We start from the raw sequence: 57,671 nt of genomic DNA on the forward strand, positions 1-57,671 counted from the left end.
ACGAACCACTTCGCGAGCGTCCCGAACGCGTTCGAGACGGCGGCCTCGGTTCCCCCGAGGATGCGTCCAATCGGCGTTTCGAGTACCATCCGGTCTAACTCGACCCGGTCAGCTACGTTCCGAACCACCTTGGCGGCGGCAACTCCGAGTACCCAGCCGATTAGAAGGACCACGAGCGCGCCGATCAGTCGGGGAAGAAATGCCACGATCCCCGCGACCGTCTCCTCGAGGAACGCCGGGACAACTAGTTGGAGTACGTGCGACTGTAGCATGATCGAGATATACGTCGCTCAGAGTCATGAAGAGGCGACATTTTCACACCCTACGGGTTTTTGATTATGTGAGTCACACGCCGGGCGTGGCACGTCCTACTGCCGAGTTCGCTCGTGTTCTGGAGCGAGATCCAGAAACACGTCGTCCTCCGCACCACACCGTGGACACGTATGCACGAAGTGGAGGCCGTCCTCATCGCGCTTTTCTATTCGCCATTCTCCCGGTAGGCGGTCTGCCCGTCGCCGACTTCTTCGAGGACGAAGTTAGGGTAGACACCGCCGGTCGCGTGGGGGGTCATCGCCTCGTGCATGTCGCGTGTCCAGGCGATACACTCACTCGTCCTGCTCGGGCCCCCCCACCGCGTGTGGAGGACCATCGTGAACTCGAAGTCGCGGTGAGGGTACGCCGTCGCGTCGACGAGTCGCTTGTTCATCGCTCCACCGAGATGCGGGATAGCAATCTCCGTTCCTGGGGGGGATGGATTTTCCGTACTGCAGGAACGTCTCTATCGTGCCGTCGGTCAGCTCGTGCTCCTTTCAGCCGTCCCGTGTGTGCATCCATCGACCGTCTCACGACTGTTCGTGGTCGGTCGTAGTTCTACCGTCTACGACACGTGTCAAAAATAGGTGAAGATGACCTCCGACGTAGTCGGTCAACAGGCACTCACTCTCTGCGGCTACGACGCATTCTTCAGAACGAAACGTCGGCTTCGTCCCTGGGCCCCACCGCTGCTGCGGAAGGGTTCGTGCCACGATCGTCGTAGTATTTGCGGCCAATATACTCATCGCTCACGTTACCAATGATGGTCGTGAACAACTCGTCGGCCGAGGCGTACGTCTCTTGGCCGACGTGACCGATGATCGTCGAGATCGTTTCGGTCTCCTGAGCGTCCGGGGCCTCAATTTCGGTCGCTCCGAGCTGCTCGATGACCGAGTGTTGATCGATCGGAAAGCTGAGTTCGTCTTCGAGGGATGCGAGTACGTTACGTATCTTCATCAGATACCCGGATAACCGTTCCCCACCCACCTAAAGGGACAACAATTTACAAACCGAGACGTTTTTTGATTAACTGAGTGACTGTACTTGCCACACCGTTGGCGGTGACACGTACGCCCCTGGACTGCTCAAGCACGGTGTACCCGGTGAACTTCGGTGAGAGTATCTCGGAGATATCCATGGGTAACTCTCTAGCGTGAGGGGTGTAGGACGGTTATGCCTGTCCCAGCCCTGATATTTGAGGGAGGGACGCGCGAAGTAGTGTTTGAGTGAGATGTCTACCTGCGTCGACCATATGCATTGAGAGAGCCAGTCTCAACTACTGTGAGAGTTTACGAGCTGGGGACCTGCGCCTACGACGACACGGCGCTCGGGGGAGTGCTGCGTAACGAAGAGGGATTCGTGAAGGCCATTGTGGGGAGCGACAACGAGGTTCTCGGCTGTCACATCATCGGCCCGGAGGCATCAACGATGATTCACGAGGTACGCACGGCCGTCGCAGCGGGTGCCGATGCAGAGCTGATCGCAGAGACGATCCACGTCCACCCTGCCATCTCGGAGGTCGTCCAGGGTGCGTTCCGCGACGTGTGCGACGTGGCTCCCTCCGGTCTCTGATCGAGCGTCGGGGCAGCGGGCAACGTTGGTCCGACGTCATCGAGGACCTGGGCGCCGAGCCGGTCGTCGCAGATCTGACCGGGGACGTCTCGCACGCCGTCGATGGAATCGACGCGATCATTTTCGCCGCGAGTTCGGGCGGCGAGGACGTGTGGGGCGTCGACCGCGACGGTGCGACCAACCTCATCGACTCGGTCGTCTCCATCGTGACTGTGGAGCTGAGCGCAGACAGTCGCTCCCAACGACCACCCCAAGCAGGGCTATCGTCGCAACGACTTGGCGACGTGAGGGAGTGCCAGTGATGACTTGTCCTCTTCGGTATCCGAGTGCGTGAACGTTGCACTGCTGGGCGTCCAAGCAGCCCACATCCGGATCAGGAACTATTGGTTTTGTTCAAATGCCCAACTTCTGATAAAACTAGCGTCCAAGAGACAGGGCGCGAATTGGGCGGGTGCAACTCAGACTCATACGGGAGTGGTCTTGTCGCATTCCGTTACTCACTTCCTCAAAAAGATACGAGACTGAAAAAACGAGGGGCGTTATATCTGTATAAACGTAATTTCACATGATGTCCTTAGGAGATAGCATAGCAGGTTCAGAGTGGGATCAGATGTATATTGACGGTGGGTGGGTCGATGCCACCGGTGGCGAGACGCTCGAGGTGACAAATCCGTCGACACAAAAAGCGTTTGCCGAGGTGCCCGCAGCGACAACACAGGACGTGGATGCGGCCTACGAGGCGGCTGGGGAAGCACAGCCGGGCTGGGAGGCTACTTCACGCGCCGACCGGAACGAGCTCGTTAAGACAGCACTCGACACGCTCAGGGAACGTTCCGATGACCTCGTCGAGCTACTTGCGCGCGAGGGCGGGAGTGCAAGTGGAAAGGCCAAGGGGGAACTCGCCCTCACGCAGAGTGACTTCGAGACCGCACTCGACCTCGCCCCGCCGGAGGAGGAGGTTAGAGATTCGGCGTTCGTCGAGGGCAAGCGCCACCACATCGTCGAGGAGCCGGTCGGCGTTGTCGGTATCATCTCGCCGTGGAACTACCCCGTGCATCTGACCACCCGCGCACTGGCCCCAGCGCTCGCGCTCGGGTGCACAGTCGTCGTCAAACCGGCCTCGGATACGCCGATCTCCGGTGGGCTCTTCTTGGCAGAGATCGCTGACGAGGTCGGATTCCCGGACGGCGTCGTGAACGTGGTCACCGGCCGGGGGGCGGAAATCGGCGACCGTATGGCGGGCCACCCGGTGCCACGTGTGATTTCTTTCACCGGCTCGACCGCTGTCGGCAAACGAGTCGCCAGCCAGGCCGGCAACAGTATCACCCTGCCCGCTCTCGAACTCGGCGGCAACGGCCCGAACGTCGTCACCGAAGACATCGACGTCGACAGGGCCGCTCGGATCGGAGCGGTCGGGTCGTTCACCCACCAGGGACAGGTCTGTATCTCGATTAACCGGCATATCGTCCACGAGGACGTCTACGACGACTACGTCGAGAAGCTCACTACGTACGCGAACTCACTCGACATGGGTGATCCGACCACGGACGACGTCGACCTCGGACCGCTGATCAACGAGTCCCAGCTCGACAGTATCACGGAGTTCGTCAACCAGTCCATTGAGCAGGGTGCGACCCTCGAAACCGGTGGCGAGGCCGACGAATTGTTCTTCGAGCCGACGGTCCTCTCCGGCGTGACGAACGAGATGGCGGCTGCCTGCAACGAACACTTCGGTCCGGTTGCACCGGTGATCCCGGTCGGCTCTGACGAGGAGGCAGTCGAGGTTGCGAACGATACGGAGTACGGGCTTGCGGCTTCGGTCCAGTGTGAGGACGATGCCCGGGCGCGCTCGCTGGCCGACCGAATCGAATCCGGGATGGTCCACATCAACGATCACCCAATTCAGGACGAACCCAATGCACCGTTCGGTGGACTCAAGCAGTCGGGTCTCGGTCGGTACAACGACGAATGGGTACGGGACGAACTTCTCGAGGAGAAGTGGATATCGGTCCAGCACGACGAACGTGAATACGGTCTGCTTGACTGAAACTCGGAGCTCGACTAGTAAATTCAGCGACGCCGGTCGCTGCTGACCCTGTCAGGGGGCAGGACCTTGTTTCGAGATGCTGAGACGAACCAACAGTCGTGCTGCATACGACGCGCGTATTTCAGGACCCAAGGCACTCCTCAGTGAGACAGTAGGTGGCCACTGCACGAGCTCAAATGGCGAAATACAGTCACAGTTCCGGCTCGATGTATACCAGCTTTACCCGATTGTCGATGCCGATGAGTGCCTGTTCAATCTGCTTGATATCTTCGTCAATGTCGCCGGTCACGAGCTTTGGGTCGAAGCTCACGTCCGCGGTGACGAGTACCGTTCCAGTCCCGATGAACATCGTCCGGAAGTCATCGAGATTTACAACACCGTCGTGGGACTCGACGGCCGTGCGCAACTTGCGTTCGACGGCTGCGGAGAGACTCTCTCCAATGATGAGCCGCTTATTTCTCCGAGAGACGAACCGGCAAATTGGCGGTGATGTTGGGCGACCGGAAATCGGATGTGAGTCGTTTCCCCCCACCGCAGGACACGTTCGACCCGTTCCAGACGGGGAGGCCCCCGTTTTCTCTGAGTGAAGACAACAGACTACAGTACCGTGCTGACTACACCCTCCGTATGCAGCACGGCCGCTTAGACCTATCACCGGATGAGGGGTTCAACAGGGCCGAAACATTCCCTTCATCTCGGTGGTGGAGCGGGCTATAGAGGGCTGCAGTACCTACTAGTAGTAATGTCCGAATCAGAAACGACCCGCTGGGAGTACGAGACGCTTCGCCCACCGCGCGATGAGACCCAAAAAGAAGCAGAAGATCCGAAAGCGGAGTTGAATCAACTCGGTGCAGAGGGTTGGGAGTTTGTGGAGACGATCGACTACGAGGGAGGCGGCACCAAGTACCTCGTTTTCAAGCGACCTGCCCGATCGAGTGAGCCAGTATGACTGACGAGACCGACATCAGTACGGCCAACACGATGCGTGAGCGCGCGGGAGAGAGTCGGGTGAAACTCTGGGTGCTGCTACGCGCGAACCGCCTTCTCGTCTCCAGTGTCCTGACCAGTGCCGTGTTCGTCGTATTCGTTATCGCCGTCGCTGTCCTCCATCCACCGTTTTCACAGCAAATCGAGTCCGGTGACATGATCGACACGATGTTCTCGACGATGATCACGGTCATCGTGACTGGGACGACACTCGTCGTCACGATCGGTCAGCTCGTCCTCACCCAGGAGAACGGCCCGCTCGGCGATCAACGCGAGCGGATGGCCAGTTCGATGGATTTCCGGGACTTTACTGAAGAATTGATCGGGGCTCCGAGTCCTGTCGATCCATCCGAATTCCTCCGGCAGATCATCGGAGTCACGGCACAACGGACTACGGCTCTTCGAGAGTCAATTGGCAAGAATGCTGACGAGAACCTCCGAGAAGAGGTCGATGAATTCGCTGAAAGCGTCACTGGGAACGCTGACACGGTACGAGACCAACTTGAGGGTGCACAGTTTGGCTCGTGCGATGTGTTATTCGCCGCACTGAATTTCAATTATAGCTGGAAGATCTTCCAGGTTGAACGTCTCGCGAACGAATACGAAGAGAGCCTCACTGAGGAGGAACACGGCTTGCTTGACGACCTCAAAACAGCGCTGTCTCTGTTTGGTCCAGCGCGCGAACACATCAAGACGCTGTACTTCCAGTGGGCACTCATCGACTTGTCTCAGATGATTCTCTATGCTGCAGTCCCGGCAGTGGCCATTGCGGGTATCATGGTTGCGATCGTCGATGCGGGCACGTTCCCGGGAAGCACACTTGGTTTCGATCACATCATCCTCGTTGTGGGCGGTGCGTTTGCGGTGACACTCGTTCCATTCATGCTGTTTGTCTCGTACGTCCTTCGCATCCTCACCATCGCGAAACGGACACTTGCCATCGAGCCGCTGCTCCTCCGCGTATCACAACGTTGAGGCGTTATAGCTCCGCTTGGCGCTCGTCCGGGATTTTGATCTATCGCTTATCTGTCGGAGATTGTTGATGTGGCACTGTCTAGATAAGCCAGTTTGAGAATCGAGCAAGTCCTAGAGTTAGTTCTTGATGCTACTCTCAGACTTGCTCAAACAGAGTTTAGACACGGCTACGCTTGAATGTTGGCAGCGAGAGAGGACGGCAACGCCCGTCAGGGCGTTTGCCGTCCGACTCCACTCGGCAGGACTTTCACTCAGAGAAACAGAAGCAGTTCTTCAGTTACTCGGCGTAGAGCGGTCGTTTCAGGCCATCTTTCAATGGTACATCGGCTATCTGATAGCGCTCCGAACCCGCCGAAGGCGAAGCCGAAGCGGGTCGCGGTCGACGAGACCGCTATCAAAATCAATAGTCAATGATCTTGGCTGTATGCTGCAATAGACCTCGACACAAAGTTGATTCTCGACGCTACGTTGTTCAAGCGTCACGGCACGAATCCAGCAGCTGCGTTCCTGTTTGGGCTCGCTGAGAAACACGATCTCTCAGACGCTGTGTTTCTAGTAGATCAATTCGGCTATCGGACTGCCCTGGCTCGGTTAGGATTAAACGGACGGGTCGACTACACCGACCGAAACCTGATTGAAAAGTGGTTTCAGACACTGAAGATGCGAGTCGACTGTTTCCACAACTCATGGGTGGGCAGTCGGTTGAGCGTTCGACGGTTGCTTGCGATGTTCGTGCATTACTACAACGTTCAGAGACCGCATCAGTCGCTCGACGGAAGAACGCCAGCTCAGGAGGTTAACTAGACAGTGCCGAATCGCCCCACTATTTTTCTCCCCCTCAATTGATTTCAGCAACCAATTCAGCTAATCTCGATGATGGGAGTGGATCTATTTCCACGCACCTACCCTCGGCAGTATAGAAGATCCCAGCAATCACTTCGCGTTCAGGGAACCACTCGTCCAACACGTGATAGTACACGCTGAGTTGCTTCCGGTACTCATCTTCAGCGTGCCGCCCGAGGTCAGTCTTGAAGTCGATGATCTCGACGGTATTGGGACGAATGTGAACGAGGTCGATGATTCCTGAGATGGTTACCTGCTCGCCATCGACAGTGAGCGGGAGATACGCGTCCTCCTCGACTCGCAACTCTCCATCGAGGGAGTCCAGGAACGACTTGATGTGGCGCTCGTCGTCGTTCGAGGGTTCGACATCTCCTTCGAGCACGTACCGCTCAGCGAACTCGTGGGTCTGCGTTCCGAACGCGGTCCCTCTTCCGTCATCAACGTCCTCGAACACATCGTCGCGCATGAGCGTGTGTGGCGAGTGTCCGACCGGGCCATCCGGCGTCGGCACAGCAATCTGCAGGTGTGCCTGCGTCGTCTCGCTGATGTCGTCCTCCTGAACGTCGGGCTCAAGTTCCTCGAGGTCGACCGGAAGCTCTTCGATAAACGTGTTCGGGGACTCGCCCGAGGAGAACACGAGGTGGCTCTCAGCCCGCGTCATTGCGACGTAGAGCAAGCGTCGTTCCTCATCGTATCCACGCGGCAGGCACTTCCGGAGGACGTCACTCCGCCAGTTGTCGTGAATGTGGGGATACCCGTGGTCGTCGGCGTAGACCTTCCGCTGGCGGAGCCCAATCGGATCGTCGAACGTGATCGCGGTGCTGTTCCCCCCTGACGGTGGGAAGCGATGGGAGTTCATGTTCGCGAGCACGACGATGGGGTGTTCGAGTCCCTTCGCCGCGTGGATGGTCTGAACCGTTACCGAGTTCGTGCCGGCGCTCGCGTGAACCTCGTGCGTGCTTCCGTCCTCGATGCCGCGCTCGATGAACCGGATGAGGTCACCTCGTGTCAACGTCGTCGCGCTGTGGACGGACTGGATCGTCGTCAGCAGCACGTCGGCGTAGGCCCCGTCGTAGTCGTACTGGGAGAACACGCGCTGGGCAACGCCACCGACCGTCTCCAGCGATGCAAGCTCCGACTTGAACGTCTGCATGTTGGCGGGGTACGCCTCGGTATCGAGGACGTGTTTGACCTCGTCCAGCGTGTAGCCAGCTTCCTCGAGGACGACCGCCCATCCCCTATCGGCGTCGGATTCGAGGATTCGCAGCCAGGCCAGGAGCAGTTTCGCAGGGTCAGACCGGAACAATTCGATGCCACCCTCGTACGCCATCGGCAACCCGTATTCCTCGGCGACAGAGAGGAGTTCTCGGCCGAAGTCACGGGTCCGGGTGAGGACGGCGATGTCACCGTACTCCGGGAGGCGGAGTTCGTCGTTCTCTTCGACCTGATACGCGTCGTTCCCGACGATCTCCTGAATCTTGGTCAGAACAGCCTCGTGTTCGTCTTCGTGTTGAATCGCCTCGATGTGGGTGTTCTCGTGCGCGGCGTTCGATGAGAGCGACACGATGCGGTCTCGGACGGCCGCCTCGTCGACGTCGTCCTTGCTCGCAGCGGGGGTGACCAGGCTGTGCTCGGAGAAGTCGAGGATGGCCTGCGTCGACCGGTAGTTCTCGACGAGCTCAATATCGATGATTGGGCGTGTCGCCCACGATACTCGCTCGTGGTCTTCGTTCAATTCCTCCACAAACCGATCCAGCCGGGACTCGAACTCGGTGATGTTCTCGACGGCAGCGTACTGGAACGAGTAGATGCTCTGCTTCCAGTCGCCGACAACACAGACGTTGTTCGTGTCCGCAAGCAGGAGGGCGAGTTTGAACTGGATCTCGCTGGAGTCCTGGAACTCGTCGATCATCACGTACTCGAACGCGACGTCGTCGCGGAGTTGGTGGTCGTCACAGAGCAAGACGAACGCGAAGAGCTGGAGGAAGCTGAAGTTGAGGTAGTTCCGACTGAGCGCGAACTGCAGGTACTCGTGATAGACGTCGTGGACGAAGTTCTTGAGGCCCTCTCGCTGCTCGTCAAACGCCAGTCGTGCGACGGCAGCAGGGACCTGTTTCTCTCCCCATCCGCCACGGATCTCGTCTTCCTCGGGCGCGTCTGGGAGGTAGCACTTGTCGTTCCCGTAGCCCCCGAGTTTCGAGCGAAGCTTCGACTGCTTGTTCCCACCGTTCCGGGGCTGGTTCAGCTCTTCGAAGATCTCTTGGAATGCGTCGAAGTCGCCGTCCAGATGCCGCTCGCCGTTTCGATACCAGCCATCAGCCGTCGGGAAGACACCCTTCGCGGCGAGTTGATTGAGTAACCCGAGGAGTTCGACTGGCTCCTCGACGGCGCGGAAGAAGTCGTCGTACTCTGGGTGGTCATCGCTGAATCGGCGGATGAACTCGCGGAACTGCGCCTTCTCGACATTCTCGTCTTCGAGGACGCGCGTGGAGCCGGTGATGCGGTCGTCGATACCGAGGAGCGTGGGTGCCTCGAACCCGTGTTCCATGAGAATGTCGTGACAGAGGCTGTGGAATGTCTGGATGGGCGCGTCCGAGAGTTCACGCATCCGATAGTCACAGTTGGCGACGATTCGGTCTCTCATCTCCGTCGCCGCGCTGTTGGTGAACGTCACGAGGAGAACGTCCTCGGGCTCCACGTCCTCCTGGTCGACGATTTCTGCGTATCGACGGGTAACGGTGAACGTCTTCCCGGTCCCCGCACCGGCATCGACGACGTGGATGCCCTGTGTGCTGTCGATGAGGTCTTGCTGTTGGTCGTTCGGTGCGGTCATCGCGAACCACCCTCCAGAATGCAGTCTCGGTTGTCCACGTAGCGGTAGTTCGGGTCGCCGCCGAGTCCCTGGACTGGGAAGCGCTCATCACCGGCACGGCGGCCGTTCAATTCTGAGAGTCGATCTTGGACGAACTGCTCGAATGTGTCCACATCGCCCGAGAAATAGTTCTGGTTGCGAATACGGACCAAATGTCTCAGGGCCTGCTTGCAGCCGTTTTTCACGTACTTGTAGTCCCCAACAGCAGCAATCAGTCGCTCAGTGAGCGCTCTGCCGAACTCGGATTCGATGAGTTCGTCGCTATCGCTGGTGTCCGGGAACTCGTACGCATCCAACACAGCCTGATACACCTCGTACGTCGACTTCGAGAAGGTCTTGTTACAGTCGTTCGCGGCGTCTTCCTGCAGTTCGGTGAAGACAGCTGGACTCGCGATGTATTCCTCGTAGGTGACTGGGTAGTAGGCCACCGTCGTGAGGCAGTCCTCGAGAGACCCATCCCCGGTCACCACATCATCCAGTGTCTCCAGGAAGTGGAAGAACGTGAATCGCAGTTCCTCATCCGGGCGCTCGGCCCGCTGGTGTGCGAGATACAGCAACGCCTGGAAGTTCGGTTTGTCGCTCGGTGGGTCGAGTGCCGAGTGTTTGACGATGGAGTATGCCGACTTCTTTGAGCCGCTCTTGTAGTCGAGGAGTCGGGTAGGGCTGTGAACGAGGTCTATCTTCCCTTTCAACCCGAGGTCGGTGTTCTCGAACCAGCGTTCGGTGTGCGACGCATCGATGGGGCGGTCGTAATACGCAGCGAAGAAATTCTCTCCCCGGCCGCTGTCCGGTGTCGTCAAGCCATCACCTTGCGGCGGGTTTGCATCGAGAAATTCGACGATGGTCTGGAGGCCGACACGGTACTTGGTGAGTCGGACCTCCCGGTCGACGCCCCGGAGGAACGGGTCAACCTCGTCCAGAATAGCTGCTGCGACCTCATCGAGTGTGTCCGTCGTGATGACGTCCGGATGCGAGACGTAGAACTCTGCGAAGTCATGGAACAGGTTCCCTTCCCTGAAGTGCTCCTTGTCCGGGTTCTCGACGAGTCGACTGAAGAAGTAATCGCGGGGAGAGTTGACGTAGGTATTCAGACTTGACTGGCTGAGTGCAGTGACTTCCTCAGGGGAGACACCGAGTGGTTCTCTTTCGAACCCGTCCTGCGTCGGGCGAAATGCTCGTGAATGCTGCAGCGAGTCCAGGTCACTGAATCGGTCGAACTCTTCGTCGAACAGTTCCTCGAAGTACAGGCACGGGGTGACCGGCGTCCCACCGGCGGTATCCTGCACGAGGTAGTACTGGTCGACACCGTTCTGCAGGAGGAGCTGGAACTGTCGGATGTTCCGCTCGAACTCCTGGTCCCGGTCGACCCACGGACGGCGAGGCGACGAATGCGTCCACCCTTCGTCGAGCCCGAGATAGAACACGACGGCGCGGCCGACGTGAGCAGCCGATTTCGCATCGGCCAGCAGAACACCTTCGTTTTCCCGGTCCATAGGCACCTCATAGGACTGCAGATAGAACTCGAGTCGGTCGAGTGCCGGTTCGGTGACGACGTCGTCGAGGAGGCCGAGCGTCGCGAGTTCGTCTCTGAAGGCGTCAATCGTGGTGTCCGTGACCGCCTCGTATGCGTGGATAGCTTCTTCGAACGTGCTGGAGCGAATCCCATCACGGAACTCGAGGAGCCAGTCTACCTCCGAGCGGTCGAGGTCGTAGAGACGCTTCTCGTCGTGCTCGATATCGATGGGCATCCCGAGCTGGGTGAGGAGTGGTCGAACGTCGCCAACACGCGTATCTCGGCCGGCGTGCGCACTTCGAAGGAGCTGCAAGAATGCGCGGTGACGGGCATCGTCGGTGAACCCCGGACCACCGTAGTATGGAATATCTGCAGCTTCCAGCGCCGACTCGATGAGCGATGAGTACTGACTGGCTGCATCGAGGACGACAGCTACGTCGTCGGCGTTCTCCGGGGTGACCGTGTCGAGGACGGCGTCGACGATTGCGGCCGGTGAGTCGAGGATCCGGAACGGTGGATGATCGAACGACTCCTCGGAGAACGGGTCGATCGTTTCGTAGTCTGGGGGGAGGATCGAGCGTTCGAGCTCGGTGAACTGCTTGAACCCGACAACAGCGACCGACGTGTCGGCCTCGATGCTGTACTCGGTGAGGCGCTTGGACGTCGTGTCCATCTCCCCGATGCAGTCGACAGCGGTGTGCGTGGCCGTCGTCGCGAACTGTTCGTAGTCGAGAACAGCCTCAGACGTCCCCTGGTACTCCCAGCACTGGAGAATATTCCCGACCGCATAGGACGTCTCCTTCCAGTTGAGATCCGTCGTCTCGATGATTTCGAGAAACGCGAGTCGATCCTCGGCCTGTTCTCGACGTCGGGCCGCCAGTCGTCGTGGGGTAATCGCGAACGGCCCGAAGTGAGGTTGGTCGAGACGCCGATTCAGGGTGCTTGCCATCGGCGCGTCCGGCACGAGCACAAGGTCGAAATCCTTGCATTCCTCGTAGAGAGAATCGATAGACTTCGCTCGTGTAATTGACACGGACTATCAGACTCAGGTTGGTTTCAAAAATGTGTCGTCGGCACAGCTCTATCAGAAATTCGGGATAGTTCCGATAGACAACGGAAGGAGAGGGTAAACGAACGAAAGGCAGGATTGCAAGCACCGCCACACTACTCCCGAAACGGGAGAAACAGCAGCTGAGAACGTGCTCGCCGCATGCAGGGATTGGTCGGTCGCGAGCGTGTGGGGGGTTTTCGAGGAATAGTTAGAAAAGCCTAAAACGTGGTGATTTGTGCAGGTGTGGAGAGCCGAGCGTGGGGCGTAACCGTCCGGCTGGCATTCGCAACGGTAAAATTATACTTTTTTATTCATATATGTCGGCTATGGTTAAGATGGCCCCCCCTGAACGATGAGACGAACAATGCGACGACGCACCCTGGTGACTGCATTGGCCGGTGGTCTGGCTGGGTGTGCCCGCCTCGGCGGGTCGACAGCCCCCGACGTCCGGTGTAGCTCGGACGCCAGCGATGCGTCATCCCCATCACAGGCGACAGGCGCCTGGCCGCGGCCGCACTTCGACAGTGGGAACACCGGGTTCAATCCCGACGCCTCTGGGGTTACAGCCTGTCCCGAGATTCGATGGTCGTACTCGATCGGAGAGACCACCGTCGGCTCCACAGTCGTCGCCGGTGGAACGCTTTTCGTCGCCAGCTTCCCGAATATGCTTCGGGCCTTCGATCTCGCCACCGGTGACCTACGGTGGTCGGTCACACTCAGCGGGAGAGGGTACACCCCCGTCGTGCACGATGGCGTCGTCTACGTCGGTGGGGGTACCCACCTTGACGCGGTCGACATCGAGACACGGTCCATCCGTTGGTCTACTCGGGTCGGTCGGAGTCACGGGCCACCAGTCGTCGATGACATGGTAGTCTCTGCAGGCCATGACGGCGTCGTTCGTGCAATCTCGATTGACGACGGTAACGTCGAATGGCAGTACGACGCTGGAGGGACAGACAAAATTGGATTCCAAGCACCGCCAGCTGTCGCAGGCAGGACGGTCTTCGCAGGTCACGAGAACGGTAATTTGTACGCCCTTGACCTTGATTCCGGAGAGCTTCGATGGCGTCGAGACCTCGGCGCGCAGATCGAGTCGGCACCGGCAGTAGTCGACGACGTTGTCTTCGCCAACGCTGACCAGCCATTTGCACTCGATGCCGAGACCGGCACGACGCTCTGGCGGGGTCCACAGACGTGGGGTGAGACGCTCGGGGCACCAGCTGTCGCTGACGCCGTCTACGTCACTGCAGGCCGGACGCTCGAGTCGATGAAGCTCAGAGCACTCGACCTGGAAACCGGTGAGGAACACTGGTCGACGAACGTCGGCCTTCCAGAGGCCAGTCCCGCCGTCGCAGCCGGCTCTGTGTACGTCGGACTCGCGGGAACGTTCTACTCCTTCGACGCAATGGATGGGACGAGACAGTGGTCGATAGACCTGCCAACCGACATCATAGCGACGCCGGCCGTACTCTCCGGGCTGGTCGTCATCACCGACGGCGACGGGAACCTGTTCGCGCTCGGGTAACATCCGGGCATCCTGTTGATTCGCGGGCCGGTGTAGTTCCGACAGTGCGACGGTCAGGACCTTCTTGGACCGGGGTGGGAATCATCGTCTTCGGCGTCTCGCTGTCCTGCGCGGAACGTGGTTCTCTCTTAGTCTGCCAGCGCAGCGGACCGGAGAACAACAACGCTGTCATCATCGAACGAATCGGCCGTATCAGGATGCACAGCCGCTATCAAGAACTCGGGGATGTCACGGAAGTACGTAAGAAGTCGCTCGACACGGGCGTTGTCGAGCGCACCCAGCGAGTCCAACACCAAGACAGGCACCGTTTCAGCTAGCCCGTAGGCAAGATACCCTGAGAGTCCGAGGACAAGCCCGACGAGTTCGCGTTCGCTCTCAGCCAGATTCGAAACCGAGTCTTCCTGGACTGCGCCGTCGACCTCACGGGCGACCACGATCTCGAATTCGCCATCCAGCCAGATGCGTTCGATTCCATCGAAGTTCAGATCCTCGAGTAGGTCCTCCATCGCCTGGTTGAACTGCTCGCGAAGCCGCCGTTCCATATTCTCGAGCCGTTCGGTAATCTCCTCGATATCTGCGGTGAGGTCCTCGATTTCGGTATCGAGTGTGTCTCGACGGGTGAGATCTTCACGGAAGGAGTCACGAGTATCCTCTAGACGGCTGATTTCGCGGTCGAGGGTCTGCAGTTCGACTCGGGTCTCTTCGATGGAGTCTGCGATATCAGCGCCTTCGGCAGCCCGTTCACTCTTTCTGTCTTCTATCTCGTCGGTTACGGACTCGAGATTCGCTTCAATGTCGGCCAGCCGTGATCTTTGGGTCTCCAGCGACGATTTCCGATCACCGATACGCTCCGAGATCTGCCTCTGTTCACTCCGGAGCTTTTCCAGAGTCGATTCAGTCCGGCGAGCGTCATCGATATCCTCTTTCAAGGCCTCGATCGCAGGTCTTTGCTCCCGGCGCTTCTCTTTCTCCTGCTTGACTAACTCCTGTAAGTCCTCCAAGGTCGAATCGATATCTGAGACTGCAGTCATCTCACCGCAATTCCAGCAGGTTACGTCGTCGCCCGCAAGACTGTGCTCGCTCCCGAGAATGCCCGTGTAATCCGAATTGAGCATCTCACGGTTCGCGGTGAGGACAGATTGCAGAATCTCCACACGGTCGGTGAGCTCCTCCATCTCCGACTGAAGCCTGTTACGCTCTTTTCGAAGGGAGTCAACATCGTTCCCAGCGACCTCCGACTCGAGGTCTTCGATACGTTCGAGAAGGTCCGCTTGTTCGTTTTCGTACCGTTCGATGGCGGCCTCTGTAGCTTCCACCTGCTCGCGCGCCTGTTGCTTCTGATTCAGAAGTTCAGTTCGGCGATTGCGCAGCGACTCGAGTTCCTCGTCCACCGTTTGCGGTTCGTGCTTCTCTTCGAGCGTCTCGAGCGTCTCTTGCAGGTCACCTCGTCTCTCTCGAGCATCCTCGAGTGCAGCGGTCTTCTCCGCTAACCGGGATTCGATATCTGAAAGCTGCTCTCGCTCCCGTTTCAGCCGCTGTTTCTTCTGCAGTAAGTCCGAACGCTTGCGCTCGAGCGAGTCAAAATCTATCGGCCCCTTCAGCGCCTCTTCGATGTCGGTATCCTGCCGGACGGCCGAGCGTAGTTCGTTGAACTCGAGGAGAGCTGCGAACGGCGAAAATTGCGCACGGATTTCGGGGTCATCGAGCCAGGGGTCACCCGAGATCTCCGTACCGACCCCCCGTCGGCGGGCTTCCCGTGTAATGGATTTTTCTCCGATGCGGAGTGTAACCACTGCAGCTGATGCGCCGGACCGAATGGGGACTTGCTCCGCACCGAGTCCGAACGCGATCGCTTTCAACAGCGAGGTTTTGTTCGATGCGTTCGGTGCTGCGATAAGAGTAGAACCGGGGTCGAACGAGGTTTGGAGTTCCTCGATTCCGCCGACGTTCGAAACTTCGATTTCCAGGGTCGTCATCGTTCGTTAGTATCGGTACTGGCACACGAGCACAAATAGCCTCGTCGGAGTGCCCGGTCGACTGGAATTCTTGTCTGACACTCTTCGCACTCGAGTTCTGCCGTGAGAGTAACGCGAACGTTCTCGCTGCTATCCACCTTCCCCTTGTTCAACAGGGATTGAACCGCCTCAGATACCTTTTGCTCGGCACGGGCAGTCGCTATCTCTATCGACGTCTCCTCCCACTCGGTGGTCGTCTCCTCTCTCGTTGCTTCGAGACACTCCTTCAGGTGTCGCCGGATCACACCATAGGATACGAAATCATCGGTTAACTCGTCTATTCGCACACCCTCACTCTCGAGCTGTTGTTCCAGTTCGATTGCGGTCGTCGAGTCACCTTGGAGGCGTTCGTACTTCGACTCGACTTCGCCTGCCAGGGTTGACATGCCTACTTTGTCCATCTCTTGGCGGAGCAGATTACTGTTAAGCCAGTCGGCAAGTTGGCGATACCCCTTCCGTTCTGGCTTAGGCGCGGTCCACTGTTGGATGAGTCTCTCGTCGTAATACTCGGCGTCGTATTTGGCAAGGACTCTACACACTTTACACCCGGCCATTCTCTGTCGGTGGCTTAGGAGAGTCGTGCGTAAATATTCCCCGGAGAGACCAGATCAGTCCAGATTACGGATTGGGAAGTAGTTCGAGCCTTCGAGCTTCCGATGGGTCTCGATCAAATAATCGACGTTATCGACCTCATCGTAAGACCGAACAGTCGTCAGCACGGACTCGATGTCCCTGTTCGTTGCCGCAGTTGCGATGGCATAGATGTCGAACGACCCGAATCCACGACTTACGAACCAGACCTTGTCGTCGAACAATTTCTCGGCGACGTTCTCCTTGGCTTCGGGGTCATCGATGACGTTGATAAGTAGAATCATCACCTGCCAATCCTGCTCATTGGGGTGGATCATGAAGAAGATAGACATCGTATCGAGGATCTTGTCTACTCGATATCGAATGCCCTCACTGGTCATCTCGTAGCCCCTTTCCTGCAGTCTATTGGATATATCCGAATACGGTCGTCGAGGGTCCTTTACAAGCAGCTGAAGGATTTCCCAATCGATCTCATCAAGCTTTGTGGGTTTTGAGTTATTTGACATCGTACTGGGCCATGTGGTCGTCTGGCTGTTATCCATCTGGTTTCGAGTGCGTGACTATAAGGTTTGACTGTGTGGGCCCTTAGTGAACCACAAAGATATATCGACATTATTGAATGAAGGGAGAAAAGTCATATATGCTACTATAACTCTGGTAGAGATATATTTGGCATCTATTTTGAGAGGCCAACCTCCCTATAGAACAATAATTTATTGGGTAATTATACAAGATTCCACAAGATATATTCTGTATCTATCGGGGCGCCCAATCTGTCACCAAATAAAACCCATAAATCAGATATGTGTGTATATCTGTCTATTCTGTGCGCCACTCAAAACAAGCGGTAGGTGCCACGACCGACCACAGCTTCTGGTTCATGGTTCGTAGATTCGGACCTCGGCAACCGTGCGGTAATCCGGGCAACCGCGTTCGATTGTCCCACGTTCACGGTCTCCGCTTCGATGAACAGATCGTCAGTAGCAGGACGTAAATATGAGACATTCAGGTCTGTCGTCGATAACGACCCCTGGCCAAGCGCCTCGGTAGGGTCGTCGAACGTCGAGGCAACCGCGACAGCACCAGCTGCATCGAGGACAGCACTACTGACACCACCGTGGAGACCCTTCGGCCCTCCCGGATTGGCGAGCTTCTCCTTGTAGGGCACCACGAGATGCGCACGTCCCGACATGAGTGCCTTCACCTCAAGTCCAAGCCAACTCAGGTACGGGTGACAGTCTATGATGTGCTGGACAGACGCAACCGTTTCATCAGAGAGCTGATTGGAAAGCTCACCAGGCACGTTGAATACCACCTCACTCCGGGAGCTTCCCCTGTTTCCGAGCTTCGTCAACCAGGATCGGCAGCCCCTCGACCATCGTATCATACCCCTGTTCGCTTACCAGCTCGACGACTTCCAGAAGCTCGTCTCGCGTTGCACCGTAGTTCATCGCGTTCTGGACGTGTGACTGTAATCCAGGCGTGTACAGGTGCGTCGTGGACACGTCCGCTGCGATGTAGATGAACTCCTTGAGCTTCGGTTCGAGAACACCTTCGTTCCAGGGGTGCGATGACAGGTCGGTGTACTTGTCGAGGTACTCGTGATCCATCTGGAGAACCGCTTCCCAGAAATCAGACCAGTACCCACGACCTTCTTTGAATTTCTCCTTGACTGCCTGCTGTTCGTCTTTGACGGACTCACTGACGTCTTCGGGAAGCCCAGCTTCTTCCTGTACGACTGGCATGCCCTCGATCATCGAGTGGAGGCCAGCGACACTGACCAGTTCGAGTGCTTCCATGACTTCCTCCACCGATGCCCCGACTTCGAGCGCGTTCCTGATGTGGAATCGCATCCCTTCTTGATACAGATGGGTCGCACACCCGTCCAGTGCAACCAGAATAAGCGCCCGTTCTCGGTCACTGAGTGCTCCTTTGTCCCACGGGTGGGCTGCGAAGTTCGCATACACCTCGAATGAATCCGGGTTGAGCTGCAACCACTGGTCGTACGCGTCGATCCAGTAGCCGACGCTGTCTATAAATTGTTCTTTCAACTCCTGCTCCCGTTCTGATAGCTCGCTTTCTGACATGGCAACCTCACTCTCAAACCACTACTGGTATGATAATATAGCTTGGGATTAGGTGACACCCAACAGGGATGATCGGTACTCACTCGGTGTGCAGAATCGTCGATGGCTGTTCCAGATATCCCGCCAGAGTCTGCAAGAACGCGCCCGCGTCCCCACCATCCAGTACACGGTGGTCGATGAGAAGGCTGAGCTGGACGCCCATCGCAGTTTCAACGCCATCATCGGTCTCGAACAGGGATGGTTTGCGCCGGCCGATGACGAGTATCGCGACCTCTGGCGGATTGATGATCGAGAACGCTGAGTCCATCCCGAGTGCACCAACGTTCGTCACGGTGAACGTTCCCCCCTGGAGGTCTGACGGACTGTGTCTCCCGTCGAGGACACGGTCGACGACAGCACGGCGAGATTCCGCGAGCGCGTTGAGCGACTTGCTTCCAGCGTCCTTGACGACCGGCACTAACAACCCATGCTCTGAATCGACCGCGTAGCCGACGTTCTTTTCTTCGATAAGACGGTACTCGTCATCCTCATACACTGCATTGAACTCAGGATGCGCTTCGAGGGTGAGGACAACTGCCCGAAAGAGTAAATCATTGACCGAGAGCGACGACTCATTCTTGCTAGCGAGCTCACCCACGACCCTTTCGACCGGTTCGATATTCACCGTCCTGTTCCCTCGGACGTGTGGTTTCTCTCTTGCACTTCTGGAGAGGCGGTTCGCCACCGTTCGTTCCACCCGCGATAACTCTCGGACCTCGGCAACCGTGTACTCGGCATTGTCGCCCGCCGGGTCGCCCGATGTCGTCGAGATACCCGACTCTGCGGGAGGTGGTGTCTGAGCCGTCCCGCCTTCCAGATGTCGCTGAACGTCCTCCTCTGTGACTGCGCCCTTCGGACCAGTTCCAGTGACGTTCTCCAACCCGATGGAGTGATCCGACGCGAATCGCTTCGCCTTGGGCGTCGATTTCACCGCCGAGGCTGGCGATGAATCACCAGCACCCTCGATGCTGGTCGGTTCTGTTTCAGCCGAGAACCGCTCGACGTCACTGACTGTAATCGATTCTTCTGGGCCCGTGGGCTTGATGTTCTCCAGTTTTTCGATACCCTGTTCTGCCGCAACGACTCTCGCTTTGGGGGTCACCCGCAGGTCTCCGTCGACGCTTGGAACCTGCTCCGGTTGCGATTGCATCGATTCCCCATCGTCCTCGGAGGCCTGCTCGGAACTCTCGTCTTCGGTCTCGTCAAGCGAGGGAGCTGTTTCACCTTCGCTTCCGATGGCAGCGATTGGGCGACCTGGTTCGATCGCGATCTCTTCACCCTCGTCGACGTATGTCGTGAGGAGAACGCCTCCCGTGGTCGCTTCGATATCCACTGCGGATTTATCCGATTCGAGAATCGCGATCACGTCACCGCTCTGAACCCGATCTGGTGGTGCTACTCGCCACTCGACTATCTCGCCCCTATCACTGAGCCCCAGTTTCGGCAGTCTGACTATGGTTGCCATGCTAGCTCGTGTCTCTTACCAGCGATTCAAACAGAGACTACAAAAAGATACCGTCAGGAGCGGTGTATCTATCTGTCACGGTCCGAGAAAAAGGGCTTTGTGTACAGCCACACCAGAAAAAGTCGTATGCCCTACAGCTATCAGCCGCATCACTACGAGGATTTCGAGGTCGGGCAGGAGTTCGTCAGTGTCGGCCGGACGATCACCGAAAGCGACCTCGTCGACTACGCGAGTCTCGGCGGTGACTGGACGGAGCTCCACACCAACAAGGAGTATGCCCAGGAGCAGCACTTCGGTCAGCGGGTGGCTCACGGCCCCCTGACGCTCACCATCGCGATGGGCCTTGCTGCACGGTGCGGCTTCATGGAGCGAACCGTGATGGGGTTTCTCGGCATCGAGCGGATGGATTTCCCACAGCCAGTGTTCATCGGCGACACGCTCTCTGCGGAGTTTACCGTGACCGATCTGAACGAACTCGAGTCCAGAGACGATGCAGGTGTCGTCGCACTCGAATTCGACGTCGAGAACCAGGAGCAAGAACGAGTATTCGACAGCGAAATGAAATTCCTGGTCGCCCGCGACTGAATCCACATGACCGTTTCTACGCCAGCACCTCACCTGTGAACTCGGGGAAGCTCAGTAGGAGCGCGGGAAGCCGAGGTGCTGTGCGATGAAGTTGTACGCCATCTGCTGGGTGACCGGAGCCAACCGGGTGAGGTTGATCTCCCGCCACCAGCGTTCGACGTGATACTCTTTCGCATAGCCCCAGCCACCGAACGTCTGCATCGAGTGGTAGACGGTGGGAATCGCAGCCTCGATCGCGGCGGCCTTGGCGATGTTCGAATCGTACCCGGACGGCTCACCGTTATCGTACTTCCACGCTGCCTTTTCCATCATCGCTGATGCCGTCTCGACCTGGGCGTAGTGCTCTGCGATGGGGAATTGAATTCCCTGATACTGCCCGATTGGCCCATCGAATACCTCACGTTCGTTCGAGTACTCGACGGCGTGTTTCGCCGCGAGTCTGGCTGTCCCAGTTGCACCCGCCGCGAACGCGATACGCTCTGGGTTCAGCGATTGAGTTAGCTGCTTCCACCCGTTGCCTTCCTCACCCAGGAGGTTCTCTTCGGGAACACGAAGGTCGTCGATGAACACTTCACACGACCGAGTATAGTTGAGCGCATGTTTCGGAATCGGGCTCACGTCTATCGCGGGGTCGTCGAGATCCGCGATGAACAGACTGATGCCGTCATTCTTGTGTTCGACCTCGTCGGCTGGCGTCGTCCGGGTGACGAGGATGACGTGGTCTGCGAGGTCGGCCATCGACGTCCAGACCTTCTGCCCGTTGATCACGTACTCGTCTCCATCCTTCACAGCGTGTGTCGTGGTGTTGAGGGTGTTCGACCCTGAATCTGGCTCGGTGATTCCGATGGCGAAGGTTCGCTCGCCGTTTGCGATTCCCCGGAGGTACTTCTCCTTTTGCGCGTCGGTCCCGTACTTGGAGATCTCCAGCGGGCACATCGTCGCATTCACCACCATGAACCATGCACCTGCGAGGCCACACCCTTCCTCGCAGAGTGTCTGCATCGCGATTGCCATCTCCTGCATGCCCATCCCTGCACCGCCGTACTCTTCGGGAATCAACAGCCCGTGGAACCCTGCTTCGGTCAGTTCATCCCAGTAGTCGTGGGGGAACTTCTGTGCCTCCTCGTGTTCGCGCCAATATTCCGGGCCATAGTCGCTGGCGATTTCTGACGCAGTCTTCCGGATCAACTCGTGCTCTGGCGTCTCTTCAAAATTCACGGTCTAACACGATTGATTTGTGCGCTTGGATTTCACTTAACAGTTTCGTAGGTTCGAAATTTGCGGTATTCGGTCTGTTGTCTACACTTCACCCGCATGTGTGTTATTACCATACACAATACTGGAATCGTGGTTTGATTTTGCAGGGGTATCAGAACAGGCGGAGTCTCAAAATAACACCCTAAGGGCGTTATTGCTGGCGTGCGTCTCCCCGATTTCCAAAACCAGCTCTTGGATTTGCAAAACCGGTATACAGACTGTCATTCCGGATGATTCGAGGAATGATTGAGAGCGTTGACACCCCAGACCGACCACACCCCTGAGCCGCGGCTCGGAAGACACAGCTGCGGTGAAAACCAGCGAGAGAAAAAAGAGCCGGGGAGAGAATCAGAAGACAGACCGAATCGCGTCAATAATCTCGTCCGTCGACGGAAGGACTTCCTCTTCGAGAACCGGGCTGAACGGGATGGGAACGTCATCCACACCCAAAACACGGGGCGGCGCGTCGAGACTCCAGAACGCTTCCGTCGCCACCTTCCCTGCGATGTGTGTCTGCGTTCCGTACCGAAGTGGCGTCTCGTCGACGACCACGAGACGGCTCGTCTTCCGGACGCTCTCGTAAATGGTCTCCATATCCAGGGGTGCGAAGGTTCGTGGATTCACGATCTCGATGTCGATCTCCTCTGCTAGCTCATCAGCTGCTTCGACCGTCCGATGGTACATCTGTTGGCTTGCGACCACCGTGACGTCACTGCCCGTCTGCTCCACAGCAGCCTCGCCCAGTGCGAGTGTGTACTCGTCATCTGGAACCTCCTCCTTCGCCCCATACAGCGCCTTGTGTTCGAGGAAGATGACGGGGTTATCATCACGAATCGCGCTCTTCAGAAGTCCCTTTGCATCGTATGGCGTCGACGGCGCGACGACCACCAGTCCCGCCTGGTGTCCCACCCACGCCTGGACCGATGCAGAGTGTTGGGCAGCGGCACCGACGCCTGCACCACTTGGTGCTCGAATCGTGAGCGGGGCCTCGAGACGCCCACCGGACACGTACGGTTGCTTTGCGATCTGATTGACCGTCTCGTCACCGGCTGTCGCGAGGAAGTCGGCGAACTGTAGTTCGATTACCGGACGAAGTCCACCCACGGCTGCACCGAACCCATGACCCGCAATTGCGATCTCCGAGAGCGGCGTATCACGAACCCGCTCCTCACCATACTTCTCTTGCAGCCCACGAGTCACGCCAAACACACCGCCGTATTCACCGATGTCCTCACCCGCGAGATACACCCGTTCGTTACGCTCGAGCTCCTCGTCGAGGGCCTCGTTGATTGCGGCCGAAAATGATTTCTCCGACATTCTCACTCACCGTCCTCACTGTCCTGACCATAGAGTGGGGTCTTGTACAGGCCTTCGTACGCTGCATCCGGGTCTGGGAAGTCGCTCGTCTGTGCGAAATCCACGGCGTGTTCGACCTCCTCGTCCACCTCTTCGACGAGCTGGTCGTACTCTGACGCAGTGAGCCGCCCCATCTCGATAAGCTTCTCCCGGTACTTCTTGACCGGGTCGAAGTTCTCCCGAATCTCCTCGATGTCTTCCGTCCGATAGCGCTCTTTGTCGCCCACGTAGTGGCCTTCCAGACGGTGGAGTTTGTGCTCGACTACGCTCGGTCCATCACCGCGCTTCGCACGGTCCAGTGCTTCTGAGATGGTTTTATACACTGTCTCGACTTCGGTCCCGTCGATCGTGACTCCAGGTATTCCGTACTTCTCCGCATGCTCGGCGAGGTTTCGGGGCTTGACACGGCGTTCTGTATTGAACGACAGCGCGTATCGGTTGTTCTCGATGACGAAGACGACCGGTAGCTCCCAGACGGATGCAAGGTTCAACGCGGTGTGGAACGTCCCGCGGCTGGTCCCCCCATCGCCGATCGTGGAAATAACAGCCTGGCCGGTGTCGAGCATATCCTGCGAGAGTGCCAGGCCTGCTCCGGGGTTGACTCCCTGCCCAATCGTCGCCGCAGAGCCATACAGGTGGTTGTCTACGTCCGAGGCGTGCATATGGCCACCCTTGCCATAGTTAGTGCCCGTCACCTTCCCGTACACTTCCGCGAGTAACTCGTCCATCCCCACACCGGCCGCGAGCACTTGCCCATGGATACGCGCGCCACCGAGGGCCCACCAATCATCGCTCTCTCTTGCGACACCGATCCCCGCGTGTGACGCCTCGTGACCGTTCGAGACGTGCATAAATCCGGGGACGTCGCCTTCACTGTACAGTTCCGAGACGCGGTCTTCGAACCGTCGAATCCGAACCATTTCTCTGAGGAGCGTCCGAGACAAGGCCTCGGAGACAGCTCCCTCTGGTGCGCTATCTGACATACGTCGTAATCAGTGAGACCCTGAGAGCACCAATAAAGGTTTGGTCGACAGAACGACCATTCGGAACTGCACGGACAGTGGGTGTTCGGTCTCTCGGACTCGATTCCTGACCCCGTTTTCGCCCTTACCAGGCGTCTTGCAGTATCTCGAACGCCGCATCGGCATCGACAGGCCGTGGGTTGGCCGCCATCCCGGGGTCGTGTGCGGCGTGCTCGGCCATCTCTCGAACGTGCTCATCCGGCATCTCGTCGACGCCAGCTTCGCTCATCGACCGTGGAACTCCCAGTCTCTCCTGGAGGCTGTCGATCTCGGAGAGCATGGTCTCCAGTCGTTCTTCGTCCGAACCGCCCTCCTCGATTCCCATCGCGTCTGCGATGGACATCACCCGGTCAGGGACGGCCTCGAAGTTGTATCTGATTCCGTGTTGCAACAGGATGCTGTTCCCATCCCCATGCGAGATGTCGTGGTACCCACAGACGACGTGGTTCATCGCGTGGTTGATGCAGTACCCCCCGATGATACCGAGCGCACTCAGTGCCGACCCGTAGAGGACCTTCTCCATCGCTTCTTCGTCGTCTTCGAGCACCGCTGCTTCGAGGTTCTCGAACAGGAGCGTGGTCGCTTTCTCCGCCGTCGCCTGGTAGAACGGATTGTCTCCAGTGACCGCAGAGTACCGCACCTCGACAGCATGGTCAAGCGCGTTCATGCCTGAACTCGCGATAGTGTACGATGGCGTCGTCGCAGCGAGTTCAGGGTCGTAGAAACAGGCTGTCGATCGGACCTTCTCGTCGACGAGAACTTTTCGTTCCTCGTTATCGAAGTCGGTGACACCGAATGCCTCACTGACCTCTGCGGCAGACAGTGTCGTCGAGATGGCAACGACAGGGTCCTTCGGTTCCGGCATCGGTGGGACGTCCAGTTGCCCACCGTCAGTAATTGTGGCTTTGAGGTCATCCCAGCTCCGACCCTCCTCTGCGTCTTTGGCGACGATAGCTTTCGCCGTGTCGCTTGCACTCCCCCCACCAACACTGATGATACAGTCTGCGTCGTATTCCCGCTTCAGTTCGACCCCTCGGTCCGCGCTCGACTCGGGCGTCTTCGACCGGACACCTTTGTAGATGTGGACGAGCCTGTCGCCAACCGCATCGTCGATCCGTCCCATGACAAATTCGTTCGCCCCGACGTTCTCCCCACAGATGAGCATCGGTCGTTCCGCGCCGATCTCATCGAGAAGCGAGGTCAGGTCCTGTACACACCCCTCCCCGTAGAAGAAGTGGTTCTGTTCGTACTGGTGATGGGAATCTAGGGCCCATATCTGCTCGGACATACCACGTGCAAGTGTGTCACAATCTATCATAAGTGTATGTGGTGTGCCCCACTCGACCCAATCGTGAAATAAAGTCCGCCGTGATTAGCCGGTGAACCGGTCGAGAAGCGCGTGGATGCCGAAACCAGCATCCTCAGATTCGCGAGCGGATTCATACAGGCCGTAGACACCGCGAGGTGCGAAGAGGACCACCAGCATGATGACCGCGCCGAACACGAGCCGCCAATCATCGGTCGCATGTTCGGTGAGCAACTCCTGCAGTGAGAGGAACACGAGCGCACCAACGACGGGGCCACCAAGGGTTCCGATGCCACCTAAGAGCGTGATGAGGACCACTTCACCGGAGATCAGCCAGAACAGGATATCAGGCGTCACGAACCCATAGAGGGTCGCATACAGCCCACCCGCAACACCGGAAATCGCCCCAGAGATGACGAACGACCCGAAGAGGAACCGGTTGACGTCGTATCCCAGATGCCTGGCGCGCGCTTCGTTCTCACGTATCGCGGTTAGCGTTCGTCCGAACGGTGACCGAACCACACGACGAACAGCGAACCACACCAGCACGAGTACGAGGAAGCCGAATACGAAGAAATCAGCTCCCCCAGTTGCCGGATCAATCGGACCCAGCGACGCATCGAACAACGGGAGCGATAGCCCGTTCAACCCGCCGGTGACATCCTTCCACTGGAACACCACGTAATAGACGATCTGTGCGAGTGCGAGGGTGATCATGGCGAAGTAGATACCCCGCCGACGAAGGCTGATCACGCCGATGACCACGCTGGTGAGTGCAGCGATGATGGTACCGGCAATGATGCCGAGGTAGAGGTTCTGCACGACGTGCTGGGTGAATAGCAGCGTCCCGTACGCACCGACACCGAAGAACGCAGCATGGCCGAACGAGAGTTCGCCACCGTAGCCGAGAAGCAGGTTGTAGCCGACAGCGAAGACGGCGAACACCAGGACTTCACCCGCAATAGTCCAGCCAAAGAGCACTGGCGTCACTGCAAGTCCAAGCGCGACCGCAAGCAGTGGAAGTCCCCCAGTGACGCGGTGGCGCAGGTCCAGTGAGGCGACCATCAGTGAAACACCCCCTCCTCCCCGAAGAGTCCGTGGGGCTTCACGAGGAGGACGACAGCCATGAACACGTAGATGATGACGTTCGCTGCCGGCGAGTATACCACACCCGTCAAGACGATGAGTTCACCGATGAGAATGCCCGAGATGACCGTCCCACGGAAGCTTCCGATGCCACCGATAACGATGACGACGAACGCTGGGACGAGCAATTCGATTCCGAGCGTTGGATACGCTCCGCGGATTGGGCCGATGAGCGCACCCGCAACTCCCGCGAGTGCCGTTCCGATCGCGAATACGACCATGAACACCCAGGAGATGTCGATACCGAGCGCATCGACCATCTGTCGGTCCTGTGTTCCTGCTCTGACGATGAGCCCGAAATCCGTTCGCGTCAGGAACAGGTGGATACCGAGAATGAGCACGGCAGAGAGACTGATGACGAACAGTCGGTAGGTCGGGTACGAGAAGAGGACCAGGTCCACAGAACCAGTCCCCCAGTCAGGGATGGCGAAATTCTTTCCACCGGGTCCCCAGACCGCCTCGACACCAGCCCGAAGGAATTCAGCGAGCCCGAACGTCAACAGGACCTGCAGGAGGACGTTCTCGCCGTATATCCGCCGCAGCCCGACCCGTTCAAACGCGACACCGAGGACTGCGACGACGAGGGGCGCGACGACCAGTCCGGCAAGCAAACTACCGGTCACGCCCACGGTCGCCCACGCAACGTATGCTCCAACGAGCAGGAGGTCCCCGTGCGCGAAATTGATGATGCCCATCATCCCGAAGATTATCGAAAGACCAAGCGCGATGAGGACCAGTATCATTCCGAGCACGAGCCCGTTGAAGGTCTGTGTGAAGTAGTAGCTGACACTCTGCGCGACGACGGTCGGTAGTTCAGTGTGTATCATCGTATGGAAGGACCCGAATGATGGGTATCTGAAAGTCGGTCGACAACGTTACGACATCGTGCAGCCGGTCTCCTCGCACGGCCGCATGTACTGTTCGAGTTGTTCTGGGACCGAGACGATGTCGAAGATATCGCCGTTCTCGACGTCGGCTTCCGCTGGAGGCAGCCCCTGAATCGTCATCGTCGGGGCCGTTGCGCGATGGTCGCACTCCCTGATACGCTCGCCCTGGTTCCAGATCTGTGGGTAGATGCTCTTGCCCTCCAGTTCACCACGGAGGGTCGCAGAGTCGGTCGAGCCAGTCTCTTCGATGGTGCGGAGCATCATCCGCAGTCCACAGTAGTACGCCGGCGTGTACGACAGCGGGATTTTCCCGCCGGAGCGCTCTTTGAAGTCGCTCACGAACGAGTTGTTCTCCGGCGTATCCAGTTTCCAGGAATACGCGACGCCGCCGTAGAGGTTCTCGTACGAGAAGGTATCCATCCCAACCTGCTGGGCGAAGGCGACGGTCGTGGACGGGACCGTGATGATGGTGTCTCCATCCATGAGGCCGAACTCGTCCGCCTGGCTCAGTGCTCGAATCTGGTCTCCCCCGTACTGGGTGATGTTGATGATGTCCGCGCCAGATTCCTTCGCCTCGGTGAGCGATTGGGAGAAATCACTGGTTCCGAGTGGCGTGAACACGTTTCCCGCGTACTCAGCGTTGTGTTCCGGGATGAGCGTCTCCTTGTTGTACCCCCGGATAGACTCACCCCAGGAGTAGTCGACGGTGATCTCGAAAACGCTCGACCCCATATCGTTTCTGAGTGCGTGACCCAGTGCTGCATTCGTCTGCTGAACAGCCCCATCAGACAGGATGAACGTATTCGACATGCACTTTTCACTGGTGATGGTCAGGTCACCAGCCCCACCCATAAATATCACATCCCGTCGTTGGGCGAGCTCACCCAGCGCCATCGCAACGGCACTGGAGATGTTCCCCGCGATGAAGTCTGCCCCGTCGTCCAGATGCTGTTGTGCATTGGCCTGCGCCGCAGAGGGCGTGGATTCGGTGTCCGCCATGAGGAGCTCGACTTCGGCGGTCGTATCACCTGCTTCAATGGCGTGGTCGACCGCCATCTCCATCGCGATCTTCTGTCGCTCTCCGCTGATCGAGTAGGGGCCACTCAACGGAGAGAGCCCCCCGATGGTGATCTTGTTCACTCCACTGTCCCCGCCGGAAAGTCCACCGAGACATCCTGCTGTGAGCCCGGCTGCGCCAACAGACGCCGTTTTCAGTAGACTACGCCGCGATGGCCTCGATGGCTGTCGCTTACCGCCACCATTACCACTAGCATTGTCTGCCATTACCACGACAACCATTGTCGTTATTGTATATAAGCATTCCTCACGAAAGTTAACAACCCTCCTGCAGGGGCCGTATATCGGGGGTTTCAGGGTCCGTAGCATCTTTCCAGCTGATGCGGCGAAACACTTAATCCGTCAAGCGGCACTTTGTGAAACGATGACAGAGACAGTCCTCGAGACCCGTGGGCTCGTCAAGGACTTCGGAGGCATCACCGCCACCAACGATGTCTCGGTGTCCTTCTCCGACGACGAACTCCACGCCATCATCGGCCCGAACGGCGCTGGCAAGACGACGTTCTTCAATCTACTCACGGGGACACTCACTCCGACAGAGGGCAGTATTCACTTTCTGGGAGAAGATATCACGGCACTGTCTCCAGACGAGATCGCCCAGCGAGGGCTGATCCGGTCGTACCAGGTGACGCAACTGTTCGAGAACCTCACCGTGCTTGAAAACGTCCGCATCGCCGCGCAGTCACGGCACCATTCATACGACCTCTGGCACGATGCCGATTCGTTGGTCGAACCGCGTGAGCGAGCAGAGTCGGTTCTCGACCGACTGGATCTGCTTCACAAACGGGACGTCATTGCGGCAGAACTCAGCCACGGGGAGCAACGCGTTCTCGAGCTTGCTATCGCCCTCGGAACAGACCCAAAGCTGCTACTTCTCGACGAACCGACTGCCGGGATGAGCCCGGAAGAAACCGCCGAGATGATTCACATCATCGACGACATCGCCGAGCGGGTTCCGATCGTCCTGGTCGAGCACAAGATGAGCGTCGTTATGGAAGTCGCAGACAGGATACTCGTGCTCCACAACGGTCGTGCCATCGCTGATGACACGCCCGCCGCCGTGCGAAACAACGACGAAGTCAAACGAGTCTACCTCGGGGAGGCGTGAGATGGCATTCCTCGAGCTTACGAACGTGAACTCCTACTACGGCCGGAGCCACATCCTGTACGACGTGTCCATGTCGGTCGAATCCGGTTCGCTGGTGACCTTGATCGGAAGGAATGGGGCCGGAAAATCGACGACACTCAACTCCATCATGGGTCTCGTCACACCCAAATCGGGGTCAGTCACCTTCCGCGGTGAAGACGTGACGGGGGCCGAACCACACGAGACGGCCAGGCGTGGGATCGCGATAATCCCCGAGACCCGACGCGTGTTTCCTCACCTGAGTGTCGGTGAGAATCTTCGGCTCGGGTATGTCGGCCACGATGTCGAACGACCCATCGACAGTCTTCTCGACGAGGTGTTCGAGTATTTTCCTCGGTTGGCCGAACGGGTCGATCAGCCCGCTGGACAGATGAGCGGCGGCGAACAGCAGATGCTCACCATCGGCAGAGCACTCATGTCAGAACCCGACCTCCTGCTCATCGACGAACCGACCGAGGGACTGATGCCGACGCTTGTCGACGAGCTCGGGGACATCCTGGTGGACATAAACCGAGACGGAACGACGATGCTACTCGTGGAACAGAACGTCGAACTCGCCTTGACGATCAGCCAGCATGCATACGTTCTCGATGAAGGCGTTATCACGTTCGAAGGGGACAGCGATGCCGTCCGCGAGAACCAGGAGATCAAGGACCGATACCTCTCCGTGTGACCCCTCTTTCCTGGTCAGGTTCCTGGCCAGTGAATCGGCGTCCCGAAGACATCCTCTGCACTTTCCATCACTGCCTCCGAGAGCGTCGGGTGTGCATGAACGGTGTTCGCGATGTCGGCGATGGTCAGCCCATTCTGGATAGCCAACGTGGGCTCAGCGATGAGTTCGCTCGCTTCGGGTCCGACGATTGCGGCCCCGAGGAGGCGGCCAGAGTCTGCCGCGGCAACTAGGCGTACGAATCCCTCGTCGGTGTCAAGGGAGAGGGCGCGACCGTTTGCCGACAGGGGAAACCGACCGGTTACCGGGTCGAACCCACGCTCTCGTGCTTCTGTTGCTGAGAGACCTACCGTCGCGACCTCGGGGTCGGTGAAGACGACCGCAGGGATACTCCGTCCTTCACGGGTCACATCCATTCCTGCGACGGCATCCGCAGCCACCATCCCCTCCATGCTCGCTTTGTGCGCGAGCATCGGTTCCCCTGCAACGTCACCGACCGCGTAGATGCCCTCACATGGCGTCTCTCCCGTGGAGTCCGTCGGGACGACCCCCTGTTCAGTCAGTTCCACCTCGAGGGAATCCAATCCAAGCGAGTCGGTCACTGGCTCACGACCGACGGCAACGAGGACGGCTTCACAATCGTATTCGTACTCGTTTTCATCCGCATCGACGGCAGTCAGTGAGACGTGTTCACCGTCGTGTTCCCAGTCTTTCACAGCCTGTCCGAACCGGAGTTCGATACCCAACTCGTCCGCACGCTGTTCTACAGCAGCTGCAAGTTCAGCATCATACCCGGGCAGGACCTGGTCGAGCATCTCGACCACGGTCACCTCAGCGCCAAGTTTCCGAAACACCGTTCCAAGTTCCATCCCGATGTAGCCACCCCCGACGACGACCAGCTTCGACGGGACGGTAGATAATTCGAGCGCCTGTCGCGAGTCGAGGATCGGCCCATCGCCGACGTCGAACCCGTCGAGTGTCATCGGCCGGCTGCCCGTCGCGATAATCGCGTTCTCGAACTCGATATCCAGTGTGCCATCTGCAGTCTCAGCACGTGCAGTACACTCGGTCTCGAATGTGACGTGACCCTTGATCAGCGAGATGTCGTTCTGTTTGCAGAGGCCTTCGACTCCAGATGTGAGCCGGTCGACCACACCGTCTTTCCAGGCGGCCAGTTCAGCTATGTCGACGTACGGGTCACTGTAGATTCCCATCTCGGTTGCCGCCCCGGCCTGATGCACGCGGTCTGTTGCACTGATGAGTGCTTTCGACGGGATACATCCGTAATTGAGGCAGGTCCCACCGACAGCGTCTGCATCTGCCAGGGTCACGTCGAGCCCGTTCTGAGCAGCACGGATCGCTGCGACGTATCCACCTGGGCCAGCACCGATGACTAACAGCTCTGTCTGCTCGGGTTGAACCGAACTCATGATGTCTGATACCTAGCTCTCACAGCTACCTACTAAACCTTCGCGTCAAATGCTGTGCAGTCGATGACGCCGTCACCTCGACGAAACCCCCATAATAATATTGATAATATAGGGAATATTTATCTGTGTTCACGTTGCCGTCTAATGTGACGATGGTTAGCCAAGAGATGCCAAACCACACGGCTGACGATTACGACTCAGTGTGTGATTCGTTCAGCTGGGACTCGTATCGTGAGGCGTGTGACTGGGACGGGGAGACAGAATTGAACTTCGGGCACGAGTCGGTCAGTCGCCACACTGGAGAAGACCGCGACAACCTTGGACTCATCTGGCGAGGTGAAGATGGAAGCGAAGAGCGATACACCTTCGGAGAACTGGATGACGAATCCAACCGAGTCGCAAACGTCCTCGCTGACGCAGGTGTCTCCCGTGGAGACCGGGTATTCACCTACATGCCCCGCATTCCTGAGCACTACTTCAGTATCCTCGCGATTCTGAAGACAGGCGCTGTGTTCGGATCGATCAACTCGCGCTACGGGGTCGACGCAACAGAGTACCGTCTCGAAGATTCGCGAGCAACTGTCGTCGTTACCGTCCCCGAGTATCGAGACACGATCGCCGAAGCGACCGAGAACGTCGACAGCGTCGAACACATCGTCGTCGTCGACAGAAACGACGAGGGCGTGGACGATGACGATCTGGACCTGCTTGCAGAGACCGAAGGGGTGTCTACGGAGTTCGATACCGCAAAGACCGGTCCCGAAGACCCTGCGCTTCTGTACTACACGTCCGGGACGACCGGGCCAGCGAAAGGCGTCCTCCACGGTCATAAATTCACCATCGGCAACGCTGGATTCACCGACCTGCCGTGCAACATGGATCCCGACGAGGACCTGTACTGGAACGTCGCAGACCCCGGGTGGCTTACTGGTCTGCATCCACTCGGTGCCTGGTTCTGGGGTGTCCCAACGCTCATCTACAGCGGTGACTTCGACCTGCAAGAGTGGGTGAGCATCCTCGACGAATACCCCGTCAGTATCTTCTTTGCGGTCCCGACCGCGTTCCGGGTCATCATGAACAACGACGAGTTGCTCGACGATATCGACAACTCCGTCGAGACGATCATCTCCATGGGCGAACCCCTGAACCCAGCCGTCATCGAATGGGCAGAGGAGCGATTCGGTGTCCCCATCCTCGACGCCTATGGGACCTCGGAAACGTATGGCATGACGGTGTCGAACTACCTGTTCCAGGACGTCAAGCCAGGAAGCATGGGTCGGCCCCATCCGGGAATCGACGTGAAAGTCGTCGAACCGGGGACGATGAACGAGATCGAACCCGGCGAAATCGGTGAGGTCGCCATCGGTGAGTATCCCTGTACGTTCCTCGAATACTGGGAACGGCCTGAGAAGACCGAAAACGCGACCCTCGATGGGTACGTGATGACGAGCGACCTCGTCGAACTCGACGAGGAAGGATACCTGTTCTATCAGGGTCGTGCTGACGACGTTATCCTCTCTTCGGGGTACCGGATCGGACCGTTCGATATCGAGTCCAGTCTCGTCGAGCATCCCGCGGTGGCCGACGCAGCTGTCGTTCCAAAACCCCACGAGGAGAAGGGCAACATCGTGAAAGCGTACGTCGTCCCATCCGAGGACACCGAACAGACTCAGGAGGTCATTGACGACATCAAGAACTTCGTTCGGGAACGTCATGCAGCCCACGAATACCCGCGAGAGATCGAGTTCATCGACGAGCTGCCGATGACGATGACCGGCAAGATTCGGCGGACCGAACTCCGCGAACGCACGTCAGACCCGACTGCCTGAGCCAGCCAGCGAGCCATCGACACCGGAGCAAGCGCCCGAGACTCCCAGACAGTCGACTCGACTCCTGGCTGTGCCGGGAACTGTGACAGCCACTTCCGTGCCACAACAGGCTGTCTACCTCTTGTTCAAGTGAAAATGTACCGCTCGATTGTTCAGTACCCTAGTTCCTCAAGCACTTCGTCGGTGTGCTCTCCATGCGCTGGATACTCGAAGAGTTCGTCTTCCAATCCATTCGCGGTCTTCACGGGGAATACCGGGTGCGGGACTGAACGCCCGTCCGGTCCCGTCTGTACGAGACCCCGAGACGTGATGTGTGGGTCCGAAAGCGTCTCCTTTGGTGTGTTGACAACGCCAAAGGGGACCTCTGTTCCTGTGAACTCTGCTCTCCACTCGCTCCTCGTTCGGGTTCTGAATACCTCTCGAAGCTCACTTTCGAGGGCTTCCCGAACGGCACCATCGGAGGACATGTGTTCGTCTACGAGGTCCTCACGACCGATAACGGAACAGAATTCCCTCCAGAACTTCGGTTCGAGTGCAGCGAGCGTCACGTATCGCTCGTCGGCCGTCTCGTACACATCGTAACAGGGGTATTTCCCCGTGAGTGTGGTCTCCCCCGGGCGAGGGTCGTTTCCACACAACGCTTCCAGTGTAGCCACCTGGCCGAAGGCGTATCCAACGTCCGTCATCGAGACATCCAGGTAGTTTCCTGCATTCTCCGGCTGGAGGTGCTGGCTGAGCAACTCGCTTACGATACTGAAGCCCGCAAAGAGACCGGCAGCAAGATCGGCCATTGGGAACCCGGGGACTGGCGGGCGATGGTCCTCGTCATGTCGGGTCATGTCCAGTAGCCCTGCGACCCCTGCGTAATTGAGGTCGTGTCCGGGCTGATTGCGCAGGGGACCTGTCTGTCCATAGCCAGACAGCGAACAGTAGACGATTTCAGGATTTTGCTCTCGAATCGACTCGTAGTCGATACCGAGACGTTCTGCAACACCGGGCCGGAAGCCCTCGAAAAACACATCGGCAGTTTCCACGAGCCGGTACAGTCTCTCTAGCCCTTTCTCTGATTTCAGGTCCAAGACGATGCTTCGTTTCCCTCGATTGACCGCCGTGAAGAGTGCGCCAACGTCTTCTGGGGTCGACGGAGGCTGGTTTCGGGCGTAGTCACCCACATCTGGGTCTTCGACTTTGATTACATCGGCACCCATCTCCGCCAAGAGTTGTGACGTGTACCCTCCTGGAAGAAGTCGAGTGAGGTCGATGACTCTAATTCCGTCGATTTGCATACCAGATTGCTCAACGTGTGCCTGTATAAATCTGTGTCACCGGATACGCGTGGTGTCGCATCAGGATTCTGAGCAGGTGACTTATCGAGGCAATAGGGTTGCATGACTGTGGTGCTTCTGGGAATCTATAACGGCCCAATATACCAAAGTCACATACATGCCACAAAGACAATTAAATGCCATTTGTCGGCTTCGCTCTGAATCATACTACGATTTAACTATATCTGTTGTATAAGATTGTGGCCCCCCATTGGCTGTTTATGAGTATTTGAACACCAAGCTCTGGACAGATGCAATTTACTATGAATATTGTAAGTATTTGTTTTTGATGCAGAGAACAGTTTCCCTACCTCACTAGCGAGAAGTAAAATCCAATAAGCACATCGCGAAAGGCTCTCATCTACTCTGCTGAATCACCTCGGCATTGTCTAGTAAATGATAGCGAATGACCCCCATTACGGTCAACCGACGCGGGCTACCCGGGTGGCTGCATCCCTCTCTGGGCTCGCCGGAAAACCCAGTCTCCCTATCGTCGCGGTTTCCATCGACTAGCTCGGTGAACAGCGCAGCCCGCAGCTAGCTATTTCCCCGCCGACGGTGGTCCCATCTACCGAAATGCTTTAGTGTCGAATTCGATGACGATTCTCCGTGAAGAGACTGTTCAGAAGCGCCGGTTACGCGGCGTTAGTGGCAACGCCGAGCGCGCTGCTCGTCCGCACCCTCCTCGCCCGAGATAGTGCCCCCGTGGCAGAGCTGGGGGTTGGTGGCGGGCTCCTGTTCGTCGGCGCAGTAACCGTCGGCATCGAGCAGGAGCGTGTCTTCGACGGAATCGTCGAGTGGGAGTTCGATACCGCCGATGTCGCGGACGGCTTCGCCATCGTCATCGCTGCAGGCATCACCTATGGTCTAAGCGTCCACGCCGGTCTCGGACCCGTCGTCTCCTCGGCGCTCGTCGGCCTCGGCGCGGGCCTGTGGCTACCGGAAGTGGACACCGCCGCCTATTGCGGGTCGTTCGTCGGGATGGTTTCCCCGACTGTGTTCCCGTCCGTTACACCCGTCCTCGTCGCGGCACTGCTCGCCGGCGTCGCCTTCGTCGCTGCGCGCGGAACGTTCACCGGGGTCGGCGGGAAACTCGGGACACTGGCACTGTTCGGCTGTCTGACTGCAGGGATGGTGACTGGCGTCGACTACGCAGCCAGCACCGCACTCCCGTTGTCCAGCATCGCATTCGTGGTTCCCGTGACGGCGGTCGGTGCTGTCGTGACCTTCGTCGCGAGCACCCGTTTCGGCCTCGGACCGGTGGTCGCGTCGGCGCTTGTCGGCCTCGTGGCAGGTGTATCCCTGCCTGTCGTCTCGCCCAATCTGGGTAGCGTGCTCGCTTCCGCGGCGTACTGCTCGTCGTTCGTCGGGATGTCTTCGACCGAGCGCCTGGAAACCGAAGCATCGGTTGGTCTGGCTGGAGTGCTGTGCGGCGTCGTCTTCGTGACGGTTGCGCCGGCGTTCGCTGGAGCTGGTGGGAAACTCGGCACGACCGCCTTTATCGCCTGTCTCACCGGGGTTGGCGTGACAGAACTCAGCACGACAAGAGAGGTATTCGCCCGGTAGGTCTTCGAGACGGATCCGTCGATTCGCTGGCCGCCGGTGTCGCTCTCAGTGGAACTCGAACTCGGAGACGGAGCCGCGTCCCGCCTCGTTCCCATGGACGAGTTCTGCGAGTGCGATATCCAGCGAGCCCATCCCGATCGGCACGAAGAGGACTCGTCCGTCCGAGTCGATTTCTGCCTGGTACTCGTCCGCGAGGACGTCGCCGATGGTCGAGTCGATACTGGTCCGGTCGAGCTCGCCCCGGTCGGCTGCATCAGCGAGCGTTCCTCGCTGCAGACACTGCTCGACGTCGTCGACGATGAGGTGGTCACAGCCGAAGATCGTTTCGTCGGGCAGTTCGCGATACGAGCCCAGTGCGATGACGAGTCCCGGGTCGTCGAGCCATCGTTCCTCCAGGACGGGCGTCTTCGAGTTCGTGACCGTGATCACGGCATCACTCGATGCGACGGTCTCTGGCGAATCGTGGCTGACGACATCGGCTTCGACCTGCGCATCCATTTTCTGCTCGAATGCGCGAGCGGTGTCGTCGTCCGTGTCGAACACACGGAATTCGTCCACTCCGACCAGTGCGTCGATGACGTTCAGCTGGAACTCCGCCTGGAAGCCGGCACCGAAGACGCCGATAGACGCCGGTCTCGTGTGTGAGAGGCGTTTCAGGCCGACGACCGACTGGAGTGCGGTCCGGACGCCGGTGAGGTACATTCCCTCCATGACCGATTTGAACTCCCCGCGGTCCAGGTCGAACAAGAGGATGCGGGAACTGATGGGACGGTCGGTCTTGGCATCCCAGGTCGCGACCGCCCACTTCATCCCGGCGACCCCCATCCAGTCGACGTAGGCTGGCATGTCGATGGAGAAGGCGTTCTTGTTCGGCCATTCACCGTCGTCGCCGAGGTGCATCGTCATCTTCGGGGGGTTCAGCACCCGCCCGTTCGCGGTCTCGACGTACGTCCGTTCGACCACCTCGAGCGCAGATTCGAGCTGGATGTGCCGCTCAACGTCACTCTGTGAGTACAATTTCGTCGCCATTCTTTGGTAGGTATTGACAGTCAGTGTGTCTCGTTTTACTGTTTTCGTCCCGGTACACGAGTTCTCCCGACCCGATTCGGGAGCTGACGCGTCTGGTCAGCGCGGAACAGGCAGGCGGCTCCGACCCGACCACATGCTCGGCACAGCTACGGGTCCGTGCGGTACACCACCTTCTCGTGCGTGTAGAACTCGTAGGCACGCTGGCCCATCTCCTTCTGGGTCTCCGCGGACGACGCTTTCATGCCCCCGAACGGGAGCTGTATCTGAGAGCCGGTCGTCGTGCCGTTCACCTTTATCACGCCGGCTTCGACCTGTTCGGTGAAGGCGCGGGCGCGGGCCATGTCACTCGTGAAGATACTCGCGGACAGACCGAAGTCGACGTCGTTGGCCACAGAGACGGCCTCCTCGAAGTCTGCGACCTCGATAATCGAGAGGACCGGACCGAATACCTCTTCCTGGGCGATACGCATCTCGGAGTGCACGTCGGTGAACACGGTCGGCTCGATGAAGTAGCCCGACTCCATCTCCGCCGGGCGGTCCCCGCCCGAGACAAGCGTCGCACCCTCGTCGGCCGCGACGTCGATGTAGTGGAAGTTCGACTCGTCTTCGCCCTCGGAGACGGCGGGCCCCATGTCGGGGTCTTCCATCCCGGGGCCGATGGTGAGCGATTCCGCGCGCTCGACGACGGCCTCGGTGAGTTCGTCGGCGATGTCCTCGTGGACGAGGAGCCGGCTCGTGGCGGTGCACGCCTGGCCCGTCCCGCCGAACGCGCCGCCGATGGCGGCCTCGGCTGCCGCGTCGATGTCAGCATCCGGGAGCACCACGAGGGGGTTCTTCCCACCCATCTCGGTCTGGACAGGGATGCGGTCCGCGACCGTGTCCGCGATGTGTTGGCCGGTGTCCGTCGACCCGGTGAACGAAACGCCGTCGACTCGCTCGTTCGTCGTCAGTTCGTCGCCGACGGTCGACCCGGAACCGACCACGAGGTTCACTACGCCGTCGGGGACCCCCGCCTCGTCGAGAATCTGGACGAGCAATCGGGCGATCATCGGCGTCTCGGAGGACGGTTTGAACACGACGGTGTTCCCGGTCGAGAGCGCCGTCGCGAGCTTCCAGCTGGGTGTCGCGATGGGGAAGTTCCACGGCGTGACGATGGTAACGACACCAAGTGGTTCTCGAAACGTGTAGGTGAAGGTGTCCGGGTCGTTCGAAGGGATGGTATCGCCGGTTGCGCTCCGTGCGTAGCTTGCGAAGAACCGGAATATCTCTGCTGCGCGGCCGACCTCCCCGCGGCTCGAGGAGATGGGTTTCCCCTCCTCGCGGGTGAGTGTCTCCGCTAGTTCCTCCTGTCTGGCTTCGATACGGTCTGCAACGTCGTAAAGGAGCGAATCACGCTCTGAGGGCGCAGTGTTACTCCACTCCTCGCTCGCGTCGTCCGCGGCGGTGACCGCACGTACCGCCTGTGCTCGACTGGCACCGTCGAAGGTGACGACCGGTTCCGCTGGTGCAGCGGGGTTCCGGACTGCGATCTCGTCGGTGCTTTCGCCATCGGTCCATTCGCCGTCGATGTACTGGAAGTTCGTATCTGTCATGTGCGTGCCTGTGTGCTGTGTGCGACAGCTGGCGCTCGCAGGGGTGGTCAGCACCCGGGCCGGGGAGGCCGGTATCGGGACAGACTCGGTACCCGGCCGGTCGGGGTGCCTGGGAGACGAAGCCGTCGCTCTCGTCGACCACGCCTGACGAACCAGTCACTGTGACTGGTGTTACCAAAAAGCTGTAACCGAACCCTCCTAAAAATTTCGGTGACGCGGTTCAGTCGTTCAGGCCGAATCCAGCGCCCTTCTCCGAGCCCTCGAACGGCGGGGCCAGCACCCCAGTGTTGAATTCGAAGACGTCCTCCCATCGCTGGCGGTCGACCTCGACCCCGTCGTTCATCAGCGTCTCGACCCGGCCCTCGATGCGTCCCGGGCGGAACACCGTCTCCAACGAAGTCTCGTGGTCGTCGACGAACCGTTCTGGGATGCCCTGGAGCCCGTCCGTGAAGCGTGCGTGGGTCGGGTCCAGACAGAGGACAACGACACCGGGGTCGGCCTCGGACCCTGCCGTCGGCGACGGTTCGGTCGCCCCCTGGAGGAGTCGCTTCAGCAACCGTTCATCGGCGAACGAGAGCTCTGAGTCATCGGCCCTGTCGAAGACTGCCTGCGCAAGGGGCGTGTGGTGCTGCTGGTACAGCCCCGATTCGATGGCGTCCACGATGTCGACGAAAGTCACCGCGGGCGACTCGAGGGCGACCTCGGCCAGAAGCGGATACGGACGGTCGGGCGACCCGATGTATGCCCCCGACTGCTCGCCACCATCGGTGTACAGGACGAGCGGAATGAGGCCACGCTGGGCGACTCTGAAGGCCGCGTGGCCGATGGTCGCGAGCGTCTCGTCGTCCGCGGGGATGGTCGCGTACCCGAGACCGACACCGTGCCGTTCTGCATGTGAACAGCTGAGGTCGACCGTGGCGTCCATCGAGACGATACTCGGCTGGTCCGCTCCGTCGACGACCGAGAACAGCGAGCCCGACTCACGCATGCGCAGTGCCGAGCGGTCGTACGACGGGAGCCCGTCGAGCATCGAATGGAGTGTCGAGAAGCCCGACCCATGATACGCTTCCGTCCACCAGATCGCCTCTGCCCGCGAGCGGGCAGTCCCCTTCGAGAAGTCGGCCGCGGCGAAGCAGCGTTCGGCGAGTTGCAGGACCTCCCTGATGCTGACCTGCATCAGGCATCACCCCAGTGCTCGCCCCGGTCCGGTTTCGGTGGATAGACCCAGTAGGCGTCCTCGCCGTTCGCCACTTCCTCGCGGAGGGGCGCACCCTGGAAGAACGTTCCCCGAACCCAGCCCTTGGACTTGGGATGTGCCTTCTGGATGCCCCAGATGGCCTTGAGACAGGAGATGTAGTGCAGCGGAACCACGTCCGCATCCAGGGGGTTGTCACGCACCTCTGCGTACGAGAGGCCGTGGATGGTCTGGATGCGTTCGACGATGTACCGGTGCCCGGGGTGCTCGAACAGGAATTCGGCGACCGTCTCGGCACCGTCGGCATCGGACAGGTCGGCGGCGAGGCGCTGAACCTGTCGGGCGATATCGACCTGGAGTTCGTACTCGTCGTAGTCGTCCTCTCCCCGGACGCCCAGCCGCGGTTCCTCGTTCTCGATAGACCGGTACCAGAAGTAGTGCTGGGCGTCCGGTCGGCTCAGGTCGATGTCCAGCGCCCACTGGTAGTTCTCCGAGAGCAGCGTTTCGAGCGTCGAAAGCGACATTCCCGGTTCGATATCGGTCTTCTCGGAGACGGTGAGGGAGGATTCGAGGCCGCGACAGACCTCCGGATGGACGTCGATGAGCAACGAGTGACACACCTCCTGGGTCTCCATCTCCAGGGCGTCGCCTGCCCAGTCGCAGAGACGTTCCCACAGCGTCGAATCGTCGGCATCACGCTCCAGGTCGTCCAGTCGGGCACCGACCTGGGCCAGTTCGTCGGCGATTCGCTCCTTGTCGGTGAAGAAGTGTCGAGTGTCGCTGTCGTCCTCGGCGAACCAGTGCTGGGCCTTCGCGAGGACGGCCCGGAAGCGCTCTACGTCGGCGTCGTCCGGGTCGGTCGCCTTCGCCCGCGCCAGCGCCACCTCCCTGGCTCGGAGCCACGCGTGCATCAACTGGGGATGGGTGATGACGTGCTGGATGATGCCGATACCGGAGGAGTTCCCCGTGCCGAGATACCGCTTGATATCCGCGTCGAGGGTGGCCGCATCGGCGTTGCGAGCCTGTGCCATCTGTTCGGCCAGGTCGTATCCGAAGACCCGCAGCATGTAGACGGTGAGCATCTGCGCCATGTAGGGACCGCTCAGGGGGTGGTCGCCGTCGAGCGCCTTGAACACCTTCGTCCCGTTGAGACCGTTCCCGTAGTAGCCCGACGAACGCATGAGGTACCCGCCCGTCGCGAGCAGGTCGATGTCCGGCTGGTGCCCCGCAGCCAGCGACTCGATGATGTGGTCGAAGAAGCGGGAGCTTCGGTTCGCCCGCGTCCAGATGAGGACCTCGGGAGTCGCCCGGCCCCGCATCACCTTCGGCAACTCTGCGTGCTGCTGTTCGATGAGGTCCTCGGTCGCCTCACCCTCGCAGAGGAACGCACGGATGTCCCAGTTCTCCGCGATGATGCGGGCGGAGTTCTCTCCCTCGCCGGTATCCTTGGAGAAGACGACGAACGAGAACTGTCTCGACGGGGTCTCGATGCGATAGACAGCGCGACCGTTCCCCGCCTCGTCGAAGCTGAGCTCACTCGCCTCGATCTGCCACTTCTCGCGGACCATCTTGTCGACCAGCAACCGTGCGAAACTCAATCGCGTCTGCTTCAGGGACCCCAGCCGTTCGGGCTGCATCAGTTCTGACGGATCGCGAAGCGCGTTCACAGGAGATCGACACTGCTGTTGATCCGTGCTCATTGTACGCAGAACATCTGCTTGCCAACATTAATAACTTTTGTTAAGGACAATGACTGGCATGGTATCGTGGTGCACGACCCGGTGAGTTCTCGGGCACACAGGACACCGCGGAAGCGCGGGTCGCCCCGCTGGAACCGGAGTACGTCCAGTCACCAGAGAAGGAGCGCGACCTGTTGGACTCCGAGCGACTGGTCAGCACTCCCGACCTCGATTCCAGAACCTACCGGGAACGCTCCCAGAACGAGAGGAAGTTCTCGCCGAGGATGCCGTCCAGTTCGGCAGCAGAGAACTGCTCCCCAAGCCGCTCGCGGATGACGGGCCAGTCCTCGTAGGTCTCGAACTCGCCGATACCGGCCGCGATGTTCCGACGTTCGACCTTCTCGCGGTCGAAGCCGAGTTCGACGATGTGGTCCTTGTAGTACTCCAGGAGTTCGCGGGGGAACCGGGAGTCAGCCGGGTAGAAGTCAGTCCCGAGCCCGATGTTGTCGGCTCCCATGATATCGGCCGCATAGGAGAGGTGCTCGACGAAGATGTCCAGCGTCGGTTCGTCGACACCGGGCGCGATGAACCAGGGCAGCGTGACGATGCCCATGTACCCGTCAGCCGCGGCGAGTGCCTCGATCTCCTCGTCCGATTTTCCGCGGTAGTGATGCGAGACAGACTGGCAGGTCGCGTGCGTGACGGCGACCGGCTCGTCGGAGTACTCGATGACGTCGAGCGTCGTCTGCTTCCCGCAGTGCGAGACGTCGACGACACCGCCGAGTTGGTTTATCCGGTCGACGACCGACCGACCGAACTTGGAGAGGCCACCCTCGGCCGGGTCGTTGCAGCCCGTCCCAAGCAGGTTCTGGTAGTTGTACGTGAGCTGGAACAGGCGAACGCCCTCGTTGTAGAGCACGTCGATTCGCTCGATCGACCCGTCGATAGCGCCACCCGCGTTCTGGGTGTTCAACACGATACCGACGTCCCCGTCCGCAGCGACCTGTCGGGCTTCGTCCGGTGTCGTCACCTTGTGCAACCAGTCGGCCGAATCGAATCGGGACTGCCATCGCGAGAGGTCACGACGCTGGCCCGCACGCTCGGAGACGCTCGGGTCGTGGGTCCAGGGTGTGACACTGAGGATGTCGACACCGGCGGTGTCGTAGATCTCCTTCACGGCCGCCCGGAAGTCGGGGTCGGTCTCGAACCGCCGAACTTCGTGGTCCCAGATCGCCTCCCACGACTCTGCCTTGCTCTTCCCGTTGGCGACCATCTCGCGAACGGCCTCGTTCACGTCCTCGGTATCACCGTACGCCCGGATGACCTGCTCCCAGGGCGCAGAGGAGGTGTAGTCGAAGACTGGTGGTTCTGCTGCCATGGTCGTACGTCTGAATCCCACCATATTAATTTTTGGTCCGCCAGCAGCCGGTCGCGACCACCGAACCGTTCGTCGCGGTCACACTATCGAGATATCGGAGAGAACGCGGTGCTGGTTCGCCGAGCGAGTCTGTCGGGGAGCGATACGGAGTCTGTCTGCCCTTCTCCACGGGAGCGACTTCGATATCCGAACCGAACCACCGAACGGGTGAAGCGCTGCCCCGGGCGCAGACGAGCGTCAGTCGTTGTGTGCGCCGACCATGTCGTCGTCGACGCGACGGTTGGCCTGGGTCGACGAGTCAGGGCTACTGAACCACGTCGCTTCGCTGTCGAAGATGAGGCTGTCGTGGTCGCGCCCGAGTTGGCGAAGGAAGACGGCCAGGGACACCACGCAGACGATAGCGAATGGCGCGCCAGTGATGATGACGGACGAGCGCAACGCGCTGGCCCCACCGAGCACGACGAGGATGGACGCGATGAGCCCCTGAAGGACTCCCCAGAAGATGCGGTTGAGGCTGGAGGGGTTCTCCTTCCCGCCGGTGGTCAGCATCGCTACCGCCAGCGTGGACGAGTCCGCCGAGGTCGCGAAGAACGTGACGACCAGCACCAGGAAGATCGGCTGCCAGAGCACCCCGAGCGGGAGCGACCCGAACAGCGCGTAGCCTGCGACACCGTTCCCGTACTCCGAGACTGCGCCGAGGATGTCGGTGACGCCAGCCTGCTGGAGCCACATCGAGGTCCCGCCGACGATGGTGAACCAGACCACCGAGACGAACGTCATCGCGACCAGTGCGGTGAACAACACCTCGCGGATCGTCCGGCCCTTCGAGATGCGGGCGAGGAACAGGCCGACGAACGGTGCCCACGCGATCCACCAGGACCAGTAGAACACGGTCCAGAACGAGCTCCAGCTGGTTCCGCCCTCGACACCGACCCCGGTGAACAGGCTCATCCGGAAGAAGTTCTGGACGTAGGTGCCGATGGCCATCGCCCCCGTGTTCAACACGGCGAGTTCCGAGACGCTGTTCAGGAGGATACCCCCCACGAACGTGGCCGCCAGCAAGAGCCCCATGACGGCGATATTGAAGTCAGAGAGCCGCCGGATACCGCGGTCGACGCCAGCGACGAGTGAGATGGTGAAGATGATCGTGATGCCGGAGATGGCGAGCACGGTCTCCAGATTGCCGAACTGGAACCCCGTCCGATAGGTGATTCCGGTCAGGATCTGGGACGCGATGAATCCCAGCCCCGTCGCGATGCCTCCGAGCGTCGCGACGACGGCCAGAGTGTCCACGGTGCGCCCGACGAAGCCGTTCAGGTTCTCCTGGCCGAGTATCGGCATCAGGACGGTGGACGTTCGGAACGGTGCACCGTGGTTGTAGACGTAGTAGGCGACCGGGATACCTATCGCGAGGTATCCACCCCACGCCGACACTCCATAGTGGAAGATCGCGTACGCGAGTGCGGGCACCATCGCGCTGGTCGTCCCGGACTCCGCGCTCCCAGCGAACTCCGGGGGCACGGAGCTAAAGTGGGTAAGCGCCTCGACAGGCCCGAAGAAAACGATTCCCGCGGACAGTCCCGCGGAGAAGAACATCGCCAGGTACGAGAAGTAGCTGTACTCTGGCTTGCTGTCCCCGAGCTTGATTCGCCCGTAGGGACTGACCATGAGATACACGCAGACGACCAGCATCAGGAGCATCGACAGCAGGTAGAGCCACGCGAGCCCCTCCCCGAACACGCTGAATGCGGTCGTTATCTGGCTCGACACCCACTCGGTCTTCGTAGCTGCCAGTCCGATGAAGACGAACGTGACGAGAGCTCCGAAGACGAACGGGATGGGGTCGATCTCATCCACGAACCGTCTGAACACACCCGGTTCAGTTGACTGTGTCATGATTGACCTCGATTGTTCATGTTTATTCCCAGTATGTAAAGATTTCCCTTATGGCAGCGCATGGCATGGATGTGATGGACGATGCATCCAGCAGAGCGCAGCTCTCGCGCATCCAGATCGATTCGTGAGCCGCATAGCCACAGCGATAGCGAACGACTGTTCTTCGGTGCCGAACAGCAGACCAGGTTTTATGTCGTTAGTCACTGTATTCGACACTATGACCGAAGAACCGGACGAAAAACGCGGGTTAGTCGGTGCAACCGAAACATCGTTCACTATCATCGAATTCTTGCGTGACGAAGGCGGCGCGACGGTGACCGAGCTGGCAGCGAACCTCGACCGGTCCAAGAGCACGGTCCACAACCACCTCACGACGCTCAATCGACTGGGCTACATCGTCAAAGAAGACAACACGTACCACCTCGGCCTCCAGTTCCTCGACCTCGGCGACATCGCTCGAGACCGGTGGAACCTCTATCAGGTCGCAAAGCAGGAGCTAGACGAACTCGTCACAGAGGTTGGTGAACACGGCCAGGTGATGGTCGAGGAGATGGACCGCGGCGTCTACATCTACCAGGCGAAGACCGAACGCGCGGTCCAGACGGACTCGCACATCGGGACGACGGTAGACCTCCACGCGACCGCTGTCGGGAAAGCCTATCTCGCCCACCTCTCCGAAGACCGTCGTGAAGACCTGCTCGACAGACTCGAGCTCTCGGAGCTCACACCCTCGACGTACACCGACAGGGCTGCCCTGGAAGACGAACTCGCCTCGATTCGCGAGCGCGGGTTCGCCTTCAACGATGGCGAACGGTTCGTCGGAATGCGGGCGGTCGGCGCGCCCGTCCTCGGGCCAGACGACCAGGTGCTGGCTGCCATCAGCGTCTCCGGCCCGGCGACCCGAATGCAGGGGGACCGGTATCGAACAGAGATTCCTCAGCTGGTCGCACAGGCTGCCCGAATCATGGGCATCCGGGCGACGTACTCGTAAGCCCTGTCCGCAACAGGTAGTTGTTACACCACTAATTTTGTAACACTGTCGGAACAACGCTCGTCGTCCGGAGTCGACCGCCAGAGTAGTGCTGCGCTTGCAGCTTCGACTCGAGGAGAACCGACACGGATACGAGCTGTCCTTCGGAATCGCAACGACGTTCTCGAAGAGTTCATCGAGATGGGAGATGCGCTCGGTCTGAAAGCGTTGGAGGCCCCTGGTGTCCTCTAGACAGTTGCCTCCGAACGTCGTTTCCAGGGCGGCGGCGCTGTCGACGAACGCCTCGAGACCGAGCACGTCCTCGTCATCGGAGACGATTGCCCGACACGGGGCCGCGAGCCCCGGTGAATACGCCAACGAGAGGCCACGCTGGCTCCGGGTCCATGACCTGCGATGAAGATAACAGCGCACCGCTGTCCGAGACTATTGGAAGCGTGACCCCAGAGACACGACTGGATGCGGTTCGCGGTCCCCAGCGACCGGTCAGATGGGTATCAGCAGCCGATGACGGCCACAGTATGCTATTCACTGACGCATGGGTCCCCCGGTTCGACCTGGTGTTACACTAATAAGGATGTAATTATTTCGTCCGGGTCAGGCCCTGAGACGCTGATTGCGCCGACCCATCACCAGTCAGTTTGTCTTCCCCCAAGGATAGCGTAAGTTCCCGAAGGTCGATCTGCCAGTTCCCCCCTATGCCAGATTCACGCACCGGGCAGAGTTATAAACCGCATGTAGCGATATAATATTCCTTGGTGCTTGAAACAGAGACTGCGCGAGATATCGAGCCCGGTCTGCACCGTGTCGCTGATTCACCGAACGTGACCTGCTACATTCGGGGACGAGAAACGAGCGGGGATACTCATCTCTCGGACTCCGACAGAGTCCTCTCGTGTATCGGGCTTCACATACACACACTTCACTAACGGAACGAGTCTCCGTGTTGGCGTGTCTCGATGGCCCCACGATTACACAGGCCCTTGGGTCGAGTGAGTTTTAACCAACATTTAACAACCTACTCCGGCTACGTAGGTTAAGGATGACCGAACCCGAACAACCCTCGCCGCCAGAAGAAGTCGCCCAGTACGTTATCGACGGGTTGAATCGGCAAGATGCCGATAAACTGCGACGCATCGCGTCCTATTCGAATGCGCTTGCCAACTGGAAGGAGGCAGCGGGCGCAACGGACCAAAGGAACGGGGAAAATGAAGACGACCAGGCAGCTGACCAGGACGACCGCCCGTCAGCCGTCCCAGCGAAAGCGAGCACCGTCGTCAAGAAGATCAACAACAACCGGTACTACTACTGGCAGTGGCGAGACGGGGATAAGATACGGTCAAAGTACAAGGGCCCCGTACGAGACGAATAATCGATATCGCGTATGAGGGTTTATCGGGTTTCGGGGTTTTATAAGTCGTTGCATGAACTCGAACAGTGTCTTATGAGACGGAACGAGCGCAAGTAGGAGTCTCTACCGTCCCAAGCAATCGAGAGTGTACAATCCACCGAAGGTATTCGACGGGCAAAACGACCCCCTGCTGAACTCCACCTTGAGGTCCGCGGAGGTGGAAGGCCATACTCCGGGCGACTTGGATCAATCGGCGCGGGTTCGACGCCGCTGAATATGATTGCCTTCGGGGCTGGTTTCGAGTCTTGGCGACTGGTTGGAGGGTTGTTTGTGGTGTTTGTTACAAACAGTTGTTGCAAACAGACGTAACAAACGTTTGGTCAGTAGGCTTGCTTTTGTTTGGGTCCACCATGTCTCAAAGCGACTCAGTCTCTCATGATGTTCGTCGGTTACTGAATCGGGACCGTTCCAGGCCCGGCACGTCAGTCGTCGGTCGGGTCGGAAGCATCGAAGACGGCTGTTTCGAGGACCTCACCGCCAACTGCCCGGAGTGCCTGACCGAACAGGAAGAGATGGTCCGCCCTGGCGTGGACGTTCTTGGCCCTGAGCGAGTCGGCAGCCCGTGAGAAGGTCCGTACGAGGGCATCGTCGGAAAGGAAGTGACCGTCCTCGCTCGCGGACTCGGCGGACTGGTGTACGGCCCTGACACACGCCTCGACCGCGGCGGAGGGCTGGCCGTTCGTCGTTCCCGTGACGACGATGTCGGCGTAGACACCTTCGAGGAACGCCGCCGGGTCCTCAACGTGGGGCCCCGCAGCGAACGCCCGGAGTTCGGTATCGAGACGGCGACGCCACGCATCGACCCCGTCGTCGACCGCGTGGACGGAGGCACGCGTGTAGACGCCCGCGACGAACGCGGCGGGGTCGTCGGGAGCACAACTGGTTGCAGTCGCATCCAGCTGCTCGGTGAAGACATCCAGCCACTCCTCGGTGTTGGGGTGGTCGCTGTGGCTGTGCCCGACCACGGCGAGTGCCCGGGCGAATATCTGCTCGAGGATGGCGGCCCGCTCGACGCCGACCCAGTCGAAACCGGCGTCCTCGGCGGCTGCGAGGACTTCCGTGACGCCGAATCTGACTTCCTCGAGGTCAGCCTCGACGGCGAGTGCGAGCGCGGTTCCGAACACGGTTCCGACGTAGTCGACGGGGTGCACTGGGTTGTCAGCCGCCGTCGCGGCAGTCTCGATCTGGTCGAGCACCGTCTGTACCAGCCGTTCGTGTGTCAGCTGCCCCATCTCTGTCCGTGTCAGCACCGTTCGCAAGATCGCCCCGTCGGCCCCGGCGAACGCGTCGAACCACTCCGTCTTGGTCGGTCCGTCGACCTCCAGACGGCACGCACGGAGCGAACTGACGAGCGAGGAGAGCCACTTCTGGGAGAGCGTCGCGTTCCCATCAGCGACCCAGTTCACTGCCGCATCACCGAAGACACCACGCAGGAACGCGACCGGGTCGTCTACCAGTTCGACCGTGCCAGCGACCGTCTCGATGCGGTCGGTGAGGTGCTGGTACCAGGTGGTCTCCTGGCGTGGCGAGATACCGGACCCCGACTCAGACCCCCGGTGTGGTGCAGTTTCCGATAGCATCTCGTCGTCGAACCCGGAGACCTGGATTGAGAGCGCTCCACGGTAGACCGCCGCCAAGTAGCGCTCTCGCTCCCGGGGGGCTGTCTCGGCCGCCGCGCCCCGCATCACCGCCGCGTCGTACAGGTCGATCCACTCCCCGAACCGTGGCGACTCGGGGGATGGGAACAGGCCGGTGCCGTAGGGACCGTTCTTGACGCTATCGGGGTGGTCCTGCTCGACACGGGCGAACGCCGCGAGTGCCGTCGCGTGGAGGGTGCCACGGTACTCCCACTCCTCGTCGGCGAGGCCCGACGCCGCGACGGTGTCGACGAAGCGCTCACACACACCGAACAACAGTTCCGCACGGTCGAGGTCGCGATAGCCAACGACGCGCTGGACGGCTTGCCCGTAGACGTCGACCACGAACGCCTGGGGGTCGTCGAGGTCTGCCGTCGTCACTGTTCGACAGAGGTCGTCACCGAGCGCACTCAGCCATGGCTCGATCCGGTCTCTGGGACAGTCGAACTCGAACGCCCAGAACCCGAGGGCGTTGGTGTACGCATACTGGAGCAGGTCCGTTCGGGCATCCTGGCGCTGCACGAACGCGACCGACTCCCTGACCCGTGACCCGAGCGCGTCCACCCAGGTCGGCAGTTCGTCAGGCGGACACGCCGCGCCAGCCACGGCCCCAAGGGCGGCCCCAAAACTGTTCCCGATGACGAACGCCGCGAAGTCGTCGCCGTTGGTCGCAGCCGCCTGCTGGATGAGTGCGGCGACCGGCGCAAGCGCCTCGTCGGCCACTGTGGGGTCGTCGACAGTATCGATGATCCGCCCGCACATCTCGCCGTAGATGCGACAGAGCAGCGTCACCCCCCGGGCCTCGGTTATCACTCCCGCATCGATGGTCCTGTGCAGGACCTGGTCGACACAGGCGAGTGCACTGTGGTTCGGTCCCGTGCCGTCGCCAGGCCACGCGAGCGTCGCCAGGGCGGCCGCGAACGCACCCACGGCCGGCTCTCGGTCACCACCGACCGCATCGACTTCGTGCGGGGCCGCGGTCTCATTCGTGAGGTCGATGGCACAGCCCGCGATGGCCTCGACCCACTCGTCGGTCGTCGGGTTCTCGGTCGCTATCGCTGCCATCGCAGTGCCGTAGACCGCCCCCCGGTAGGTGATGGCCGAGTCAGGATCTCCCCGGTTGTACGCGACACCTGCGACGAGGTCGTCGACGAGTGCGAGCCACTGCGTCGTGGCAGTCGGCTGTGCGGTCTGTCCGACCACATCGACGGCGTCAGCGACGACGCGCCCGACGAACGCCGTATCGAGGTCGCTGTCGGGGATACCAGCGATCGCCGCCAATGTACTCTGGTCCGTGACCGGCTCGACGTCGAGCGTCTGGCGAGACGGGGTCGTGGTCTCCGGCCAGTTCATCGCGGAAAGCAGGGCATCAGCGACCGCCCGGGACGTCCGACCAGACGTTTCCTCGGTCTGGAGCCCCAACTCAGTGCGGTCGCGCCAGGTGGCCACGTCGGGACACCCGGCACGCTCGGCTATCGTGTCGAGTTGGTCACGGCGACCGTCGTCACAGAGCAACACTGCACCGGTACACACCCCCTCGTCGACCCAGTCGACCAGCGCCCGAACGCCCGCGTCACTCACGATTCTGGCGGGGTCGGCACCGTAGGTCGCGAACACGACCACATCCGGCGTGGCGTGGATACCGGCCCTGCTGTGGTCGGGCTGTCTGAGGTCGGGGAGCTTGACTGTCGCACCCCACCCTGTGAGTGCCGTGGCGACACTGGCTGCGAGCCGTCGCTTCCCACTCGCGTTCGGCCCAGAGAGGACGACGAGCCCGCCATCGAGTGCTTCGAGGACGTCGTCGACGCAGACCCCACTGACGCCGTCGTTCGTCTTATTCTCGCCCGCGTCGGGGAACTCCCGACCTGCTGCGGCCGCAGTCAGTTCTGCCGGCCCCTCCCAGTGCCAGGCACCGACGAGCGGGAACGAGCCGTACTCGTCTGGTGTCCACGCGACTGATTCGAGCATTTCGCCAACCGTCGCCATCGTAGTCCCGATCGCGTCGAGGTCCACAGCCGTCGGGAACGCCGAGTCCGCCTCTGTGAGTCGGTCCCGGAGCAGCCCTCTCGGCGTTTCGGCAGCGAACAGTCGCAGGAGGTCGACCGTCCCCGGCGGCACGTCGAGTGCAATCTCCAGTGTCTCGGCGGCCGGCGCGAGTGGCCGGTACCGGACGAACGGTGCGAGCCACTCGGCGTCAGTTTCCAGCGCGACCGCGACCAGCGCCACCGCCGTCCGGACCGCTGGCGAGTCGTCGCTCGGAATCCGACTGGCCAGTCCATCGCGCGGGACGAGTGTCGAGGCGTATTCCAGCAACTCCTCGAGCAGCGGCCCGACCGAAACATCGTTGTCCACCAGTTCTCGTTGCACGTCCGAAGCGGCGAGAACCGCTCTGTCGTCGTATTTCGAGAGGGAGAGAAACGCCGCGGGCGTGACGGTCGTGTCGTACCAGCCCAGTTGGGACCGGAGTGTCGGGTTCTCGTACTCGTAGGCTGGGGTCGTACATCGGTCTCTGACCCGAACCAAGTCGTCCTCTCGCAGTGGGGAAGGACGCTGCGTCGCGATGGTCGCCCGTATCTCGTCGATGGCAGCCGATGACTTCGGCGGCGGTGTCCGAACCACGAGAACGGTGTCGGCCGTCTCGATGAGTGCTGCGGACACGCTACCGTGGTGTTGACACAGCCAGTCGAGGCTCCGTGGCCGAGTCACGAGGACGACCCCACCAGGGCGGTCCGAGAGTGACTTCTCGCCGTACTCGTACGTCGACCAGAATTCGTCGTCAAGGTCGAACACCGCGGCCGCGAAATCGTCGACGACGACGAGTTCGTCGTCACCGTGAGCGGCGATATCGCCCAGTCGACTGACGGACGGGCCGAGCGCTCGAACGTAGTGTGATTTGCCGATAGCGGGGGCACCGAGGACGAGCGTCAGCTCGCCCGGTTCCACCGCATCGGCCAGTTCGCCAGGTTCGACTTCCCGTATCGTATACTCCATGCGTTCACTGCAACTGACCCTGTCGAGAACCGAGACGCGACCCCGCCAGCTGTCTTACTTCGATAATATTCGCCACGAATATAAGGGTTGCTACCACGCGATGCCGGACCAACTGGTCACTGACATACTGACCTGTTCAACAGCTTCTGGCCCACGTCGGCATTCGTCAAGGTCGGTCACGGCACCTGGCACGGACAGTCACCCCGTCGGGGAACAGTCCTGGTCTAAGGAGCAAGGCCAGACAGTCGTTACAAATAGTTGTTTCAAACAGTTGTTTCAAACATATGTTTTAAACAGGTGGTTCGGCCCGTCGGGTCGAGGGAGTAGACCTGAACGCGTCGGGCTTGTAGTGGGAAGATCCCGGATTGTCAAGGATGAAACAACCAAGCGCTACAAACGAGTGTTACAAACAGTTGTTTCAAGTCAGGGCAACCACCTTCGTCGAGGGCTAGGACTGGACGAGATGAGCGAAGAACCATCGATTACAAGTGAGTGTTACAAATGGTGGTTTCAAGTGTTTGATTCGAGGAATCAGAGTTCTTGAACCCCTAAGCGCTAGCGTTGAGGCGGTTAAACGGACCAATCCCCGGAAACAACCACTCATTACAAACAGGCGCTTCAAATGGTTGCTACAATTGTTTGTTTCAATTGTAACATTCAAACGTGTGGTGCAGTTGATTCGTCTGACCAAAACTTATAGTGGAAGTCTACAATGGAAGCAGTATATGCTATCGTACGCGGTATACAGTGAGGCAGGTGGCGTCGGGAAGACGACGCTCACAGCAAACCTGGCAGTCGCCCACGCACGGGCGGGACTCGACGTTCTGGCGATTCCGCTGGACCCCCAGGATGGTGACCTGAGCTATCTATTCGACACCGACCACGACCGGTCCAAGAGCGATGTCGACACGCTCGTCCACCATCTCGTCGGCCGAGGGAAAGGCGATTTCGAGGACCTGATCAAATCCGTCGAACACGGAGTCGACATCATCCCGGAGCACAACCGGCTGGAGGACCTCGGCGAAGCGCTCCGCAAGGAACAGGAGGCACGAAGCGACTTCGGCGAGTCGTTCCCGATGTGGACGCAGCTCCAGCGCGTGCTCCGTGAAGCGGAAGTGCACAAGGACTACGACGTGCTCATCGTCGACCCGCCGGCGAGCTCCGGACCGCATCTCTACAACGCGCTCGACGCGACCCGGAACCTCGTCATTCCCGTCGAACCATCCGGGAAGGGGCAGGCGTCCGTCAACGGTCTCGACGACCTCGTGACGAACCTCGAAGACCAGCTCGAGATCAACATCGGCGTTCTCGCTGCAGTGCCCAACCGATTCAAGGGTACGAAGGACCAGGACGAGATCATCGCGGAGGTCAAAGAACAGGGATTCAACGTTCCCGTCATCTTCCGTGACCGGACCTCGCTCCTGGAGGGATGCTGGCGGCAGAAGTGTAGTGCATTCACGTACGTGCGCGAGCACCGCGACCGCCAACGCGACTACGAAATCGAGACCCTGGCGAAGTTCGACGAGCTGGCTCGGAACCTCGAACAGCAAGGTGGCATCGAGGCACCGAACGCGCCGGAGCCCGGGAGTCTCGAAGACGATGACCTCGAGGTCGAAGCATGACGGGTCTGAAATCAGGGTCCGGGGACGACCTCTGGGGTGATGAACCGGAGGAAGAAGAGTCGGACAGTGATGCTGAAACCGAGTCGGCGGTCGAAGCCGACCACTCGGACGACGCCGGGTCGAGTTCGAACACGTCGACAGGTACGACTGCATCGTCGACGTCGAGTGCTGACTCCGAGTCCTCGTCGTCGTCCACCTCCGAGTCCACGGCATCCTCTACTCAGTCCTCGGCTGGGTCACAGGCCCAGCCCTACATCGTTCGTCGCGCCGTCCAGGACAAGTCGGTCCAGTTCGAGCGGGATGAACGGCTGACGTTCTTCGTCCACGACGACGTCGCTGAGGGCGAGCGAGATCTGCTCATGGAACTCGAATCGAAGCTCGGTCGCGACGTGCCGAAGTTCGACGTTCGCGAGGCGGTGTATCGGGCCGCGCTTCGGAATCGCGAAGATGTCCTCGAGGAACTCCTCGAGATGGGCTACGCACTGGACGAAGAATAACACGACTTCGTGCACCGTTCGGTTTTCTGCATTGCTCGATTGCTCGGCTTCTTGCACCGTTCACCTATTGCCGGGCACGGTTCGTTGGGCACGGTTCGTTGGGCACGATTTGCCGGGTGCGATTCGCTGAGCACGGTTCATTGGGCACGATTCGCTTGGTACGGTTGTGTCGAATCTCCCGTCAGCCGAGGCACGGTACTCCGAGAGCAAGACTGGACAGCTCTCGAGGACACCCACCCACCGTGTGCGAAATGAAATCTGCTCGAAGGTGGGTGGGCGTTGAGACCGGAACTCGACTGTAGACGACCGAAAACCACGGAATCACTGTCCTGAAGACCTCTGAAGACGATTACACCCATTCAGCAAATTGAACTTACATAAAGCAAAGCTTTATATTACTGGTCCTATAACCAAAACCGTACTAGACTATAGCTCGAGAGTATAGAAGGAATCGAAGCGAGAGCAAGCGAGCGACAGTCACAGCTGCGGAGTCACTCTACACGACAAAATTCAGCCCCTTCAGCCCGGTTACCGCCTAATCCAGTGTTTCTCGACTCGGCACACTGCCACCCGCCTACACAGGATTTCATTTCGCACACGGGGGGTGGGGGTTACGACTACACCAGCGAATTCGACTACGGTCGAGCAAATACGACTATGTTCGCGAATCCTCCGACGACTGAAACGATTTCGATGATACAACCACCGGGGACCCACTTGGACCAGACGTCCTCCTCACCGATCTCATGAGCCAGTCGATTTGCAGCAATCCAGTTTCAACCCCGCTCATCGTCTTTCGAGCAGTCCCTTTTCCCGCCACCCTCGCCTCCGGACGGGTTACAAGAGAGGGTCAGGGACAAGAGAACGTCAGGTGGGTCACGCTGGAGGTTTTCATTTCGCAGGTGGTGTCTACCAGCACCAGCGAGTGTCTGCCAGCACCGACGGACTCTGCCAGCACCAACCGACCACATTAACGACTGTGGATACAGGCAAATTTCATTTCGCACACGGGGGGTGCGCTACCGGATTTGATTTTGCCCACGGTCCGAGACGCACTCTAATAAGCCGCCTTCTCACGGCCGCTATCTCGAGAATATCACTGATTTAATATCGCACGCGGCATCCCTCAGTTATTTATGCAATGAGGGATATTCGAGTATCATGACCGACGGTGACGAACAGCAATCCCTCTCGCAATCCATCAAAAGTCGCCTGCAAGATGGCGCACAGAACTCCGTGTTCAGGGACAAGGGGTTGCTGGACCCTGATGCCGTCATCGACGAGGACCGGATCGTCGGACGCGACCAGCAGCTCGACGATATCATCACGTATCTCCGTCCGACCCTCCAGGGGAACCGACCCCCCAATATGCTCCTGTACGGTCCATCGGGGACCGGTAAATCGCTCATCATCAATGCAGTGTGCCAGCAGGTTGCCGAGCTTGCCGAGGCACAGGGTGACCGCTTCGGCGTCATCCAGATAAACTGCCAGACGATAAAGTCACACGACCGTGCTGTGTACCGACTCGTCGAGAGTGCAGCCGGGTCGGCTGGCGTCACACCAGACGTCCCCCAGAGCGGCATCTCGACCGACCAGAAACTCCGGCGGCTCTTCGAGATCCTGAGCGAGCACTTCGATTCCGTCATCATCATCCTCGACGAGGTAGACCTGCTCGTCGGTCGCCAGCGGAACCCGAACGACGAACCGGCGTATTCGAAGTTGCTCTACCAGCTCTCGCGGGCGTCGCAACTGGGTCGCATCGAGGGCCACGTCTCAGTCGCTGCGCTCACCAACGACCCCCGGTTCATGGAAGACCTCGACGGGCGAGCGGAGAGCTCGTTCAATCCACAGGACATCGTCTTCTCTGATTACGACGCGAACCAGCTCCAATCGATTCTGGAACGACGTCAGGACGCGTTCCAGGATGGGGTTCTGGAGGACGGTATCATCCCGTTGAGCGCGGCGTTCGCGGCGCAGGACCATGGTGACGCCCGCAAGGCTATCGACCTGTTCCGGAAAGCGGGTGAGATCGCCGAGCGGAACGACGAGGAGATGGTTCGAGAATCGCACGTCCGCGATGCCCAGAAGGAGGCCGAGCGCGACCGTACCCTTACGCAGATGCAGGGTCTCTCGACCCAGAAGAAGCTCTCGCTGTACGCGACGGCGGTCGTCTCGGTGTATTCGAAACGGAACCTGGACGCGATTCCGAACACCGTGGCATACCAGGTCTACCAGTATATCACCGACCTGATCGACACCGACGCGAAATCTCGCGATTCGTACCTCCGATACATGAGCGAGGCAGAGACGTACAACTTCGTCACGTCCGAGAAGCGTGGGCGAGGGTACGGAAGTGGTGTCCACAAGGAGTACACGTTCGTCGATGACCCTGCGGTCGTCGTCGAGACGCTTCAGTCGGATGTTCGCCTCGAGGAAGTCGAGCAGGATGAGACACTCATCAGGTCTGTGGTCAACGCCCAGGTCGAGGATTTCTTCAGCGACTGAACTCGGATTTTTCGACGCGGATATTCATTTCGCACACGGTGTGTGTTCGCCACAGCGGAACCAGGTTCCGGTCTTCGCGACGTACAGATTCATTTCGCACATGGTGTCTGTAGCCACTCAGCCGGGAACATTCGGACGACAGTCGGCAGCATCGATGCTGTGATTTCATTTCGCACACGGGGGGAGACCGTCGTTCGAGCCGTCCAGAGTAACGTATACTCGCCTGAGATGCTGATATCTCTGATTCTGGGGACACTCGTTCGGCATAGGGGAACCCCATCGTCCCTCAGGATGACCGTGAGTCGATTTTCATTTCGCACACGGGGTGTGTCAGGCGTGATCGGGTGGCCTGCCGCAATTCAAATCGCACACGGTGTCTCGTTCCTGAGTCGCGAACATACCTGTCTGTCTAAAATCTACGGGCAAGGAACCACTCGAACAACCGGGGAAAGACGGGGAGCGATTCAGTCAGTCTGTGATTCGGATTTCGGAGTTCACGCGATAGATGTACCCACGCATCTCCAGTACCTCCAGCGCCTCGCGAGCGTCGGCTCGTGTGAACCCTCTGTTCAGGAGCGCGTCTTTCGCGGTTGTCTCGTCGATGCCGGGCTCGGGTGGGGAGATCGTTCCGGCAAGGACGTCGAGGCAGTCCTCGGCGTACGGTGGAATCGGCGTCGGTTCACCTTGCATGGGTCCAGTTCATTTTGTGTTATTCGTTCGAGTCAAATAGAACTATCCCCTATCTGAGACAGGA

The 57,671-nt window shown here is 59.5% G+C and carries 44 protein-coding genes and 2 pseudogenes (1 of these 46 only partly in view); 17 read left to right on the forward strand and 29 right to left on the reverse strand.

Features of this window, described 5'->3' with window-relative positions; genetic code table 11:
* The 3 genes from ACSC1S_RS21155 to ACSC1S_RS21165 all read right to left on the reverse strand — a co-directional run.
* A protein-coding gene (locus ACSC1S_RS21155; protein WP_435366053.1) for a mechanosensitive ion channel family protein crosses the window boundary here: on the reverse strand, window positions 1-272 show its 5' end (the start). It extends 487 nt beyond the left edge of the window; the window shows 272 of its 759 coding nt (coding positions 1-272); its start codon is at window positions 270-272; the stop codon falls past the left edge of the window.
* A 206-nt stretch (window positions 273-478) separates the two neighbouring features.
* Window positions 479-706: a hypothetical protein gene (locus tag ACSC1S_RS21160; protein WP_435366054.1), complete on the reverse strand. Its 228-nt coding sequence runs from the start codon at window positions 704-706 to the stop codon at window positions 479-481.
* Between the two features lie 257 nt (window positions 707-963).
* Window positions 964-1,269, reverse strand: coding sequence for a DUF5789 family protein (locus ACSC1S_RS21165; protein WP_435366055.1), 306 nt, complete (start codon window positions 1,267-1,269; stop codon window positions 964-966).
* Between the two features lie 324 nt (window positions 1,270-1,593).
* Here ACSC1S_RS21165 and ACSC1S_RS21170 point away from each other — a divergent pair, with 324 nt between their 5' ends.
* From ACSC1S_RS21170 to ACSC1S_RS21180, 3 genes and pseudogenes are all read left to right on the forward strand, one after another.
* Window positions 1,594-1,884: an oxidoreductase dimerization domain-containing protein gene (locus tag ACSC1S_RS21170; RefSeq protein WP_435366056.1), complete on the forward strand. Its 291-nt coding sequence runs from the start codon at window positions 1,594-1,596 to the stop codon at window positions 1,882-1,884.
* Window positions 1,885-1,922: 38 nt separating this feature from the next.
* Window positions 1,923-2,075 (forward strand): annotated as a pseudogene (locus ACSC1S_RS21175) (SDR family NAD(P)-dependent oxidoreductase); the annotation flags it as partial.
* 377 nt (window positions 2,076-2,452) lie between these two features.
* On the forward strand, window positions 2,453-3,931 hold the full coding sequence (locus tag ACSC1S_RS21180) for an aldehyde dehydrogenase family protein (RefSeq protein WP_435366057.1): 1,479 nt from the start codon (window positions 2,453-2,455) through the stop codon (window positions 3,929-3,931).
* 190 nt (window positions 3,932-4,121) lie between these two features.
* On the opposite strand, the gene ACSC1S_RS21185 is transcribed toward ACSC1S_RS21180, so the two are convergent.
* Window positions 4,122-4,337 (reverse strand): cation diffusion facilitator family transporter, encoded by a 216-nt coding sequence (locus ACSC1S_RS21185; RefSeq protein ID WP_435366058.1) that lies wholly within the window; start codon window positions 4,335-4,337, stop codon window positions 4,122-4,124.
* A 336-nt stretch (window positions 4,338-4,673) separates the two neighbouring features.
* On the opposite strand from ACSC1S_RS21185, the gene sp36 reads away from it, so the two are divergent.
* The 3 genes and pseudogenes from sp36 (at window position 4,674) to ACSC1S_RS21200 (ending at window position 6,697) form a co-directional block, all read left to right on the forward strand.
* Window positions 4,674-4,880: a Sp36 family protein gene (gene sp36 / locus ACSC1S_RS21190; protein ID WP_435366059.1), complete on the forward strand. Its 207-nt coding sequence runs from the start codon at window positions 4,674-4,676 to the stop codon at window positions 4,878-4,880.
* The gene (locus tag ACSC1S_RS21195) at window positions 4,877-5,893 is read left to right on the forward strand and encodes a DUF7972 family membrane protein (RefSeq protein WP_435366060.1); all 1,017 of its coding nucleotides are present in this window, start codon (window positions 4,877-4,879) and stop codon (window positions 5,891-5,893) included. The genes sp36 and ACSC1S_RS21195 overlap by 4 nt, the downstream gene beginning before the upstream one ends.
* A gap of 127 nt (window positions 5,894-6,020) precedes the next feature.
* Window positions 6,021-6,697, forward strand: a pseudogene (locus ACSC1S_RS21200) (IS6 family transposase).
* Between the two features lie 34 nt (window positions 6,698-6,731).
* On the opposite strand, the gene ACSC1S_RS21205 reads toward ACSC1S_RS21200, so the two are convergent.
* Together ACSC1S_RS21205 and ACSC1S_RS21210 are read right to left on the reverse strand one after the other, a co-directional pair.
* On the reverse strand, window positions 6,732-9,569 hold the full coding sequence (locus tag ACSC1S_RS21205; RefSeq protein WP_435366061.1) for a UvrD-helicase domain-containing protein: 2,838 nt from the start codon (window positions 9,567-9,569) through the stop codon (window positions 6,732-6,734).
* Complete coding sequence (locus ACSC1S_RS21210) at window positions 9,566-12,154, reverse strand: PD-(D/E)XK nuclease family protein (protein ID WP_435366062.1); 2,589 nt, start codon at window positions 12,152-12,154, stop codon at window positions 9,566-9,568. The genes ACSC1S_RS21205 and ACSC1S_RS21210 overlap by 4 nt, the downstream gene beginning before the upstream one ends.
* A 682-nt stretch (window positions 12,155-12,836) precedes the next feature.
* On the opposite strand from ACSC1S_RS21210, the gene ACSC1S_RS21215 reads away from it, so the two are divergent.
* On the forward strand, window positions 12,837-13,697 hold the full coding sequence (locus tag ACSC1S_RS21215) for an outer membrane protein assembly factor BamB family protein (RefSeq protein ID WP_492766639.1): 861 nt from the start codon (window positions 12,837-12,839) through the stop codon (window positions 13,695-13,697).
* 128 nt (window positions 13,698-13,825) lie between these two features.
* Here ACSC1S_RS21215 and ACSC1S_RS21220 read toward each other — a convergent pair whose 3' ends face one another.
* From ACSC1S_RS21220 to ACSC1S_RS21245, 6 genes are all read right to left on the reverse strand, one after another.
* Window positions 13,826-15,673: an archaea-specific SMC-related protein gene (locus ACSC1S_RS21220; protein ID WP_435366064.1), complete on the reverse strand. Its 1,848-nt coding sequence runs from the start codon at window positions 15,671-15,673 to the stop codon at window positions 13,826-13,828.
* Entirely contained in the window at window positions 15,670-16,266 is a 597-nt protein-coding gene (gene rdfA / locus ACSC1S_RS21225; RefSeq protein WP_435320989.1) for a rod-determining factor RdfA, read from the reverse strand. The genes ACSC1S_RS21220 and rdfA overlap by 4 nt, the downstream gene beginning before the upstream one ends.
* Window positions 16,267-16,320: 54 nt before the next feature.
* The gene (locus ACSC1S_RS21230; protein WP_435320988.1) at window positions 16,321-16,845 is read right to left on the reverse strand and encodes an Lrp/AsnC family transcriptional regulator; all 525 of its coding nucleotides are present in this window, start codon (window positions 16,843-16,845) and stop codon (window positions 16,321-16,323) included.
* Between the two features lie 293 nt (window positions 16,846-17,138).
* Window positions 17,139-17,618, reverse strand: a complete 480-nt coding sequence (locus ACSC1S_RS21235) for a PaaI family thioesterase (RefSeq protein WP_435366065.1) — start codon at window positions 17,616-17,618, stop codon at window positions 17,139-17,141.
* 1 nt (window position 17,619) lies between these two features.
* Complete coding sequence (locus tag ACSC1S_RS21240; RefSeq protein ID WP_435320986.1) at window positions 17,620-18,390, reverse strand: carboxymuconolactone decarboxylase family protein; 771 nt, start codon at window positions 18,388-18,390, stop codon at window positions 17,620-17,622.
* A 79-nt stretch (window positions 18,391-18,469) separates the two neighbouring features.
* A complete protein-coding gene (locus tag ACSC1S_RS21245; RefSeq protein WP_435366066.1) occupies window positions 18,470-19,894 on the reverse strand; it encodes a dihydrolipoamide acetyltransferase family protein in 1,425 nt (474 codons plus the stop codon).
* A 126-nt stretch (window positions 19,895-20,020) separates the two neighbouring features.
* Here ACSC1S_RS21245 and ACSC1S_RS21250 point away from each other — a divergent pair, with 126 nt between their 5' ends.
* Complete coding sequence (locus ACSC1S_RS21250; protein WP_435320984.1) at window positions 20,021-20,479, forward strand: MaoC/PaaZ C-terminal domain-containing protein; 459 nt, start codon at window positions 20,021-20,023, stop codon at window positions 20,477-20,479.
* Between the two features lie 51 nt (window positions 20,480-20,530).
* Here the strand turns inward: ACSC1S_RS21250 and ACSC1S_RS21255 are convergent, their stop codons facing one another.
* The 7 genes from ACSC1S_RS21255 to ACSC1S_RS21285 form a co-directional block, all read right to left on the reverse strand.
* The gene (locus ACSC1S_RS21255; protein ID WP_435366067.1) at window positions 20,531-21,697 is read right to left on the reverse strand and encodes an acyl-CoA dehydrogenase family protein; all 1,167 of its coding nucleotides are present in this window, start codon (window positions 21,695-21,697) and stop codon (window positions 20,531-20,533) included.
* A 387-nt stretch (window positions 21,698-22,084) separates the two neighbouring features.
* Window positions 22,085-23,053 carry an alpha-ketoacid dehydrogenase subunit beta gene (locus ACSC1S_RS21260; protein WP_435366068.1) on the reverse strand — a complete coding sequence of 323 codons (969 nt, stop codon included), beginning with the start codon at window positions 23,051-23,053 and terminating at the stop codon, window positions 22,085-22,087.
* Between the two features lie 2 nt (window positions 23,054-23,055).
* The gene (locus ACSC1S_RS21265) at window positions 23,056-24,075 is read right to left on the reverse strand and encodes a thiamine pyrophosphate-dependent dehydrogenase E1 component subunit alpha (protein ID WP_435366069.1); all 1,020 of its coding nucleotides are present in this window, start codon (window positions 24,073-24,075) and stop codon (window positions 23,056-23,058) included.
* A 124-nt stretch (window positions 24,076-24,199) separates the two neighbouring features.
* Entirely contained in the window at window positions 24,200-25,402 is a 1,203-nt protein-coding gene (locus ACSC1S_RS21270) for an iron-containing alcohol dehydrogenase family protein (RefSeq protein WP_435366070.1), read from the reverse strand.
* Between the two features lie 84 nt (window positions 25,403-25,486).
* Complete coding sequence (locus ACSC1S_RS21275) at window positions 25,487-26,485, reverse strand: branched-chain amino acid ABC transporter permease (RefSeq protein WP_435366071.1); 999 nt, start codon at window positions 26,483-26,485, stop codon at window positions 25,487-25,489.
* Window positions 26,485-27,393 carry a branched-chain amino acid ABC transporter permease gene (locus tag ACSC1S_RS21280; protein ID WP_435366072.1) on the reverse strand — a complete coding sequence of 303 codons (909 nt, stop codon included), beginning with the start codon at window positions 27,391-27,393 and terminating at the stop codon, window positions 26,485-26,487. Before ACSC1S_RS21280 ends, ACSC1S_RS21275 begins: the two co-directional genes overlap by 1 nt.
* A 48-nt stretch (window positions 27,394-27,441) precedes the next feature.
* A complete protein-coding gene (locus ACSC1S_RS21285; protein WP_435366073.1) occupies window positions 27,442-28,593 on the reverse strand; it encodes an ABC transporter substrate-binding protein in 1,152 nt (383 codons plus the stop codon).
* A gap of 301 nt (window positions 28,594-28,894) precedes the next feature.
* On the opposite strand from ACSC1S_RS21285, the gene ACSC1S_RS21290 reads away from it, so the two are divergent.
* A complete protein-coding gene (locus ACSC1S_RS21290; RefSeq protein WP_435366074.1) occupies window positions 28,895-29,638 on the forward strand; it encodes an ABC transporter ATP-binding protein in 744 nt (247 codons plus the stop codon).
* A 1-nt stretch (window position 29,639) separates the two neighbouring features.
* A complete protein-coding gene (locus tag ACSC1S_RS21295; protein WP_435366075.1) occupies window positions 29,640-30,350 on the forward strand; it encodes an ABC transporter ATP-binding protein in 711 nt (236 codons plus the stop codon).
* 14 nt (window positions 30,351-30,364) lie between these two features.
* Here the strand turns inward: ACSC1S_RS21295 and lpdA are convergent, their stop codons facing one another.
* On the reverse strand, window positions 30,365-31,777 hold the full coding sequence (gene lpdA, locus ACSC1S_RS21300; RefSeq protein WP_435366076.1) for a dihydrolipoyl dehydrogenase: 1,413 nt from the start codon (window positions 31,775-31,777) through the stop codon (window positions 30,365-30,367).
* 152 nt (window positions 31,778-31,929) lie between these two features.
* Here lpdA and ACSC1S_RS21305 point away from each other — a divergent pair, with 152 nt between their 5' ends.
* The gene (locus ACSC1S_RS21305; RefSeq protein ID WP_435366077.1) at window positions 31,930-33,606 is read left to right on the forward strand and encodes an acetate--CoA ligase; all 1,677 of its coding nucleotides are present in this window, start codon (window positions 31,930-31,932) and stop codon (window positions 33,604-33,606) included.
* A gap of 152 nt (window positions 33,607-33,758) precedes the next feature.
* Here the strand turns inward: ACSC1S_RS21305 and ACSC1S_RS21310 are convergent, their stop codons facing one another.
* Window positions 33,759-34,892, reverse strand: a complete 1,134-nt coding sequence (locus ACSC1S_RS21310; protein WP_435366078.1) for a CaiB/BaiF CoA transferase family protein — start codon at window positions 34,890-34,892, stop codon at window positions 33,759-33,761.
* Window positions 34,893-35,579: 687 nt separating this feature from the next.
* Between ACSC1S_RS21310 and ACSC1S_RS21315 the strand changes: the two genes are divergently transcribed.
* Entirely contained in the window at window positions 35,580-36,497 is a 918-nt protein-coding gene (locus ACSC1S_RS21315; RefSeq protein ID WP_435366079.1) for a hypothetical protein, read from the forward strand.
* Window positions 36,498-36,542: 45 nt separating this feature from the next.
* Here the strand turns inward: ACSC1S_RS21315 and ACSC1S_RS21320 are convergent, their stop codons facing one another.
* From ACSC1S_RS21320 to ACSC1S_RS21345, 6 genes are all read right to left on the reverse strand, one after another.
* The gene (locus tag ACSC1S_RS21320) at window positions 36,543-37,526 is read right to left on the reverse strand and encodes an ornithine cyclodeaminase family protein (protein WP_435366080.1); all 984 of its coding nucleotides are present in this window, start codon (window positions 37,524-37,526) and stop codon (window positions 36,543-36,545) included.
* A 146-nt stretch (window positions 37,527-37,672) separates the two neighbouring features.
* Window positions 37,673-39,118: an aldehyde dehydrogenase family protein gene (locus ACSC1S_RS21325; RefSeq protein ID WP_435366081.1), complete on the reverse strand. Its 1,446-nt coding sequence runs from the start codon at window positions 39,116-39,118 to the stop codon at window positions 37,673-37,675.
* A gap of 220 nt (window positions 39,119-39,338) precedes the next feature.
* Window positions 39,339-40,295: a hypothetical protein gene (locus ACSC1S_RS21330; protein WP_435366082.1), complete on the reverse strand. Its 957-nt coding sequence runs from the start codon at window positions 40,293-40,295 to the stop codon at window positions 39,339-39,341.
* Complete coding sequence (locus ACSC1S_RS21335) at window positions 40,295-41,950, reverse strand: hypothetical protein (protein WP_435366083.1); 1,656 nt, start codon at window positions 41,948-41,950, stop codon at window positions 40,295-40,297. Before ACSC1S_RS21335 ends, ACSC1S_RS21330 begins: the two co-directional genes overlap by 1 nt.
* A 283-nt stretch (window positions 41,951-42,233) precedes the next feature.
* Window positions 42,234-43,370: a dipeptidase gene (locus ACSC1S_RS21340; RefSeq protein WP_435366084.1), complete on the reverse strand. Its 1,137-nt coding sequence runs from the start codon at window positions 43,368-43,370 to the stop codon at window positions 42,234-42,236.
* 237 nt (window positions 43,371-43,607) lie between these two features.
* The gene (locus ACSC1S_RS21345) at window positions 43,608-45,266 is read right to left on the reverse strand and encodes a BCCT family transporter (protein WP_435366085.1); all 1,659 of its coding nucleotides are present in this window, start codon (window positions 45,264-45,266) and stop codon (window positions 43,608-43,610) included.
* Between the two features lie 217 nt (window positions 45,267-45,483).
* On the opposite strand from ACSC1S_RS21345, the gene ACSC1S_RS21350 reads away from it, so the two are divergent.
* Window positions 45,484-46,257 (forward strand): IclR family transcriptional regulator, encoded by a 774-nt coding sequence (locus tag ACSC1S_RS21350; RefSeq protein WP_435320960.1) that lies wholly within the window; start codon window positions 45,484-45,486, stop codon window positions 46,255-46,257.
* A gap of 1,039 nt (window positions 46,258-47,296) precedes the next feature.
* The gene (locus tag ACSC1S_RS21355; protein WP_435366086.1) at window positions 47,297-47,626 is read left to right on the forward strand and encodes a DUF6788 family protein; all 330 of its coding nucleotides are present in this window, start codon (window positions 47,297-47,299) and stop codon (window positions 47,624-47,626) included.
* 461 nt (window positions 47,627-48,087) lie between these two features.
* Here the strand turns inward: ACSC1S_RS21355 and ACSC1S_RS21360 are convergent, their stop codons facing one another.
* Window positions 48,088-52,293: a hypothetical protein gene (locus ACSC1S_RS21360; protein WP_435366087.1), complete on the reverse strand. Its 4,206-nt coding sequence runs from the start codon at window positions 52,291-52,293 to the stop codon at window positions 48,088-48,090.
* A 725-nt stretch (window positions 52,294-53,018) separates the two neighbouring features.
* Here ACSC1S_RS21360 and ACSC1S_RS21365 point away from each other — a divergent pair.
* From ACSC1S_RS21365 to ACSC1S_RS21375, 3 genes are all read left to right on the forward strand, one after another.
* A complete protein-coding gene (locus ACSC1S_RS21365; RefSeq protein ID WP_435366088.1) occupies window positions 53,019-53,915 on the forward strand; it encodes a ParA family protein in 897 nt (298 codons plus the stop codon).
* Entirely contained in the window at window positions 53,912-54,412 is a 501-nt protein-coding gene (locus ACSC1S_RS21370; protein ID WP_435366089.1) for a DUF7970 domain-containing protein, read from the forward strand. The genes ACSC1S_RS21365 and ACSC1S_RS21370 overlap by 4 nt, the downstream gene beginning before the upstream one ends.
* A 1,161-nt stretch (window positions 54,413-55,573) precedes the next feature.
* Window positions 55,574-56,917, forward strand: coding sequence for an orc1/cdc6 family replication initiation protein (locus tag ACSC1S_RS21375; protein ID WP_435366090.1), 1,344 nt, complete (start codon window positions 55,574-55,576; stop codon window positions 56,915-56,917).
* A 468-nt stretch (window positions 56,918-57,385) separates the two neighbouring features.
* Here ACSC1S_RS21375 and ACSC1S_RS21380 read toward each other — a convergent pair whose 3' ends face one another.
* Window positions 57,386-57,607 carry a hypothetical protein gene (locus ACSC1S_RS21380; RefSeq protein ID WP_435366091.1) on the reverse strand — a complete coding sequence of 74 codons (222 nt, stop codon included), beginning with the start codon at window positions 57,605-57,607 and terminating at the stop codon, window positions 57,386-57,388.
* Window positions 57,608-57,671 lie beyond the last annotated feature (64 nt).

It is taken from the genome of Haloarchaeobius pelagicus, from assembly GCF_051207375.1.
In the GTDB taxonomy this organism is placed as follows: Archaea; Halobacteriota; Halobacteria; order Halobacteriales; family Natrialbaceae; genus Haloarchaeobius.

Bases quoted from the DNA above. Each gene is read 5' to 3' on its own strand.
- ACSC1S_RS21160 (WP_435366054.1), bottom strand. From the start codon at position 706: ATGAACAAGCGACTCGTCGACGCGACGGCGTACCCTCACCGCGACTTC.
- ACSC1S_RS21165 (WP_435366055.1), bottom strand. From the start codon at position 1,269: ATGAAGATACGTAACGTACTCGCATCCCTCGAAGACGAACTCAGCTTT.
- ACSC1S_RS21180 (WP_435366057.1), top strand. From the start codon at position 2,453: ATGTCCTTAGGAGATAGCATAGCAGGTTCAGAGTGGGATCAGATGTAT.
- sp36 (WP_435366059.1), top strand. From the start codon at position 4,674: ATGTCCGAATCAGAAACGACCCGCTGGGAGTACGAGACGCTTCGCCCA.
- ACSC1S_RS21195 (WP_435366060.1), top strand. From the start codon at position 4,877: ATGACTGACGAGACCGACATCAGTACGGCCAACACGATGCGTGAGCGC.
- ACSC1S_RS21205 (WP_435366061.1), bottom strand. From the start codon at position 9,569: ATGACCGCACCGAACGACCAACAGCAAGACCTCATCGACAGCACACAG.
- ACSC1S_RS21215 (WP_492766639.1), top strand. From the start codon at position 12,837: ATGCTTCGGGCCTTCGATCTCGCCACCGGTGACCTACGGTGGTCGGTC.
- ACSC1S_RS21220 (WP_435366064.1), bottom strand. From the start codon at position 15,673: ATGACGACCCTGGAAATCGAAGTTTCGAACGTCGGCGGAATCGAGGAA.
- rdfA (WP_435320989.1), bottom strand. From the start codon at position 16,266: ATGGCCGGGTGTAAAGTGTGTAGAGTCCTTGCCAAATACGACGCCGAG.
- ACSC1S_RS21230 (WP_435320988.1), bottom strand. From the start codon at position 16,845: ATGGATAACAGCCAGACGACCACATGGCCCAGTACGATGTCAAATAAC.
- ACSC1S_RS21240 (WP_435320986.1), bottom strand. From the start codon at position 18,390: ATGTCAGAAAGCGAGCTATCAGAACGGGAGCAGGAGTTGAAAGAACAA.
- ACSC1S_RS21245 (WP_435366066.1), bottom strand. From the start codon at position 19,894: ATGGCAACCATAGTCAGACTGCCGAAACTGGGGCTCAGTGATAGGGGC.
- ACSC1S_RS21250 (WP_435320984.1), top strand. From the start codon at position 20,021: ATGCCCTACAGCTATCAGCCGCATCACTACGAGGATTTCGAGGTCGGG.
- ACSC1S_RS21260 (WP_435366068.1), bottom strand. From the start codon at position 23,053: ATGTCGGAGAAATCATTTTCGGCCGCAATCAACGAGGCCCTCGACGAG.
- ACSC1S_RS21265 (WP_435366069.1), bottom strand. From the start codon at position 24,075: ATGTCAGATAGCGCACCAGAGGGAGCTGTCTCCGAGGCCTTGTCTCGG.
- ACSC1S_RS21270 (WP_435366070.1), bottom strand. From the start codon at position 25,402: ATGTCCGAGCAGATATGGGCCCTAGATTCCCATCACCAGTACGAACAG.
- ACSC1S_RS21275 (WP_435366071.1), bottom strand. From the start codon at position 26,485: ATGGTCGCCTCACTGGACCTGCGCCACCGCGTCACTGGGGGACTTCCA.
- ACSC1S_RS21280 (WP_435366072.1), bottom strand. From the start codon at position 27,393: ATGATACACACTGAACTACCGACCGTCGTCGCGCAGAGTGTCAGCTAC.
- ACSC1S_RS21290 (WP_435366074.1), top strand. From the start codon at position 28,895: ATGACAGAGACAGTCCTCGAGACCCGTGGGCTCGTCAAGGACTTCGGA.
- ACSC1S_RS21295 (WP_435366075.1), top strand. From the start codon at position 29,640: ATGGCATTCCTCGAGCTTACGAACGTGAACTCCTACTACGGCCGGAGC.
- lpdA (WP_435366076.1), bottom strand. From the start codon at position 31,777: ATGAGTTCGGTTCAACCCGAGCAGACAGAGCTGTTAGTCATCGGTGCT.
- ACSC1S_RS21305 (WP_435366077.1), top strand. From the start codon at position 31,930: ATGGTTAGCCAAGAGATGCCAAACCACACGGCTGACGATTACGACTCA.
- ACSC1S_RS21310 (WP_435366078.1), bottom strand. From the start codon at position 34,892: ATGCAAATCGACGGAATTAGAGTCATCGACCTCACTCGACTTCTTCCA.
- ACSC1S_RS21320 (WP_435366080.1), bottom strand. From the start codon at position 37,526: ATGGCGACGAAATTGTACTCACAGAGTGACGTTGAGCGGCACATCCAG.
- ACSC1S_RS21325 (WP_435366081.1), bottom strand. From the start codon at position 39,118: ATGACAGATACGAACTTCCAGTACATCGACGGCGAATGGACCGATGGC.
- ACSC1S_RS21330 (WP_435366082.1), bottom strand. From the start codon at position 40,295: ATGCAGGTCAGCATCAGGGAGGTCCTGCAACTCGCCGAACGCTGCTTC.
- ACSC1S_RS21335 (WP_435366083.1), bottom strand. From the start codon at position 41,950: ATGCAGCCCGAACGGCTGGGGTCCCTGAAGCAGACGCGATTGAGTTTC.
- ACSC1S_RS21340 (WP_435366084.1), bottom strand. From the start codon at position 43,370: ATGGCAGCAGAACCACCAGTCTTCGACTACACCTCCTCTGCGCCCTGG.
- ACSC1S_RS21345 (WP_435366085.1), bottom strand. From the start codon at position 45,266: ATGACACAGTCAACTGAACCGGGTGTGTTCAGACGGTTCGTGGATGAG.
- ACSC1S_RS21350 (WP_435320960.1), top strand. From the start codon at position 45,484: ATGACCGAAGAACCGGACGAAAAACGCGGGTTAGTCGGTGCAACCGAA.
- ACSC1S_RS21355 (WP_435366086.1), top strand. From the start codon at position 47,297: ATGACCGAACCCGAACAACCCTCGCCGCCAGAAGAAGTCGCCCAGTAC.
- ACSC1S_RS21360 (WP_435366087.1), bottom strand. From the start codon at position 52,293: ATGGAGTATACGATACGGGAAGTCGAACCTGGCGAACTGGCCGATGCG.
- ACSC1S_RS21365 (WP_435366088.1), top strand. From the start codon at position 53,019: ATGCTATCGTACGCGGTATACAGTGAGGCAGGTGGCGTCGGGAAGACG.
- ACSC1S_RS21370 (WP_435366089.1), top strand. From the start codon at position 53,912: ATGACGGGTCTGAAATCAGGGTCCGGGGACGACCTCTGGGGTGATGAA.
- ACSC1S_RS21375 (WP_435366090.1), top strand. From the start codon at position 55,574: ATGACCGACGGTGACGAACAGCAATCCCTCTCGCAATCCATCAAAAGT.
- ACSC1S_RS21380 (WP_435366091.1), bottom strand. From the start codon at position 57,607: ATGCAAGGTGAACCGACGCCGATTCCACCGTACGCCGAGGACTGCCTC.